Origin of the sequence: Cellulomonas sp. NPDC089187 (genome assembly GCF_040685135.1) — a bacterium.
Classification (GTDB): Bacteria; Actinomycetota; Actinomycetes; order Actinomycetales; family Cellulomonadaceae; genus Cellulomonas.
In genome coordinates this window covers 1-57,133 of the sequence record NZ_JBFBHI010000001.1, presented here as the reverse complement: position 1 = coordinate 57,133, position 57,133 = coordinate 1, and the positions used below count along the sequence as shown (strand labels likewise).

Genomic DNA, 57,133 nt, shown 5'->3' with positions numbered 1-57,133 from the left:
AGCCAGCGCCCGCACCAGCGCGGTGGTGGGCGCGAAGGGCTGCAGCTGCGGGAACAGCGCGGTGGCCAGCTCGATCTTGCGGGCGGTCCAGGCCGGCAGGTCCGGCTCAATGCCGTAGTGCCCCGCCAGTGCCGCCAACACCTCAGTGCCGCCGAGCCCGACGAATCCGGCCTTCACCTGCGGGGTGAGGCCAATGCCGTGCTCTGCGAACAGCTGGCGTTCGGCCTCGTAGAGCAGGGCCTCGCTGTCCACCAGCACCCCGTCCATATCCCACAAAACGGCCGAGGTGGTCGGCTGGTCAGTCATCGTCACTCCTTCGTGCGGTTCGTCAGCGAAACCCTACCAGATGGTAGGTGAAGCTCCAGATGCGGGACCGCTCCCCCTCAGCGAGGCTCGGAGCCAGCCCATCCCGGAGGTCGTCATGGCACAGCACGCCCACGAGCCCACCCCGCTGCCCGGTCGCCTGGCCGACACGCTGGAACACGCCGAGTCGCTCGACCCGGCGGTGCAGCGGCTCGACGAGCTCAGTCGACCGCTCTTGAGCCACGATCTGGTGCGCGACCTCCTGCACGGGCGACCCTTGGGCCACGCCGCCCACCCCCTGCTCACCGACCTGCCGATGGGTCTGTGGCTGAGCAGCGTGACGCTGGACCTGGTCGGCGGCACCGGAGCCCGCGCAGCTGCGGACCGATTGCTCGGCCTCGGAGTGCTCAGCGCCGCACCTGCCAGCCTGAGCGGGGTGGCGGACTGGGCACTGGGCGATCAGCGCGTACGCCGGGTCGGGGTGGTGCATGCCGGGCTGAACTCGGTGGCAACGGTGACCTTCGCGGCCTCCTGGCTGCTTCGCCGCCGCGGGCACCGCACCGCCGGGGTACTGGCCTCACTGCTGGCGACCGGTGCGGTCGGAGCCGGCGGATTCCTCGGCGGGCACCTGGCATTCCGGCAGCGTTCACCACGGCCCGACGCCGCCGACCCGAACGCCACCATCCAGCACACCTCGACCCCGGACTGACGAGACGCCGGGCGGCACGTCGATTACCCTCTGACCAGCGCGGAAGAAGGAGTCGGGCCAAGGCTCCGGGCACCGCAGTAGTACGAGGACCACCACGACATTGTCGGAACAGAAGGACGTCACACCCACCACCTTGGCCAGCACCCCGACCGGTGCCTACCGATTCGACGCATGCACCGGTGCCTGGTGGTGGTCGGACTCGGTGTACACGATTCACGGCTTCGCCGCCGGGGAGGTCGTCCCCACCACCGATCTCCTGCTCAGCCACACCCACCCTGAAGACCGGGACGAGCTGGTCGACCGCCTCGCCGATGACCGGCTCAGCCTCGCCTACCGCGTGATCGACGCCCACCACCACGAGCACCTGTGCGTGCTGGTCGGTGAGCGCCAGGCCGACGGACTGCGCGGTTACCTGATCGACCTGACCGACCTGGTCAATCGCCACGGCCAGGCGGTGGCCACCTCGGCGATCTCCGCGGCCGCCACCTCCCGGTCGATGATCGAACAGGCGGTCGGTGCCGTCGCCTTCAGCCACCAGCTCGATCCTGCGGGTGCCTTCGGCCTGCTCCGCGCGGCCTCGATGGACGCCAATGTGCCGATCCGCTCATTGGCTGCCGCCATCGTCGAGGCGCTGCCCGACCTCGGTGCCGATCCTCGGAGAGTGCGACGGTTCCTGGACGAGTTGCGCAAACCCAAGCGGGATCGCGTCGGCTGAGCGCTCCGCGGCTCAGGCCCGGGTCGCCCAGGTCGCCACCGCCACCGCCGAAGCCACATTCAACGAGTCCACGCCCCCGGCCATCGGGATCCGGACCGCGGCATCGCAGGCGGCAATGGTCTGCCGTTTCAGCCCATCCCCCTCGGTGCCGAACACCATCGCCAGCCGCGGCGGCGGGTCGGCGGCCAGCTGGTCCAAGCTGATCGAGTCGTCGTCCAGCGCCAGGGCCGCCACGGTGAAACCCAGCTCGTGCAGCAGCTCGATCCCGCCCGGCCAGGCCTCCAGGCGGGTCCACGGCACCTGGAACACCGTGCCCATCGACACCCGGATCGCCCGGCGGTACAGCGGGTCGGCGCAGGAGGGCGTGACCAGCACCGCGTCAACCCCCATCGCCGCGCAGGCGCGCATCGCCGCGCCGACGTTGGTGTGATCGACGATGTCCTCCAGCACCACCACCCGTCGGGCGTCGCGCAGGGTGTCCGCCACCGAAGGCAGCACCGGCCGGTGCATCGACGCCAGCGCGCCACGGTGCACGTGGAAGCCGGTGATCGCCTCCAACACCGGGGGCTCGGCGACGTACACCGGGATCGGCTCGCCCGTGTCATCGGCACCCAGCAGGGATTCCAGGTCCGGCAGCCAGCGCGGCGACACCAGCACCGAGCGCGGCCGGTGTCCGGCCTGCAACGCCCGGGCCAGCACGGTGGAACTCTCCGCGATGTACAGCCCCTTGGCCGGCTCGTGCTTGGAGCGCAGCGCCACGTCGGTCAGACGCAGGTAGTCGGCGAGCCGGTCGTCGTCGGGATCAGTCAGCGCAATGGTCTGGTACGCGGGCACCGGACCATTCTCGCCGATCGACGGGACAACCCGAGCAGGGCCCGGTGCGTCGATGAACCCTCGGATTCCCCTCGGCCCGCCGCGGTTCCCACGTCATACTGCCGATATGTCACCGATCTCCCTCGACGAACACGGCCGCCCGGAGCCGCCGCTAGCCGCGGACGAGGCCACGATGCTGCTCGCCTACCTCGACTACCATCGCGCCACCCTGGAGTGGAAGACCGCGGGACTGTCCCCTGCCGGGCTGGCCACCACCGTCGGACGGTCCACCATGACGCTGGGCGGGCTGGTGGCGCATCTGGCCTACGTCGAGGACTCCTGGGTCACATGGCGGCTGCGCGGCGAACCTGCCCCTGCCCCCTGGGACACGATGGACTGGGAGGCAGATATTGACGGCGACTGGCATCTGGCCGAGAGCCTGCGACCGGCGCAGCTGCGCGAGCTGTGGGCGGCCTCGGTGCAGCGCTCGCGGGCCGGGATCGAGGCGGCGCTGAGCGAGGACGGGCTCGATGCACCGGTGCGTCGACCCTGGGCGGACGGCCGGGCACCCACCCTGCGCTGGGTGCTGGTGCACCTGATCGAGGAGTACGCCCGGCACAACGGTCACGCAGACCTGCTGCGCGAGCAGGCCGACGGGCAGGTCGGGGAATGACGCGCGAGGGCCCGACACCCCGGTGAGTGTCGGGCCCTCGCTCATCGGGTCACTTGCGGCGCCAGCCGCCCGCACCATCGGACTCGATCAGCGCGGCGGCCTCCCGGTCGGCGATCAGCAGCAGGTTCGGGTGGGTGCGCAGGATCGTCCCCGGGCGGTCCTCGCCGATCGGTCCGGTGAGGATCTCCGCCAGCGCCTCCGCCTTGGACGATCCGCTCACGATGAGCACCGCCTGCGTGGCCCGCAGCACCATCGGGAAACCGAAGGTCACTACCTCGGTCGGCACCGGGTCCATCGAGGCCACCTCGTGGTACCAGGACGCCTCGGGGGTGACGTCGTAGCGGTAGATGTCCCGGTCGTAGCGGGTGGTGCCAGGCATGTTGCCGCAGAAGTGGCAGTCACCGCCCAGGCCCATCAGGATCAGGTCGAGCCCGCCGTGCTGCTCCAGGTCCGCACGGATCTGGTCGGCGTTGTCCAGGGTGAGCCCGTGGATGTTGGCCTCGGCGATCCCTGCCGGGCGGAAGATCTGCTCGTCCAGACTGGTCCGGGTCACCCCACGGTCGGTGCCGTTCGGGATCTCGTCGAAGTTGTAGAAGTGCACATTGTCGATGTCCTGACCGCGCTCGGCGAGGATCGGTGCCAGCATCCGATAAGCGCCAGCCGGGGTGGCACCAGCGGTGATGGACAAGTTGACCCGGCGGTCCTGCAGCATCGCACCGGCCAGCACAGCCGCGGTGGTCCGGCTCAGGGCCGCGTAGTCGTCCTCGATGACGAACTTCATGGGATGTCTCCTTCGACGGGGCCCGTGCGCACGCGGCCGAAGGCACGTCCGGGCAGCCTCATGCCGCGGGGCGCCGCGGCAGCGAGTCCTCGGGCGGATCGCTCCTCACCCGGACGCCGCCCACCCTAACGCATACCGGACGGTAGGGATTGGGCGATGATCCCGGGGGCCGCCGAGCGGACGACCCCCGGGACGGGCTCAGCCCTCGGCCACCGCCGCGGCGAACTGGCTGCTGTAGAGCCGGGCATAGGCACCCTCGGCAGCCAGCAGCTCCTCATGGGTGCCCTGTTCGACGATCGAACCGTGCTCCATCACCAGGATCAGATCCGCATCCCGGATGGTCGACAACCGGTGCGCGATCACAAAGGACGTCCGACCTGCGCGCAACGCGTTCATCGCCTGTTGCACCAGCACCTCGGTCCGGGTGTCCACCGAGCTGGTCGCCTCGTCCAGCACCAGGATCGACGGATCGGTCAGGAACGCCCGGGCGATGGTGAGCAGTTGCTTCTCCCCCGCGGACAGATTCGAGGCCTCGTCGTCGATCACGGTGTCATAGCCGTCCGGCAGGGCGCGCACGATCTGGTCGACATGGGTGGCCTCCGCCGCGCGGACCAGGTCCTCGTGACTGACACCCTCCGCGCCATAGGCCAGGTTCTCCGCGATGGTGCCGCCAAACAGCCAGGTGTCCTGCAGCACCATCCCGACCCGCGAGCGCAGATCGTCCCGGGTCACCGCGCGGGTGTCGACGCCGTCCAGGGTGATCCGCCCGGAGTCGATCTCGTAGAACCGCATCAGCAGGTTGACCAGAGTGGTCTTGCCCGCGCCGGTGGGTCCGACGATGGCGACGGTCTGCCCCGGCTCGGCCACCAGGTCCAGGTGCTCGATCAGCGGGGTGTCCGCCCGGTACCGGAAGGACACATCATCGAAGACCACCCGTCCGGTGACCGTCGCGGGCAGCTGCTCGGGGACCACCGGGTCCGGCTCCTGCTCGTCAGCGTCCAGCAGCTCGAACACCCGCTCGGCCGAGGCCACCCCCGACTGCATCAGGTTCATCATCGAGGCGATCTGGGTGATCGGCTGGGTGAACTGCCGCGAGTACTGGATGAAGGCCTGCACATCGCCCAGGCTCATCGTCCCCGACGCCACCCGCAGACCGCCGACCACCGCCACGATCACGTAGTTGAGGTTGGCGATGAAGCCCATCGCGGGCTGGATGATCCCGGAGATGAACTGCGCCTTGAAGGAGGCGGTGTACAGCTCCTCGTTCTGCTGGTCGAACTGCTCGATCGCCTGGTTCTTGCGACCGAAGACGGTCACCAGGGTGTGCCCGGTGTACATCTCCTCAATGTGTGCGTTCAGCGTGCCGGTGGCCGCCCACTGCTTGACGAACTGCGGCTGCGACCGCTTGGCGATCTGCGTGGTCACGATCACCGACAGCGGAATGGTCACCAGCGCGACCAGGGCCAACAGTGGGGAGATCCAGAACATCATCCCCAGCACACCCACCACGGTCAGTACCGCGGTCACCAGCTGGGAGAAGGTCTGCTGCAGAGTCTGGGAGAGGTTGTCGATGTCATTGGTGACCCGGCTGAGCACCTCACCGCGCGGCTGAGAGTCGAAGTACTTCAGCGGCAGCCGGGACAGCTTGGCCTCCACCTGACGACGCAGGTCGTACACGGTGCGCTGCACGATGCCGGTCAGGATCAGGCCCTGTAGGTAGCTGAGCAGCGCCGCGGCGACGTACACCGCGATCACCCACATCAGCACCGCACTCAGATCGGCGAACACGATCCCGACCCCGGGCGTCACCCCGGACATCCCGGCCAGCATGTCGGCGATCTGGTCCTGCCCCTGGGCGCGCAGCCCCTCGACCGCCTGCTCCTGGGACACCCCGGCGGGCAGCATCGAGCCGACCACACCGTTGAAGATCACGTTGGTGGCATTGCCGAGCAGCTTGGGACCGGCCACCGACGCGGCCACCGACAGCGCACCCAGCACCACCACGACCAGCAGCCGCAGCCGCTCCGGACGCAGCACACCGAACAGTCGACGGGCCGATCCGGTGAAGTCCATCGACTTCTGGCCGGGCATGCCCATCCCCATCCCGGGGCCACCGCCACCGGGTCCACGGCGGACCGGGGCGGCGTTCTTGGTGTCGTTGCTCATGCTGCCTCCTCCGCACTGAGCTGGGAGTAGACGATCTCCTGATAGGTCTCGCAGGACGCCAACAGCTCGTCATGCGTGCCGGTGCCGACCACCCGGCCGGCATCCAACACCACGATCCGATCCGCACCCCGGATGGTGGCCACCCGCTGGGCGACCACGATCACCGCCGCATCCTGGGTCTGCGGCACCAACGCGGCACGCAGCGCTGCATCGGTGGCGAAGTCCAAGGCGGAGAAGCTGTCGTCGAACAGGTAGACCGCCGGCTGACGCACCAGCGCCCGGGCAATGGACAGTCGCTGTCGCTGCCCCCCGGAGACATTGGTGCCGCCCTGGGCGATCGGCGAATCCAACCCCTCGGGCATCTCCCGGACGAAGTCCGCCGCCTGGGCGATCTCCAGCGCGTGCCAGAGCTCGTCGTCGGTGGCCTCGGGATTGCCGTAGCGCAGGTTGCTGGCCACCGTGCCGCTGAACAGGTACGGCTTCTGCGGAACCAGGCCCACTTGCCGCCACAGGTCGTCCAGCATGAAGTCCCGGACATCGGTGCCATCCAGCAGCACCTGTCCCCCGGTGACGTCGAACAGCCGCGGCACCAGATTCAGCAGCGTGGTCTTGCCCGAACCGGTCGACCCGATGATCGCGGTGGTCTGCCCCGGCTCAGCGACCAGGTCGATGTGCTCCAGCACCGGACGCTCGGCACCCGGGTAGCGGAACTCGACATCGCGCAGCTCCAACCGGCCCGACGCCCGACCCGGCAGCGCGGTCGGCGTGACCGGCTCGGCCACGGTGCTCCTGGTGTCCAGCACCTCCGTGATGCGCTCGGCGGAGACCACCGCCCGCGGCAGCATCACAAAGATCATCGCGGACATCATCACCGCGGACAGGATGTACATGATGTAGCTGATGAACGCGGTCAACGCCCCCACCTGCATGTGACCGGAGTCGATCCGCTGCGCGCCGAACCAGATCACCCCGACGCTGGTCAGGTTCATGATCAGCATCACCGCGGGGAAGATCAGCGCCATCAGCCGACCGGCCCGCAACGAGGTGTCGAAGAGCGCCTGGTTGGCGACCTCGAACCGCTCGGACTCCCGGCGCTCGCGGACGAAGGCCCGGATCACCCGCAGCCCGGTCAGCTGCTCGCGCATCACCCGGTTGATCGCGTCGATCTTCTGCTGCATCGCGCGGAAGTACGGCACCATCCGCCACACGATCAGGCCGACGACGATGGCCAACAGCGGCACCACCACCAGCAGCAATGCGGACAGCGTGGTGTCCTGCTGTAGGGCGAGCACCACACCGCCGACCAGCATGATCGGTGCCATCACCAGGATCGTCAGGGACATCAGCACGACCATCTGGACCTGCTGCACGTCATTGGTGGTGCGGGTGATCAGCGACGGCGCACCGAAGCTACCGACCTCCTGCGCGGAGAAGTCCTGCACCCGGCGGAATAGCCCGGCCCGGACGTCCCGACCGAAGGACATCGCCACATGCGCACCGAAGTACACCGCGGCAATCGAGCAGGCGACCTGCACCAGGCTGATCGCCAGCATCCACGCGCCGGTGCGCATGATGTAGCCGGTGTCCCCGACCGCGACACCCTGGTCGATGATGTCGGCGTTCAGAGTCGGCAGGTAGAGCGTGGCGATGGACTGCGCGAGTTGCAGCACCATCACATAGGTGGCCTGACGCCAGTACGGCTTGAGGTGGTCTTTGATCAGTTGCCAGAGCACAGGCAGCTCCCGTGGGGCGGGGTGGGACAGGGGATTAGGCGGCGGCGCCGTGCAGCAGCACGTCGACCAGCAGCTGCACCGTGAGACCGTCGTCGTCGGGCATCCCGGGCGGGATCCGACCCATCACGGTGGACAGCAGCAGCCGGGCGAGCGCCTCCGGGGGGATCCGGAGGTCGTCGCGGAAGGGGTCGAACCGGCGCGTGAGTGCGTCGTTCAACTCCTGAAGGGCACGGACGCGGGCATCCCGAGCGTCGGCTTGCGGTGGCGGTCCGGACGGCAGACCCGGTGGCCCCTTGGCCTCGGCGACCGCGATGGCATGCACCGCGATCATGATTCGCCGCACCCGGACCGCGGTCGCATTCATCAGCTCGACCACGCCGGTCACTGCCTGGGTCAGATCCGCGGCCGGTGGCATCGAGTCGATCTCCCGCACCGCCACCGCCGTGTCGAACACCCGAGCCGCGGCCGCCATCAGCAGTTCACGCTTGTCATCGAAGGCCTTGAACAGCGTGCCCTCGGCGACCCCGGCGGCCTCGGCGATTTGCCGAGTGGTCACGGTGGCACCGTGCTGCTCCAACAGGGGGACGGTCGCCTCCGCGATGGCAGCACGACGGTCCTCCCGACTCATGGGGCGTGCACGACGGTTCTCGGCCATGCCCCGACTATAAGTGAGTGAGCACTCACTCGTCCAGTCGCGCCCGCCCCTCGCGCCCCTGCACAGCGAGTTCGGTGCTTCAGCCCCGAGGTCGTCCGCCCCGCACCCGAACTCGTGACCGCACCACCGAACTCGGGTCCGAGCTGGGCCGGGCGACGACGCAGCCGGGCCGAGACGGGCCGATCCAGCGGGCGGGCAGGGGCGCGGGCTCGGACACGCCGACGCCCGCCGCACCGGGTGAGGTGCGGCGGGCGTCGGCGAGCGGCGTGACTCAGCCCAGCGGGTTCTCCGGGTCGATCTGCGGCTCCGCGCGGTGCGGACGCTGGCCCGCCTCCGCACTCGGGTCGTTCGGGCGACCACTGAACGTCCCGGCCCGGGTGGCGTCCGCGGTGGCTGCCTGCGACTCACGACGGGCCTCGGCCAACGCCTGCGCCGGATCGGTCAGCGCTGATGCGGGCAGATCCTCTGGGCGGACCGGGGACGCACCCGCCGGACGGTCACCGGTCGACGCGGGGCCTGCACCGGTGAACGCGCCGGTGAAGCCCTGGGTCAGCTGCCCCAGTGCGCCGGTCAGCTCCGAGGGCACGATCCAGACCTTATTGGCCGGGGTCGAGGCGAGCTTGGGCAGCGCCTGCAGGTACTGGTAGGCCAGCAGCTTGGGGTCGGCGTCGCCACGGTGCACCGCGTCGAACACCTGCAGGATCGCCCGGGACTCACCCTCGGCCTCCAGGATCGCCGCCTGCGCGGAACCCTCGGCCCGCAGGATCGCGGCCTGCTTCTCACCCTCGGCGGTGAGGATCTGGGACTGCTTGACACCCTCGGCGGTCAGGATCGCCGCACGACGGTCCCGCTCGGCGCGCATCTGCTGCTCCATCGCGCCCTGCACCGACTGGGGCGGGTCGATGCTCTTCAGCTCGACCCGGTTGACCCGGATGCCCCAGCGACCGGTGGCCTCGTCCAGCACCCCGCGCAGCTGACCGTTGATCTGGTCACGGCTGGTCAGGGTCTGCTCCAGGTCCATCGAGCCGATCACGTTACGCAGCGTGGTCACAGTCAGCTGCTCGATACCGGTGATGTAGTTGGCGATCTCGTAGACCGCGGACTTCGGCTCGGTGACCGAGAAGTAGATGACCGTGTCGATGCTGACCACCAGGTTGTCCGAGGTGATCACCGGCTGCGGCGGGAAGCTGACCACCTGCTCACGCAGATCCACCATCGCGCGCACCCGGTCGAAGAACGGGATCAGAAAGTGCAGACCGGCCTGCATGGTGCGGGAGTAGCGACCCAGCCGCTCCACCACCAGCGAGCGGGACTGCGGCACCACACGGACCGCTTTGCTCAACGTCACGACGACGAAGATGATCAGTGCAGCCAGGACGACCCAGCCGATCACCGATCCGACGTTGACATCCTCCACGGCATCTCCCTCCCGGCGCATCGTCACCGATGGCCGTCTCGGTCACGGCATCCGCAGGTCGGCACCGTGGTCGTACTGGGCGTCAGGGACGCTCGACATCCTCGTTCGGCTCCGCCTCGACCGGCGCGGGGGCACCCACCACGGCGGTAGCGCCGTCGATCCGGATCACCCGGACCTGGTCATCCGCCGCCAACACGGTGCCGTCCTCGGTCCGGGCCGACCAGACGTCGCCCCCGATCTTGACCCGTCCCCCGGAACCGTCGGTCGGCTGGAGCACGATGCCGGGCTTGCCGATCATCGCGGCGACGTTGGTCTCCACGAGATCGACCCGGGTGCGCAGGTGCCGCAGCAGGAAGGGCCGGAACGCGAAGAGCATCAGCAACGCGACAGCGGCGGCGAGCACGATCTGCCACACCAGCGGCAGCCCGGCGGCGGCACCGATCGCCCCGGCAGCAGCACCAGCGGCCAGCATGATGAACAACAGGTCGAGGGTGAAGATCTCCAGCACCGCCAACAACAGTGCCCCACCGAGCCACATCAGCCAGACCATGTCGCCACTCTCCTTCGCCGGTCGCGTACCGGCGGCGACCACCGCCGTCATATCAGGACGGTCAGACCGCTCCTGCCACCAATCCTAGGCGATCCCTTTGCCATCTGCTGACGTTGAATCGGATCAGACCCGTTCGGCGGCCCGTGCTGTCCAGCGGTCGCCGCGCCGCTCGACCTGCAGCGGGGTGTCGAAGGTGGCTGTCAGGTTCTGATCGGTGAGCACCTGCTCGATCGGCCCCGCCGCGTGCACATGCCCATCCCGCATCAGCATCAGGTGGGTGAAGCCGGGCGGGATCTCCTCCACGTGGTGGGTGACCAGGACCAGCGCCGGGGACCTGCGGTCGGCGGCTAGCTCGGCCAGCGCGGCGATCAGCTCCTCGCGCCCACCCAGATCCAGCCCGGCAGCGGGCTCGTCCAGCAGCAGCAGCTCCGGGTCGCTCATCAGGGCGCGGGCGATCTGCACCCGCTTGCGCTCGCCCTCGGACAGCGTTCCGTAGGTCCGCTGCGCCAGAGCTGTCACCCCGAAGGCCGCCATCAGGTCCGCGGCGCGGGACTCGTCGACCTGCTCGTAGGCCTCCCGCCATCGACCGGTCACGCCGTAGGCCGCAGTGATCACCACGTCCCGCACCAGCTCGCCGCCGGGGATCCGTTCCGCGAGCGCCGCCGAGGCCAGACCGATCCGGGGGCGCAGCTCAAAGACGTCCACCTGACCGAGCCGGTTGCCCAGCAGTTCGGCGGTGCCGGAGGTCGGGTGCATCCGACCGGCAGCGATCTGCAGCATCGTGGTCTTGCCCGCACCGTTACGGCCGAGCACCACCCAGCGCTCCCCCTCGCGCACTCGCCAGGACAGCCCGTCCAGGATGGCGGTGGTACCGCGGCGGATGGACACGTCCTGCAGGTCGAGCACGTCGGTCATGGTCACGACCCTAACGGCCGGGACGTAGGTTGGTGACGTGGACTCGCTCACCCTGCCGCGCTCGATCCTGCTCGCGCTGTGGCTCGCTGAACCGTCGCCCGGTTCCGGCCCGGTGGACCGGCTGCTCGCTGCGGTGCAGGGCGAGGACGAGCCGCACCGGATCGCCGACGGGGGCACTCTGGCTGAGCTGGTCACCCGGTGGGCGTCCGGGCCCCGGACGGTGGCCGCCGTCCTGCCCGCGCCGGGTGATCCGGCCGGAGCGCCCGCCCTGGTCGCCGGTGCCGCCCAGGAGGCCGGTGAGGCCGTGCTGGTGCACACCCCGGAGGGCGACTGGGCCGCGGTTCCGCAGGTCGAGGTCTTCGGATCGGTGTACGAGCCCGGGCACCTGGTGACCTGGCAGGTCACCCCGGTGCCGCCGTGGCAGACCGCCCTGGTCGGGCAGGTCGGCACCCTGCGGGAGGCGGAACGTGATCTGACCACGGCTCTGGCCCGGGCCACCGAGGCGCTCACCTCACTGGATGTCGCCCGCTGGCGCGAGGACGCCGCGGAGCAGATCGCCGCGTTGAGCAGCGGCGCGGACCCAGGCTGGCAACTACCCGCCGGACTCGACCAGCGCCGGGTCCGGATGCTGACAACCGCCGCTCGACTGCGGGCCATCGTGGATCTGGCCACCGGCGACGACGGTGCGGCGGTCAACCTCTGGCAGGTGGACCAGCGCAGCACCGCGCTGCGTGATGTCGACCGGGCCGCGCGGCGAGCGCTGGCAGCGGCGACCCACCCAGGGCCACCGCAGCGTTAGACCATCCGGCACCACCGGGACGGCAGGTCGGTCAACGACGCAGGTCGGTCAGCGGCTCACGTCGGGCGGCAGCTCAGTCGCCCAGCACACTCCGATACACCGCCACCGTCCGGTCCGCGATCGCCTCCCAGGAGAAGTGCTCCTCCACCCGGGTCCGGGCCGCTCGCCCCCAGGCCCGCGCCCGCTCCGGATCGCTGACCGCCTCGATCAGGGCCGCGGCCAGATCCGCCACGAACCGTTCCGGGTCCACCGGGGTTCCGGTGCCGTCGTCGACCTGGTCGATGGGCACCAACCACCCGGTGACACCGTCGTCGACCACCTCCGGGATGCCGCCGGTCGCAGTGCCCACCACCGGCAGACCCACGGCCATCGCCTCCAGGTTGACGATGCCCAGCGGCTCGTAGACCGACGGGCACACGAACACCGTCGAGGCCGCCAACACCGCGGTCAGCTCGTCCCGGGGCAGCATCTGGTCGATCCAGACCACCCCGTCGCGGCGGGCACGCAGCCCGTCGACCAGCGCGGTGACCTCAGTCAGGATCTCCGGGGTGTCCGGCGCCCCGGCGCACAGCACCAACTGGACCTGCGGCGGCAGCAGCTCGGCGGCGCGCAGCAGATAGGGCAGGCCCTTCTGCCGGGTGATCCGCCCGACGAACACCACCGCGGGCCGGTCGGGGTCGATGCCGAAGCCGCGGGCGATGCGGGCGGTGGCCTCCTGATCGGCGGGGCGCTGCCAGCCGGTCAGGTCGATGCCGTTGTGCACCACATGGACCTTCGCCGGGTCGAGTGCCGGGTAGCACCGCAGGATGTCCTGGCGCATCCCTCCGCTGACCGCGATCACTGCCGCCGCCGACTCGAAGGCGGTGCGCTCCGCCCAGGAGGACAGCGCGTACCCGCCGCCGAGTTGCTCGGCCTTCCAGGGACGCAGCGGTTCCAGGCTGTGTGCACTGACCACATGCGGGATGCCGTGCAGCAGACCCGCCAGGTGGCCGGCCAGGTTGGCGTACCAGGTGTGCGAGTGCACCAGCTCCGCGCCGGGTTCGATGCCCGCCACCATGCCAAGGTCCACCCCGAAGGTCCCCAGGGCCGGATTCGCCCCGCGCAGCTTCGCCGGGACGTCGTGCCCGGTCACCCCCGGCTCGTCGCGGGGCCCATCGAAGCAGTGCACCCGCACGTCCAGCCGCGAGCGCAACACACTCGCCAACTCCGCGACGTGCACCCCGGCACCGCCGTAGATGTGCGGCGGGTACTCCCGCGTGAGCAGATCGACTCGCACAGCTCCTCCGTCCGTGTCGCGCCGGTGCGCGTCGGCGACACGCTAGCGCGAATATGGCGGTTCCCCTCGCCCAGCCGGGCGCGGCCCCCTAGGGTCGGGGGCATGGCAGCGCCGCGCATCCTGGCAATCGTCCTCGCAGGTGGGGAGGGCAAGCGGCTGATGCCGCTCACCGAGAGTCGGGCCAAGCCCGCGGTCCCCTTCGGGGGGATCTACCGCCTGGTCGACTTCGCCCTGTCGAACCTGGTGAACTCCCGCTACCTGCACATCGTGGTGCTGACCCAGTACAAGTCGCACAGCCTGGACCGGCATGTGTCCAAGACCTGGCGGATGTCGACGCTGCTCGGCAACTACGTCTCCCCGGTGCCCGCCCAGCAGCGGGTCGGCAAGCACTGGTACCTGGGCAGCGCGGACGCGATCTACCAGTGCCTGAACATCCTGGACGATGAGAAGCCGGACATCGTGGTAGTGGTCGGTGCCGACCACGTCTACCGGATGGACTTCTCCCAGATGGTCGACCAGCACATCGCCTCCGGTGCGGAGATCACCGTCGCCGGTATCCGGCAGCCGATCTCCCAGGCCGGCGAGTTCGGCGTGATCGAGACCGTTCCGGACGACCCGACCCGGATCGCCGCGTTCCGGGAGAAGCCCAGCGACCCGGTCGGACTGCCCGATTCCCCCGGCGAGATCCTGGCGTCGATGGGCAACTACGTGGTCAACACCGACGCCCTGATCCGCGCGGTCACCGAGGATGCCGAGAACCCCACCTCCCGGCACGACATGGGCGGGGACCTGGTGCCGGCCTTCGTCGAGCGCGGCACCGCGGGGGTCTACGACTTCAAGAACAACGACGTGCCCGGCTCCACCGACCGGGACCGCGACTACTGGCGGGACGTCGGGACGCTGGACTCCTTCTACGAGGCCAACCAGGACCTGATCTCCATCGAGCCGGTGTTCAACCTCTACAACGACGAGTGGCCGGTCTACACCGGGTACACCGGTCTGCCCCCCGCCAAGTTCGTGCACGCTGGTGCCGGGCGACTCGGGCACGCGGCGGATTCGATCGTCTCCCCCGGTGTGATCGTCTCCGGTGCCACGGTCTCCGGTTCGGTCCTCTCCCCGGGGGTGTACCTGCACTCCTGGTCGCAGGTCACCGACTCGGTACTGATGGACGGCTGCATCGTGAACCGCTATGCCCAAGTGCATCGGGCGATCCTGGACAAGAACGTCGTCCTCGAGGAGCGCGCCCGGGTCGGCATCGACCGCGAGCTCGACCTGGCCCGCGGATTCACCGTCACCGAGTCCGGGATCACCGTCGTGCCCAAGAACACGGTGATCACCGCCTAGGCGCGGCCCTCACCGCTACCCTGCACGGGTGAACAGCTTCCCGCGTCTGGTCGTGATGGATGTCGACTCCACCCTGATCACCGCCGAGGTGATCGAGCTGCTCGCCGCCCACGCGGGTTCCCGGAAGTTGGTCGCCGAGGTGACCGAGCGGGCGATGCGCGGGGAGATCGACTTCACCGAGTCACTGCGCTCGCGGGTCTCCACCCTGGCCGGGTTGCCGGAGAGCGTGTTCGCCGACGTGCTGGCCGAGGTCGAGCTGACCCCCGGTGCGGTGGAGCTGATCGACGGGCTGCGCGCCCGCGACTGCGCGGTCGGCCTGGTTTCCGGTGGGTTCATCGAGGTGGTGCAGCCGCTGGCCGACCGCCTGGGCATCACCCGGGTGCGCGCCAACGCTCTGGAGGTCGCCCGGGGTCATCTGACCGGGCGGATGGCCGGTGAGGTGATCGACCGCGCGGTCAAGGCCCGCACCTTGCGCGAGTGGGCGGCAGCCGACGGGATCGACCTGTCCGAGACCGTGGCCATCGGCGATGGCGCGAACGATCTGGACATGCTGGCCACCGCGGGATTCGGGGTCGCGTTCAATGCCAAGCCGGTGGTGGCCGCACAGGCGGATGCCGCAGTCGACGGACGACTGGACGCGGTGTTGGACCTACTCCCCCGCTGAGCTCGCCACGTCTCCGGGTCTGATCAGGCCGGTGCGACCACGCTGACCAGCCGGACCGCCCCGGCGATCCAGTCCCCGAAGGGCTGCGCCGACTCCAGCACGCTGTACGTCGCGGTGGGCACCCCGGTGCGCACCCGGGCCAGCGCGGCCGAACCCGAGGTCTGCGCATCCGCCAGGGTCGCGGCGGTCTGCGACATCGTCGGTTCGTGTCCGACCACCAGCAACCGCCGCACGTCGCCAGGCACGGCCCGGACCAGATCGAGCAGCGACCGCACCCCGGCCTCGTAGAGCGCCTCGCTGAGCGTGGCGACCTCCGCGGGAACCTCCAGCCCAGACCGCACCAGATCCCAGGTCTGCCGGGTGCGCACCGCGGAGGACACCAGCACCGCATCGGGCACCAGAGCGGACTCGCGCAGATCAGCGCCCACGGCGGTGGCCTGGCGACGCCCGTCGAGCGCCAGCGGACGCAGGTGGTCCGCCAGGGAATCGGCGTGCTCGGCCTGGGCGTGCCGGAGCAGGATCAGCTGGTAGGCGTCAGTCACGCGCACCAGGGTCGCACGTCACTGGCCCATCGCGTGCACGCCGCCGTCGACGTGGATCATCTCCCCGGTGGTCTTCGGGAACCAGTCGGACAGCAGCGCGGCCACGGCGCGGGCGGTGGGCTCGGGGTCGTTGACGTCCCAGCTCAGCGGTGCACGGACCTCCCAGCCCTCCTCCATGGCGGCAAACCCGGGGATCGACTTGGCGGCGGTGGTCCGGATAGGACCGGCCGACACCAGGTTCACCCGGATGTCCTTCGGGCCCAGGTCGCGGGCCAGGTAGCGGGAGGTGTTCTCCAGCGCGGCCTTGGCCACACCCATCCAGTCGTAGACCGGCCAGGCGAAGCGCGCGTCAAAGGTCAGCCCGACCAGCGAGCCGCCCCCGGTCATCAGCGGCTGCGCGGCGACGGCCAACGACTTGAAGGAGAACGCCGAGATCTCCAGCGCGGTGGCGACATCCGCCCACTGCCCGGCCAGGAAGTTGCCCCCCATCACCGACTGCGGCGCGAATCCGATCGAGTGCACCACCCCGTCCAGGTGGTCGACATGCTCGCCAACCCGGGTGGCCAGCTGCTCCAGGTCCTCGTCGTTGGTCACGTCCAGCTGGACGACCGGCGCCTCCTGCGGGAGTCGGCGCGCGATGGCCTGGGTCAGTCGGAACTGGCGGCCGAAGGAGCTGAGCACGACCTGCGCGCCCTCCTCCTGCGCCAGCCGCGCCACGTGAAATGCGATCGAACCGTCGGTGAGCACCCCGGTGACCAGCAGCTTCTTGCCTTCGAGCAGACCCATGAGTCGTCGTCCTGTCTAGTAGTCGTGCAGAGAAGAATCAGTGGCCCATGCCGAGGCCGCCATCGACCGGCAGCACCGCACCGGAGATGTACCCGGCGGCGGGCGAGGCGAGGAACTCCACCGCGGCGGCGATGTCATCCGCGCCACCGAAGCGTCCGGCCGGGATCGACGACAGGTACGCAGCCTGGCGGTCCGCGGGCAGCGCGTCGGTCATCGCGGTCTGGATGAAGCCCGGAGCGACCACATTCGCGGTGATCCCCCGACCGCCCAGCTCGCGGGTGATCGAGCGCGCCATGCCGATCAGACCTGCCTTGCTGGCGGTGTAGTTGATCTGCCCGGCGTTGCCGTAGAGACCGACCACGGAGCCGATCATCACGATCCGCCCGCGACGCATCCGGATCATCCCCTTGGACGCCCGGCGCACACAGCGGAACACCCCGGTCAGGTTCACCTCCAGCACCGCGGCGAAGTCGTCGTCGGTCATCCGCATCAGCAGCTGGTCCCGGGTGACGCCGGCGTTGGCGACCAGTACCTCCACCGGGCCGTGCGCCTCCTCGATCTGCGCGAAGGCCGCATCGACCGCGGCGGTGTCGGAGACGTCACCGGGCACCGCCAGCACGCCGTCAGGCACCTCACCACCGGAGCGGACCAGGGTGGCGACCCGGTCCCCGTGGGCAACGAATCGCTCGGCGATCGCCCGACCGATGCCACGGGTGGCACCGGTCACGAGCACGCTGCGGGGCTGGGGGGCTGCGGTGTCAGTCACGAGCATCGACGCTAACCGAGGCCGACGGCGCAGACCGTGCAACACGGCGGCACAGGTTGCGGGCCGCACGTTGTCCGAATCGCACAATCGGTGACCAGCGCCACCCTCCCCGACCCGCCGCCCCGGGCCGGACGCGCCTACGATCAGATGTGCCCAGCCGTAGGCGGACCCCGCCGGTCGTCAGCGTCACCAGCGCCCCGAAGTCGCTGGCGGACGACCAGTCGCGCCGCGCCTCGCGTTACCTGATCCAGATGGGCATCCGGGTGGCGTGCTTCCTGCTGACCGTGCTGCTGTGGCGGCATGTGCCGCTCTGGTTGAGCATCCTGTTCCTGGTCGGGGCGGTGATCTTGCCGTACACCGCGGTGCTGTTCGCCAACGCCGGACGCGAACGCGGGATCGGCTCAGATGCGACCATGACCCCGCCGGAGCTGACCGCCGGCCCGCGCCACGACGACCAGCCAGGAGAGCCCCGGTGACCGACGAGCTGATCTGTTCCGCCCGCGGCTGCCGCGCCGACGCAGTCTGGGGCGTGCGCTGGAACAACCCGAAGCTGCACACCCCTGAGCGCCGCAAGGTGTGGCTAGCCTGCGACGACCACCGCACCCACCTGGAGGAGTACCTGCGGATCCGCGACTTCTGGAAGGACACCCTGCCGGTCACCGAGCTGGACGGGCATCCGTGACGCTGTCCCCCGCCACCCGCCGGGCCATCGGCCTGGTGCTGCTCGCCGTGACCATGGCCACCGCCTGCGCGTTCCTCGGCCGCTGGCAGTGGAACCGGCACGTCAACCGGGATGCCGCGATCCGCCTGGTCCAGACCAACTACGACGCCGATCCGGTGCCCCTCGCCGAGTTGCTGCCCGACACCAACAGCGCGCTCGACCCGGCGCGGGTCTGGCACCCGATCACGGTCACTGGCCGCTACAACGTCGACGGCACGGTGCTGCTGCGCAACCGACCGGTGAATAGCCAACCCGGGTTCCACGTCCTGGTGCCGCTGGTGAGCGATGACGGTGCCACGCTGATCATCGATCGCGGCTGGGTGGCCTGGGATCAGGACGCCTCCGGGGAGGTGACCGTGCCCGAGCCGCCCGCCGGCCAGGTCACGGTCACCTCCCGGCTACGCCCGCAGGAGGCCGCCAGCACCCGGGGAGCCCCGGCCGGACAGGTGCAGTCGATCAACGTCGTCCAGGTGCTCGCCGCTGGCGACGACGCCACTGCCGACGCCTACTCCGCCTACGGGGCGCTGGTGTCCGAGAACCCGGCCCCGACGACATCCCTCGGCGCGCTGCCGATGCCGTCCACCGACCCGGGCTCACACCTGTCCTACGCCTTCCAATGGTGGACCTTCGGCATCGGGGCACTGATCGGCTTCGGTTGGATGGCGCGCCGGGAGATCCGGGACGAGCGCGGCATCCCCCGTGGCCCCGGTGTCGCACTGGGCGATCTGCTCCCGCAGGAGGACGGGACGGTCCGGGTGCCCCGCCGGCGCCGGGTCTCGGACGAGGACACCGAGGACGCGCTGATCGACGCCCAACTGCCCTGACCTGCTCACGGCCCGCGCGGCTCATGCGCTGTCCGCACAGCTCGCGGGCGCTCTGACGCACTTCCCACGTGGGCCGCGGCCCACCGAGACTACGGAGTGCGACCCTTCTCGGCCGCGTACGCGTCACTTTCCGTAGTCTCGGTGGCCGTGCGTGGCCAGGCGGGCATCGCGTCGGCTCAGGCCAGGGTGACCAGGTCCAGGTATTCCGGGTTCCACAGGTCCTCGTCGCCGTCCGGGAGCAGGACGACACGCTCGGGCTGGAGCGCCTCCACCGCACCCTCGTCGTGGGAGACCAGCACCACCGCGCCGGTGTAGCCGCGCAGCGCCGCCAGGATCTCCTCACGGGAGGCGGGGTCCAGGTTGTTGGTGGGCTCGTCCAGCAGCAGCACATTCGCGCTGGACACCACCAGGGCCGCGAGCGCCAACCGGGTCTTCTCGCCACCGGAGAGCACCCCGGCGGGCTTATCCGCGTCGTCGCCGGAGAACAGGAACGACCCGAGCACCGAACGCACCTGGGTGTCGGTCAGGTCCGGGGCCTGGGAGCGGAGGTTCTCCACCACCGTGCGGTCCAGGTCCAGGGTCTCGTGCTCCTGCGCGTAGTAGCCGAGTTTGAGGCCGTGGCCCGGGATGACCTCACCGGTGTCCGGCTCCATGATCCCGCCGAGCATCCGCAACAGGGTGGTCTTGCCCGCACCGTTCAGGCCCAGCACCACCACCCGGCTGCCCTTGTCGATGGCCAGGTCCACCCCGGCGAAGACCTCCTGCGAACCGTAGGACTTGGACAGGTCGGAGGCGGTCAGCGGGGTCTTGCCGCAGGGCGCGGGCTCGGGGAACCGCAGCTTGGCGACCTTGTCCTGCGCGCGAACCTCGTCCAGGCCGGACAGCAGGCGCTCGGCACGGCGGGCCATGTTCTGCGCGGCGACCGTCTTGGTGGCCTTGGCCCGCATCTTGTCCGCTTGGGCCATCAGTGCGGAAGCCTTCTTCTCCGCATTCGCCCGCTCACGACGGCGGCGCTTCTCATCGGTCTCGCGCTGCTTGAGGTAGGCGTCCCAGCCGAGGTTGTACTGGTCGAGCTCGCCGCGGTTGGCGTCCAGGTGGAAAACCTTGTTCACGGTGGCGCGCAGCAGCTCGACATCGTGACTGATCACGATGAACCCACCCGGGTACGCCTTGAGGTAGTCGCGCAGCCAGAGGATGGAGTCGGCGTCCAGGTGGTTGGTCGGCTCGTCCAGCAGCAGGGTGTCGGCGTCGGAGAACAGGATGCGGGCCAGCTCCACCCGGCGACGCTGACCACCGGAGAGCGTGCCGAGCGTCTGCGCGAGCACCCGGTCGTCCAATCCCAGGTTGGCGGTGATCCGGTGCGCCTCGGACTCCGCCGCGTACCCGCCACCGGCGATGAAGCGCGCCTCCAGCTTCTCGTACCGGTTCATCGCCTTGGCCCGGACCGTGTCGTCCTCGGAGGCCATCTCCGCCTCGGTGGCGCGCATCTTGGCGACGATGGCGTCCAACCCGCGGGCGGACAGCACCCGGTGCATCGCCAACTGGTCCAGGTCGCCGACTTTGGAATCCTGCGGCAGGTAGCCGATGTCCCCGCTGGAGCTGATCGTGCCGCCGGTGGGCTGGGTCTCCCCGGAGAGCGTCTTGGTCAGGGTGGTCTTACCCGCACCATTGCGGCCCACCAGTCCGATCCGATCGCCCGCGGCCACCCGGAAGGTGGTCGGGGTCAGCAGCGTGCGTGCCCCGATCCGCAGCTCGACGCCCTGCGCTGTGATCACCGTGTCACTCCTGACGGGCACCTCGCCCGAATCGCGGCACCGATCCGCCGGTGGCAGGTGCCGTTCCGGACGGGATCGGCGACTGTGCGGAATCCTCCAGGTGCCGCCCGACTGTTCTGGTCGTCGGCACACACTGCGTCCAGTCTACGGGCGGCTAGCGTGGCCGAGCGCGAGTTTTTCCCGCGCCGACCCTCCGGAGGCCCCGTGTTCGACCCCCAGCCGCAGGCATCGGCAACACCGACAGCACTGCCCGTGCCGGCCGTACGCCGTTCCGCGGCCACTGACCTGGCATTGATCGCGTCCTTCGCCGGACTGGTCGCGGTGTGTGCGGTGCTGCCTGCGATCCCGGTCGGCGGCGCGGTGCCGATCACCCTGCAGACCTTCGCGGTGGCGTTGACCGGCCTGGTCCTCGGCCCGCGGCGCGGGTTCCTGGCGCTCCTGCTCTACGTGGCGGTCGGGTTGGCCGGGCTCCCGGTGCTCTCCGGCGCGGTGGGCGGACTCGGGGTGCTGGCCGGACCGTCGGCGGGGTACCTGCTCGCCTTCCCGGTCGCGGCGGCGGTGGCCGGTGCCGGGTCGATGCTGGTGCGACGGGTCTCCGGTCGGTGGCAAGTGCCCGCGCTGTTCACGGCTGCCACCGTGGCCTCCCTGCTGATCGTCCATCCGGCGGGCATCGCGGTGCTGGGCTGGCGGCTGGGGCTGTCCGCCGGTGAGGCGGTGACGGCGGGGGCGGTGTTCCTGCCCGGCGATCTGCTGAAGAACCTGCTCGCCGCCGTAGTGGCCGCCGCCGTGCTGCGCGCCTACCCGGAGCTGCGCCGCCGGTGATCGAGCTACGCGGGGTGTGGGTCACCGCCGATCCGCCGCGCGGGAACCGCCGGACCCATCGCGATGGTGACCCCGTGCGGATTCTGGGACCGGTCGACCTCACCCTGACCGAACGCCGGATCGCCGTTGTGGGTGCCAACGGCTCTGGCAAGTCCACACTTGCCCGGCTCCTGAACGGCCTCACCCTCCCCGCCGCCGGACAGGTGCTGGTCGACGGTCTGGACACCGCCCGTGACGGCCACGCGGTCCGACGCTCGGTCGGCTTCCTGTTCACCGATCCGGACGCGCAGATCGTCATGCCCACCCCGGTCGAGGACGTCGCCCTGTCCCTGCGCCGCATCGGCGTCCCCGCCGCCGAGCGTGACGCCCGCGCCCGCGAGGTGTTGGCCCGGGTCGGTCTGGCCGAGCGCGCCGATCTGCCGGTGCGCGCGCTCTCCGGCGGGCAGCGGCAACTCTTGGCCCTGGCCGCGGTGCTGGCCACCGAGCCGGACATCCTGGTCTGCGATGAACCCACCACCCTGCTCGACCTGCGCTGGCGCCGGGTGATCACCGACCTGATCGCGGGGCTGCCCCAGCAGGTGGTGCTGGTCACCCATGACCTGGAGGCGGCCGCCACCGCCGACCGGGTTCTGGTCGTGGACGACGGTCGGATCGTGGCGGACGGTGCCCCGGAACCGACACTGGCGACCTACCGGGAGCTGATGTCACCCGCCCCGAGCGACCGCACACGACCCGACGCGCCGACGCTGCCATGACCGGCACCGCCGCCAAGTTGCTTGCCCTGGCCGCCCTCGGCATCGCCGTCGTCCTGCTGCGCGGCCCGATCATCGCGCTCGTGCTGCTCGGCCTGATGCTCGCCCTCGCCTTCGCCGTCCGACTCCCCTGGCGTCACACCGTGCGCGGACTGCTGCCGGTGCTGATCACCGCCGCCCTGGCCGCCGGCTATCAGGCGCTCACCAGGGGCCCCGGTCCGGCCGTCGAGGTCGCGGCGGACCTGCTCACCCTGGTGCTGGCCGCGACGCTGCTCACCGCCACTACCCCGGCGGATCGACTGCTCGACGTGCTCGCCCGGGCCGCGAGTCCGCTGCGGCACGTGGGTGTGCGGCCGGATGCCGTGGCGCTGGCCGTCACGCTGCTGCTGCGTACGGTGCCGGAGATCGCCGGCGTGGTGGGTGAGGTGCGGGACGCCGCACGCGCCCGCGGGGTGGAACGAGACCCGCGGCTGTGGCTGGCCCCGGCGGTGCTGCGGATGGTGGGGCGGGCTCGGGATCGGGGCGAGGCGCTGGCGGCGCGGGGGATCCTCGACTGACAGCGCTCGGCCGCCATGCGCCGACCACACCGGAAGGGCCACCGTGGCGCTTGACGCCTCGACCCCACCCTCGCCTACGCGCAGCAGTTGGCAGCGCAGGCGAGGTTCTGACCAACCCTCAGATGTTGAACCCGAGCGCCCGCATCATCGCGCGCCCGTCCTCGGTGATCCGCTCCGGACCCCACGGCGGCATCCACACCCAGTTGATCCGGAAGCTGTCGACCAGCCCTTCCAGCGACTGACCGGCCTGGTCCTCGATCACATCGGTCAGCGGGCACGCGGCGGAGGTCAGCGTCATGTCGATGGTGACGTGCCGGTTGGGCTCCAGCGCGATGCCGTAGATCAGCCCCAGGTCGACGATGTTGACCCCGAGTTCGGGGTCGATGACATCGCGCAGCGCCTCCTCGATGTCGGCCGCGTTCGGCGGGGCGGCCTGCACGGACTCGGTCATCGTGCCTCCTCGGTTCCGGCGGCCTGGGCGACCGCGTCCTTCATCGCCGACCAGCCGAGCAGCGCGCACTTGATGCGCGCCGGGTAGCGGGCGACCCCGACGAAGGCGACGGCGTCGCCCAGCGGGTCGTTCTCGTCATCGGCCCGGGTCTCCCACTCGGCAGGCAGCTCACCCCGGGAGTCCATCAGCTCACGGAACTCACCGGAGAGCTCCAGTGCCTGGTCGACCGGGCGGCCGGTGACTGCCTGGGCCATCACCGAGGCGGAGGCCTGGGAGATGCTGCAGCCCTGGCCGGTCCAGGTGAGTTCGGCGATGTTCCCTCCGTCGACGCGGACCCGCAGGGTGACCTCGTCGCCGCAGGTCGGGTTCACGTGGTGCACCTCGACGTCGTACGCCTCCTGCTCGCCGCGGTGGGCGGGGTGCTTGGCGTGGTCGAGGATGAGCTGCTGGTACATCTGTTCCATTCCGGTGCTCATGTCAGTCCTCCAGTCCGAAGAACGTCCGGACCCCCGCCAGAGCTTCCCGGAACACCTCGATCTCCTCGAGGGTGGTGTAGACCGCTGCGGAGGCGCGCGCCGTGGCGGCCACCCCGAACCGGCGGTGCAGCGGCTGCGCGCAGTGGTGACCGACCCGCACGGCGACCCCGGCGTCGTCCAGTACCTGGCCGACATCGTGGGCGTGCACCCCGTCGACCACGAAGGACACCACGGCCAGCCGGTTCTCCGCCGACTCAGGACCGATCACCCGGACACCGGGCACCGAGGCGACCGCCTCCAGCAGCGCAACGGTCAGCTCGGCCTCGTGTGCGGCCACCGCGTCCATCCCCAGCTCGGCCAGGTAGGTCGCGGCGGCACCCATCGCCACCGCCTGGGACACCATCTGGGTCCCGGCCTCGAACCGGCGCGGCGGCGGGGCAAAGGTGGTCGACTCCATCGTGACCACCTCGACCATCGACCCACCCGTCGTCACCGGGGGCATCGCCTCCAGCAGCTCACGGCGGCCGTAGAGCGCACCAACACCGGTGGGGCCGAACATCTTGTGCCCGGAGAACGCAGCGAAGTCCACCCCGAGGGCGTGCAGGTCGACCGGCAGGTGCGGCACGGATTGGCAGGCGTCCAGCACGGTCAGTGCGCCGACCTCCCGGGCACGGGCGACCAGCGGGGCAACGTCAGTGATCGCACCGGTGACGTTGGAGGCGTGGGTGAAGGCGAACACCCGGGTGCGCTCGTTCACGATCTCGGATAGAGCAGAAGCGTCGATCCGGCCGTCGTCGGTGACCCCCAACCAGCGCAGGGTCGCACCGGTGCGGGCAGCCAATTCCTGCCAGGGCACGAGGTTCGCGTGGTGCTCCAGCTCGGTGACCACGATCTCGTCCCCGGGAGCCAGGGCGAAGCGCCGGGCAGCGTCTCCCCCGCGACCGGCGGTGGCATTCGACATCGCGTAGGCGACCAGGTTGATCGCCGCGGTGGCGTTGGAGGTCCAGACGATCTCGTCCTCGTCGGCTCCCACGAATGACGCCACCTGCCGCCGGGCGGTCTCGAAGGCCTCAGTGGCCTCCTCGGCCAGCTGGTGCGCGCCCCGGTGCACCGCCGCGTTGCGCTGGGCGTAGAAGTCCTGCTCGGCGTCGAGCACCACCTCGGGCTTCTGCGAGGTGGCACCGGAGTCGAGGTAGACCAGCGGTTTGCCCCCGCGCACCGTCCGGGTGAGCAGCGGGAAGTCCGCGCGCACGGCGGCCAGCTCGGCCGCCCCCAGGGTTGTCGTCACGTCAGTCCTTCTCTGGTGCGTCCGCCGCCCGGGAAGCACCCCGGGCGGCGGTCAAGCGATGATCAGGCCGAACCGACCAGGAACCGGTCGTAGCCCTCGTTCTCCAGCCGCTCGGCCAGCTCCGGGCCACCCTCCTCGGCGACCCGACCGTCCACGAACACGTGCACGAAGTCCGGCTTGATGTAGCGCAGGATCCGCGTGTAGTGGGTGATCAGCAGCACGCCGACATCGGAGGTCTCCCGGACCCGGTTCACGCCCTCGGAGACGATCCGCAGCGCGTCCACGTCCAGGCCGGAGTCGGTCTCGTCCAGGATGGCGATCTTCGGCTTGAGCAGCTCCATCTGGAGGATCTCGTGCCGCTTCTTCTCACCGCCGGAGAAGCCCTCGTTGACGGAACGCTCGGCGAAGGCCGGGTCCATCCGGAGCTTCTCCATCGCGCCGTTGACGTCCTTGATCCAGGTGCGCAGCGCGGGGGCCTCGCCGTCGATGGCGGTCTTGGCCGTCCGCAGGAAGTTCGACACGGACACCCCCGGCACCTCCACCGGGTACTGCATGGCCAGGAACATGCCGGCGCGGGCACGCTCGTCCACGCTCATCTCCAGCACGTCCTCCCCGTCCAGGGTGACGGTGCCGGAGGTGATCTGGTACTTCGGGTGACCGGCCAGCGAGTAGGCCAGGGTCGACTTGCCGGAGCCGTTCGGGCCCATGATGGCGTGGGTCTCGCCGGAGCGGATGGTCAGGTCGACGCCGCGCAGGATGGGCTTGGGGCCCTCCTTGGTCTCGACGCTGACGTGCAGGTCGCGGATCTCCAGGGTGGACATCTCGTATCTCCTCAGAAGTTCTTCAAGCTCAGCCGACGTCGACGAGCACGCGCTCGCCATCGACGGTCAGGGGGTACACGGGCACGGGGCGGACCGCCGGGGGTCCCAGGGGTTCACCGGTCTTCAGGTCGAATCGCGAACCGTGCAGCCAGCACTCGACAGTGCAGTCCTCGACCTCGCCATCCGACAGCGACACCGCACCGTGCGAGCAGATGTCGCTGATCGCATGCAGGGTGCCGTCCTCGGCGCGGACCACGGCCACCTCGACCACACCGGACTCCCCCTCCAGCTCGACGCGCAGGGCGCCGGCCTCGGGGATGTCGGCGGTGTAGCAGGCCAGTTGCGCGGTCACAGGCGCTCGTCCGCGCTGGTCACGCTGGCCGGCTCGGACAGGATCGCCCGCTCGCCGTCGGTCTGGTCGGTGACGTCGGAGGCGAAGTCACCACCGGCGGGTGCCAGCGCATCGGCGAACTCCGACATCGACTGGGCCAGCTCGCGCTCGATGGCCGCGATCAACCGCTCCTCGACCTCCGGCACGCCGATCTGCGTGATCAGCTCCGCGAAGAATCCCCGCACCACCAGCCGGCGGGCGTCGGTCTCCGGGATGCCCCGGGCCTGCAGGTAGAACAGCTGCTCATCGTCGAAGCGTCCGGTGGCGCTGGCGTGGCCGGCGCCCTCGATCAGACCGGTCTCGATCTCCAGGTTCGGCACCGAGTCGGAGCGTGCCCCGTCGGTGAGCACCAGGTTCCGGTTCAGCTCATAGGTGTCGGTGCCCTCAGCCTCGGCCCGGATCAGCACGTCACCGACCCACACCGTGTGCGCGCCCTCACCCTGCAGTGCGCCCTTGTAGGTCACCCGGGACTTGCAGTTCGGCACCGCGTGGTCGACGAACAGCCGCTGCTCCTGGTGCTGCCCCGCATCCGCGAAGTACACCCCGAGCATCTCCACCGAGCCGCCCTCGCCGACGAACTCCGCATCCGGGGTCACCCGGACCACGTCGCCGCCCAGAGTGACGATGATGTGCTTGACGGTGGCGTCCCGGCCGATCCGGACCCGGTGCGCGGCGTTGTGCACCGCACCTTCGGCCCAGTCCTGCACGGAGACGACGGTCAAGTGCGCGCCGTCCTCGGCGACCACCTCGACGGTCTCGGTCAGCTGCGCCTGGCCGACGTGGTCGATCACCACGGTGGCCTGCGACATCGGCTTCGCGTGCACCAGCAGGTGCGCGGCGCTGGGCTCGGTGTTGCCCTCGACGCCCTCCACCCGGATCGAGGTGACCGTGGAGGCCACTTGCTCGGCCGGGATGGTCACCACGGTGGCGCGGGTCGCGGAGGCCCAGGCCACCGCCGCCGCACGGTCACCGGGCTTACCGGCCAGACCCAGGCGCTCGTCGTCGCGGTCCACGATCTCGACCTCGACCTCCGGGGCGTCCACCACGGTGGTCAGCACGCCGTGCCCGGTCAGCTTGCCCTCGCTGTCCCCGGCGAACAGCGGCGCCAGCCGGTCCACGGGTGAGAACCGCCACTCCTCCTCGCGCCCGCTGGGCACCGCGAAGTCGGCGACCTCGAAGGAGCTCAGCCGGGCGGCACGGGAGGACTCCGGTGCGGAGCCGACCCCGTGCGAGTGCGCCTCGTCGGCGGTCGCGCGGGAGTGGTCGGTCGACAAGTTCTGTGTGGTGGTCGACATCAGCCGACGGCCCCTTCCATCTGCAGCTCGATCAGGCGGTTCAGCTCGAGGGCGTACTCCATCGGCAGCTCACGGGCGATGGGCTCGACGAACCCGCGCACGATCATCGCCATGGCCTCGGTCTCGGTCATGCCGCGGGACATCAGGTAGAACAGCTGGTCCTCCGAGACCCGGGAGACCGTCGCCTCGTGGCCCATCGACACGTCGTCCTCGCGGACGTCCACATAGGGGTAGGTGTCGGAGCGAGAGATCTGGTCGACCAGCAGCGCGTCGCAGAGCACGTTGGAGGCGGAGTGCGACGCACCCTCCAACACCTGCACCAGACCGCGGTAGGAGGTGCGGCCACCGCCACGGGCCACCGACTTCGACACGATGGACGAGGAGGTGTGCGGGGCGGCGTGCACCATCTTGCAGCCGGCGTCCTGGTGCTGGCCCTCACCGGCGAAGGCGATGGACAGCGTCTCGCCACGGGCGTGCTCGCCCAGCAGGTAGATCGCCGGGTACTTCATGGTGACCTTGGAGCCGATGTTGCCGTCGACCCACTCCATGGTGGCGCCCTCGGCGGCGGTGGCCCGCTTGGTGACCAAGTTGTACACGTTGTTCGACCAGTTCTGGATGGTCGTGTACCGCACCCGGGCGTTCTTCTTCACGATGATCTCGACCACCGCGGAGTGCAGCGAGTCGGACTGGTAGATCGGCGCGGTGCAGCCCTCGACGTAGTGCACGTAGGAACCTTCGTCCGCGATGATCAGCGTCCGCTCGAACTGACCCATGTTCTCGGTGTTGATCCGGAAGTAGGCCTGCAGCGGGATCTCCACGTGCACACCCGGCGGGACGTACACGAAGGACCCACCGGACCAGACCGCGGTGTTCAACGACGCGAACTTGTTGTCGCCCGGGGGGATCACCGAGCCGAAGTACTGCTCGAACAGCTCCGGGTACTCGCGCAGACCCGTGTCGGTGTCCACGAAGATCACGCCCTGCGCCTCCAGGTCCTCACGGATCTGGTGGTAGACGACCTCGGACTCGTACTGCGCGGCGACACCGGCGACCAGGCGCTGCTTCTCCGCCTCCGGGATGCCCAGCCGGTCGTAAGTGTTCTTGATGTCCTCCGGCAGTTCCTCCCAGGAGGTGGCCTGCTTCTCCGTGGACCGCACGAAGTACTTGATGTTGTCGAAGTCGATGCCGGACAGGTCCGCACCCCACCAGGGCATCGGCTTCTTGTCGAACAGACGCAGCGCCTTGAGCCGGGTCTTGAGCATCCACTCCGGCTCGTTCTTCAGCGCGGAGATCTCCCGCACGACGTCCTCGCTCAGACCGCGGCGCGCACTGGCCCCGGCGGCATCGGCGTCGTGCCAGCCGTACTCGTAGTTGCCGATCGAGGCGATCGCCTCGTCCTGGGTCATCGGCTCAGTGGTCATGGGTGAATCGTCCTTCCGTGTCCTCACGGGATGGGGGCGGCGGCTTCGAGGAAGTTCAGGTCGTCGAGGGACGGACCGGGATGATCGGGATGTTGGTGGTGCAGACGTGCCCGCCGTGGGCGAGTGTGGCCAGCCGCTGCACGTGGACGCCGAGCATCCGGGAGAACGCCCGGGCCTCCGCCTCGCACAGCTCGGGGAACTCGGCCGCCACCGCCTGCACCGGGCAGTGGCCCTGGCACAGCTGGATCGCCATCCCGCCGGGCACCGGTCGAGCACTGGCGGCGAACCCGTCGTCGGACAGACCCTCCGCCAGGACCTCCGCCCGTCGGCTCAGATCCGCACCGGCCTCGGCCAGCGCGTCAGCGTGTCGGGTCTCCAGTTCCTGCACCCGACGGGCGGCGAAGTCACGTACCGCGTCCGCACCGCCGACCTCGGCCAGGAACCGCAGTGCCTGGCTGGCCAGCTCCGAGTACTGCTGGCTGAGTGCGGCCTGTCCGTCGCTGGTGACGACGTACCGCTTGGCCGGACGTCCGCGCTTGGCCGGGCTGCCCGCCGCGCGGCCGTCGTGGACCGCGATCTGACCCTCACCCTCGAGCAGCGCCAGGTGGCGACGCACGGCAGCGGCGGTCAGGTCGAGGTGGGCGGCCAGCTCCGCGGCGGAGACCGGTCCGTCGCTGGCGATCAGGTCGAGCACCCGGCGACGGGTCCCGGCCTCCTCGGCATCCAGGTCCGGGCGGGTGCCGAGGGGTGTGGTGGTCGATGACATGCCACTCCTCCTCTCCGTGCCCGATATCGGCAACATCTTTGTTGCCAAATTCCTCCCTGGCAAGGAAGGGTCACCTCACATTCGCGCTGCTCATACACTCTCCGGGTGCCACCCACAGCCGCCCTGTCCGTCCGCAGCCTCGTCAAACGCTACGACGGTCGCCCCGTCGTCGACGGGCTGGATCTGACCGCGGCAGCCGGGCAGGTCACGGCGGTGCTCGGCCCCAACGGTGCGGGCAAGACCACCACCATCGAGTGCTGCGAAGGCCTGCGCACCCCCGACTCCGGTCAGATCCGGGTGTTGGGCCTGGACCCACTGGCCGACGCGGCGGCGCTGCGCCCCCGGGTGGGGGTGATGTTGCAGGACGCCGGGCTGCCCACCGGCGCACCGGCCCTGGCGGTGCTGCGGCATGTGGCCTCGATGTTCACTGATCCCCGACCGGTGGATGAGCTGGTGGAACGGCTGGGCATCGCCCCCTTCGCCCGCACGACGGTGCGTCGACTCTCCGGCGGGCAGCGGCAGCGTCTGGCTCTGGCGGCGGCGGTAGTCGGTCGTCCGGAGCTGGTGTTCCTGGACGAGCCCTCCGCTGGGATGGACCCGCAGGCTCGTCGGGCGGTGTGGGAGCTGATCGCTGAGCTGCGCGCCGACGGGGTGGCCGTGGTCTTGACCACCCATCTGATGGACGAGGCAGAGCAGCTGGCCGACCGGGTGGTGGTGGTCGACCATGGCGCGGTGATCGCCGAGGGCACTGTGGACGAGCTGGCCACCGGCAGCACCGCCGTCACCTTCCGCGCGGAGCCGGGGCTGGATGTCGGCGCGTTGGATTCCGTGCTCTGGGCGCTGCCCGGCCTGCCCGCGACCCGCACCAGCGCCGTCCGGGAGACCGCGCCGGGCCGCTACGCCGTCGACTTGCCCGCCACCCCCGCCCTGGTCGCCGCCCTGACCGCGTGGTGCGCCGACCGCGGGATTCTGCTCACCCAGCTGGACGCCGGACGCCGCACCCTCGAGGACGTGTTCCTCGACCTGACCGGACGGAATCTGCGATGAGCGCTGCTGCTCCCCCGGTCAGCCGTGTGCTGGCCCAGGGTCGGTTCGAGACCCTGGCGGTGCTCCGCAACGGCGAGCAGTTGCTGGTCACCCTGATCATCCCGGTGGTGGCACTGATCGCCCTGGGCCGGTCCTCGTTCCTCGACATCGGGGTCGGCGATGCCGCGCGGATCGACGTGGTCACCCCCGGCATCCTCGGACTGGCCGTCATGGCCGGATCGATGACCTCCCAGGCGATCGCCACCGCCTTCGACCGGCGTAACGGCGTGCTGCGACTGCTGGCCACCACCCCGCTCGGTCGCGGTGGACTGCTGGCAGGCAAGGCGGTCGCGGTGCTCGCCGTCGCCGCGGTGCAGGTGATCGTGGTCGGCGCCGTCGGGCTGCTGCTCGGCTGGCGGCCGGAACCCGCCGGGATCCCCACGGCGGTGCTGGCGCTGCTGCTCGGGGTCGCGGCCTTCACCGCACTCGCCCTGCTGCTGGCCGGCACCCTGCGCGCCGAGGCGGTGCTGGCGGCGGCCAACCTGCTGCTGGTGCTGCTAGCGGTGGTCGGTGGCGTGGTGCTGCCGGTGGCCGACCTGCCCGGTTGGTGGGCGGAGGTCGCGGTGTGGCTGCCCCCGGGCGCGCTGGGCGAGGCGCTGCGCACCGCGCTGGTCGACGGTGGGTTCCCGGCGGTGCACCTGGTGGTCCTGGCGGGATGGACGCTGCTCCTGGGCGCCGGGGTGCGCCGCTGGTTCCGCTGGTCCTGACGCACCTGCCGTGCAACCGGGGGTCTCGTCCGGCGACGACTCGGGATGTGACGTCGGTCGGGTGACGGCGTCCCGAGACGACGGATCGTTTTACTGTGGTCGGATGACACCGATCGTGCAGTGGCTGGTCACCGAGTGGACCGTCGCCAGCCGCGGTGCACCGGGTGCCACCCGCAGGAACGCCACCCCGCTCGGCTTGCGGCTGCCCGATCCGCATGACCTGCCCGAGCGTGGCCCCAGACCCCGGGTGCGACTGCACGCGGTCGGATTCGACGAGGCCGACGACTTCGAGCCCGGGACACCCCGCCCCTCGCTGGTGGATCCCGGCGACCTGGGTCTGATCATCGACGGCAACCGTCTCGCGGTGCGGTTCCAACCGACGTTCCGCCGACGGTCGACGAGTGCTCCGGCGCACCCGACCGTTCGGCTCGACCCGGGCCAGTGGCTGCGATGGCAGGCGAACTACCGGCTCGGCGCATCGCCCTGCGGCAGCGGCGGCGAGTGGCGGTACCACCTGCACACGGTGAATGTGCACTGGCCGGACCCGGACACACCGGTGGACCCGCATGTCTTCACCGCCACCCCGGATCGCCTGGTCCGAGAGCTCATGCCGCTGCGCTGAGCGGGACGTGACCAACTCCTCGCCCGAACCGTCCCGAAGCCCCGCACCCGCCTCGTACCCTGGACCGGTGAGCCGTACCGAGGTCGACACCGCCGCCGACGCCCCCCGCACCCTCGACGTCTGGCGCACCCGCCTGACCCGTCCCGTGCTGATCGCCAACCTGATCGCGCAGATCGCCATCGTGGTCACCGGCGGCGCGGTGCGACTGACCGGCTCCGGACTCGGCTGCTCCACCTGGCCGCAGTGCGAGCCCGGGCACTTCACGCCGAAGTTCCACGAGGCGACGACGATCCACCCGTACATCGAGTTCGGGAACCGGACGCTCACCGGCGTGCTCGGGGTGATCGCGATCCTGGTCGCCGTGCTGGTCCTCACCGACCGCGGCCGGGTCCGCTCCTACCGCTGGCTCGGGCTCGCCCCGCTGCTCGGGGTGGTGCTCCAGGCGGTGATCGGCGGCGTGACCGTGCTCTTCGACCTGCACCCCGCCTGGGTCAGCACACACCTGCTGGTGTCGATGCTGCTGGTGGCCACCTCCGCGATCCTGCTCGACCGCTCCGCCGAGGGCGATGGCCGACCCACCCCGGTGGTCCCGACCGCATCGCGACGACTGGCCCCGCTGTTCGGCGTGCTGCTGGCCGTCGTCCTGGCCCTGGGCGCGATCACCACCGGCGCAGGCCCGCACTCCGGCGACGAGGAGGTCGGCTACCGCTTCGCCATCGACCCCCTGCTGATGGCCCGGCTGCACGCCGCCGCGGTCTGGGCGTTCGTCGCGGTACTGATCGCGCTGCTGGTGCTCAACCGCCGCGCTCCGCAGCCGGTCCCCCGACTCGGCTGGACCATGGTCGCCCTGGTCGTGCTCCAGGGGATCATCGGCTATGTCCAGGTCGCCACCGACCTGCCGATCGTGCTGGTGCTGCTGCACATGGCCGCGGCCGGGCTGCTCACCGCCGGGTCCACGCGGTACCTGATGAGCTTCCGCGTCCGACGTTGACCGGCGCTCGTCCGACTCCCCGATCACCTCGTCCGGGAGTTCCTCGCCTGTGACGTCGGCCCGCGCCGGCCACCGGACGCACGAACGGGCCCCGGGAGTTGCCCGGGGCCCGTTCGGGTGAGGCGTTACCGACCGGCGAACAGTGCCAGCAGCCGTGCGGCCTCCGTCTGGACCGCGTCCCGACCGGCGGCGACATAGCGCCGTGAATCCACCACATCGGGGTCGCGGTCCAGATGGTCCCGCACCGCGCCGGTGAATCCGACGTTCAGATGGGTGGACACGTTGACCTTGGCGATCCCGGCGCCGATCGCCGCCACGAGGCCGGCGTCGGCGACCCCGGATGACCCGTGCAGGACCAGCGGGACCGGGACTGCCGCCCGCAGGCGAGCGATCAGGTCCACGTCCAGCACCGCATCACGCCGGGTCATGGCATGGGAGCTACCGACCGCGACCGCGAGGGAGTCCACGCCGGTCGCCGCGACGAACTGTGCCGCTTCAGCGGGGTCGGTGCGCACGCCCGGGGTATGCGCACCACCCTTGCCTCCGATGGCACCGAGTTCGGCCTCGACCACCACACCACGAGCGTGGGCGTACTCCACCACCCGGCGGGTCTCGGCCACGTTCTCCTCGAAGGGCCGGGTCGCCCCGTCGAACATCACCGAGCCGAAGCCCAGATCCACCGCGGCCAGGGCCAGGTCGACCCGTTCGGCGTGATCCAGGTGGACGACCACCGGTACTCGAGCGCTCTCGGCCAGGGCCAGGGTCGCGCGGGCGATCGGTTCGAGGCCGCCGTGGTAGTCGACGCAGTTCTGCGAGATCTGCACGATCACCGGCAGGTCGGTCGACTCCGCGGCGGCGATCAGGGCCTCGGCCGTCTCCAGGTGGATGACGTTGAAGGCACCGACCGCCGTCCCCGCGGCGGTGGCACTGGCCAGCAACTCGGTGCTGCTGACAGCCGGCATGTCAGGCCACCGCACAGGCGGCGGAGTACAGGCGCAACACGTCACGCACCCGGTCCACCGCGAGGTCCTTGGCCCGAGGAGCCAGGATGCCGTCCCGTACCCGCCAGAACTGGTCGGGCAGGTATTGGCCGATGAGCGGCTCGGGAATGCCCACCCGGTCCAGACCGGCGAACATCGCGTCGATGGCCGCCACGATCCGGGGGTTGGGCAGGTAGTACCGGATCCGGTCGGAGTAGGAGTACTTGCGGGCCAGCGCCTGCTCGTCGGGGTCGCCCTCGTAGTAGGACTGCCAATACGTCGGGTCGTCGAGCATGACCTGCTCGATCACCGCGCGCAGACCGGAACGATCCGCGACCGGCAGCAGCTCATCCTCGATGGCGGCCAGGGCGAACAACGCCTCACGCAACGCGAATGTCAGACCGGGCCCGACCTTGAGGATCGCCCAGTGGTCGACCACCAGGGCCCGCAGCCGCTCCTCGGTCTGGTAGTCGGTGGAGTGCGCCTCGAACACCAGGGACTGGTCGGCGATCACCTGCTGCAAGCCACCGGTGCGCTCGGGGCGGTAGTCGACCACCTGCACGTGGTCGAACTCGACCCCGGGCTGCACCACCATCGCCACCACCTGGTTCCAGGCCTCAGACACCCCATGAGCGGCGAAGGCCTCCTGGTGAGCGCGGATCGTCTCCCGGGCCGCCTCCGGCGAGGTCGGCGTCAGCTCACCCAGCGTCTCGTGCGCACCGCCGGGCACCGGCACCTCGGTGCCGATCACATAGGACACCGGCACCGCATCGGACAGCTCAGCCTCCTGGGCTACCCGCATCAGACGGGCCGCGCGCTCGGCGACGATGGCATCGGTCAGCGGGGTGGGGTCATCCGCACAGGACATCGAGCAGTCCAGGTGGATCTTGGTGTAGCCGGCAGCGACATAGGCGCGCACCAGATCCTCGGCGTGGTCCATCGCCGTGGCGGCGTCCTGACCGGACCACCGGTTCGGGCCGAGGTGGTCCCCGCCCAGGATCACGCGGTCACGGTCCAGACCGGCCGCGTCCGTGATGGTGTACACGAACTCGCGGAACTGCGCGGGTGTCATCCCCGTGTACCCGCCGAACTGGTCCACCTGATTGGAGGTGGCCTCGACCAACAGGTCGCCACCGTCCGCCAGCACCTGCAGCGCGGCGGCCTCGATCACCAGCGGGTGCGCCGAGCAGACCGAGTAGATGCCCGCGCCCTCCCCCGCCTTGTTCCGGGCCAGGACCTCGCGCAATGCGTCACGCATCGTCTTCTCCTTGTTGGTTGTGCACCGCGACCAGCTCCGCGAGTGGGCGATTGCCCGACATCGGGCCACGTGCGGTCACGGATAGCCCCCCGGCGATATTCGCCAGCCGGACCGCCTCAGCCGGCTGGTACCCCTGCAGGACCAGGGACAGGAAGGTGCCGCCGAAGCAGTCGCCGGCACCGGTCGCGTCGACCTCCACCACGCTGATCCCGGGCACGCGGATCACCGCGCCGTCCCGGCTGTGCAGCAGCGCTCCGCGCGACCCCTGCTTGATCACCACCAGTTCGGCGGCCCCGGCCAGGAGCTCGGCGACGCAGGCGTCCCGGTCCCGGCCATCGAACAGGGCCTCAAGTTCGCCCTCGCTGGCCAACACGTACTGGGCGCCTTCGGTCCATCGGCGCAGTTCGGCCCGGTGTGCCGGATCGGTGAGCATCTCGACCCGCACATTGGGGTCCACGCTCACCCGCACGCCTGCCGCCCGTGCCGCGTCGAACAGTCGACCCAGATGGGTCACCGCCTGAGCACTGAACGCGCTGCTGCCCATGAGGTGCAGGCAGTCCATCCCGGCGACCGCCGCCCGCGGGTCCGGCACCGTGAAGGCACCGGCCGCGGCGTCGGCCACGTGAAACAGGAAGGACCGCGAACCATCCGAGCGGTAGCGGACGAACGCCACCCCGGTCGACCGCTCCGGGTCGACCGTGATCGCCGAGACGTCCACGCCGTCCTGCCGCAGCCGGTTCAGACAGACTCGACCGAAGTCGTCATCCCCGACGCGCCCCAGCACCGCGACCTCGGCCCCGCACAGTGCGGCCTGGTCGGCGAAGATCGCCGGGGCACCGGAGGGGAACGGCCCGTCCCACTGGCCAACCGCCAGAGGATCCTGATCGACCTGCTGGGCGACCATCTCCGCGAGCACCTCGCCCGCACAGAGCAATCGCACCACGGTCAGTTCGCCTTACCCGGACGCTTGGACCGCACATCCACCCACACGGCGAGGATGATGATCACGCCCTTGACGATCTTCTGCAGGTAGGACTCAACGCCCATCAGGTTCATGCCGTTGTTGACCACGGCGATGATCAGTGCACCGATGAACGTGCCGAACACGGTGCCGCGTCCGCCGTTCAGGCTGGTCCCACCGAGCACGGCTGCCGCGATGGCGTCCAGCTCGTAGCCGTCCGCGGCATTCGGCTGGGCCGAGTACTGCCGGGAGGTCAGCAGGATGCCGGCCAGCGCAGCGCAGGCGCCGATGATGATGAAGACCTTGACTTGCAGCCGCTGCACCTTGATCCCGGCGAACCGGGCGGCGTCGCGGTTCCCACCGGTGAGAACTGCTTGGCGACCGAATTTGGTGCGGGTCAGCACGGTGTTCATCACCAGCAGCACGATGAGCATGATGATGATCGGCACGCCGATCCCGGCGATCTCTCCGGTGCCCAGCCACTCCACAGTCGGCTCATCCACCGACACGGCCTTGGCATTGGTCAACGCCTGGCCCACACCGCGGAAGATCCCCATGGTGGCGACGGTGACGATGAACGTCGGGATCTTCAGATAGGCCGACAACCAGCCGTTGACGAACCCGCAGGCGATGCCGACCGCCATGGTCACCACGATCGCCAGCCACGGGTTCCAGCCCGCTTGGAGCATCAAGCCCAGACTCACGCCGGAGACCGCGACGATGGAGCCGACCGACAGGTCGATCTCCCCCAGCATCAGGACGTAGGTCATCCCGTAGGCGAGCAGCGCGACCACGGTCATCTGCAGCAGGATGTTCCCGAGGTTTCGGGCATTGAAGAAATAGTCATTGGTGAAGCTGAACAACACCATCAGCCCCACCAGGGCGGCCAACGTCCCGCCATACGTACGGACCAGGTTGTTGCCCGTGATCTGACGCACTGAGAAACTCACTGCGATCCTCCGGTGATGTGGGACATGATGGATTCTGCGTCACTGCTGGCCGGGTCGACCTCGGCAATGATTCGGTGGTCGTTCATGACCAGGACCCGGTGCGCCATACCGAGCACCTCAGGCAATTCTGAGGAGATCATGACGATGGCGACACCCTGCTCCGCCAGCTTCTGCATGAGCAGGTAGATCTCATATTTGGCACCGACGTCGATCCCGCGCGTCGGCTCATCGAGCAACAGCACCTTGGGTGCTGTCTCGAGCCATTTGGCCAGAACGATTTTCTGCTGGTTACCGCCGGACAGAGTGCCCACGGCATGGGTGATCGTCGGGGTCTTGACCCGGAACGACTCGACGGCGGCGCGGGTGATGTCCTTCTCCTGCCGGAAGGACAGAAACCCCAGCGCCCGGGAGATCGCCCCCAGATTGGCCATCGTGGTGTTGTGCGCCACCGAGGCGTCCAACACCAGCCCCTCGCTCTTGCGGTCCTCGGTGGCGTAGGCGATGCCGTGGGCCACTGCCTCGGACGGACTGCCGATCCGCAGTTCGGTGCCGTGCAGCCGCATGGTGCCCGAGGTCGCGGGGGTTACCCCGAAGATGCCGTGCGCCAGCTCGGTGCGGCCCGCGCCGACCAGACCGTAGATCCCGACGATCTCGCCCGCGCGCACGGTCAGGTCGATGTCCTCGAACCGACCCGCCCGGGTGAAGCCGTTCAGCTCCAGCACCGTCGGTGCGTCGGCATCCACCGGCCGTTGCGGCGGGAAGGACTGTTCCAACGGCCGACCGACCATCATCTTGACCAGCTCGTCGACGGTGGTGTCGGCCAGCTTGGCACCACCGACCACCGCCCCGTCGCGCAGCACCGTCGCCCGGTCGCACAGCGCGTGGATCTCGTCCATCTTGTGCGAGATGTAGACCACGCCGGTGCCCTCGGCCTTGACCCGGTTCACCACGGCGAACAGGGCCTGGACCTCGCGTTCGGTCAGCGTCGAGGTGGGCTCGTCCAGGATCAGCACTCGCGGCTGCGCGCGCAGAACCTTGGCGATCTCCACCAGCTGCTGCGAGGACACCGACAGGTCACCGACCATGGCACGCGGGTCGACGTCGAAGCCCAGCCGGTCGAGCAGCTCCTGGGCCTGGCGGTACATCGCCCGGCTGTCCACGAACGGCCCACGCATCGGCTCGTTCAACGCGAAGATGTTCTCCGCGACCGTCATGTTGTCCGCCAGGCTCAGCTCCTGGAAGACGATGCCGATGCCCAGCTTCTTGGACATCAGCGGGTCATTGATGGTGACCTCGGTGCCGTCGACGTGGATGCTGCCGCTGTCCGGCGGCTGCACCCCTGCGAGGATCTTCATCAGGGTCGACTTGCCGGCCCCGTTCTCACCCAGCAGGGCGAGGACTTCACCGGAGTTGACCGTGAGGTCGACGCCATCCAACGCGACGACGCCGGGGAACGCTTTGGTGATCTGCGTCGTCCGCAACAGCTCGGTCACCGCCGCCACCTCCCTGTCTGGGCGTGGGCGCCGGTCGACCCGGCGCCCACGCGGTGTCCAGAAGTGGTCACTTGACGTCGACCTCGACCTTGTCGCCGTTGACCGTGACCTCGACCTCGCCCTTGCCGTGCACGTACAGGCCCGGGGTGATCGGGATGAGCTTCTCGACGTCCTCACCGGCTGCCAGATCCGCAGCGGCCTCCATCGCCTTGACACCCATCTCGTCCGGGTGCTGGGTCACGACGGCCTGGAAGGCACTGTCGGAGTCGACTCCCGCGATGGCCTCTTCCATCCCGTCGAACCCGACCACCACGGCGTCGGACTTGGCCGACGCGGTGGCCTGCGCGGCCGCCAGGGCCATGTCGTCTCCGAAGCCGAAGATCCCGGCCAGCTCGGGCTGCGCGGTGAGCATGTCCTCCGCGGCAGCCTTCGCCTCGGCACGGTCCCGACCGGGGACCTCCTTGACGATCTCAATGCCGGGGTACTGCTCGGCGACGGTCTTGAAGCCGTCGATCCGGTCCACCACCGACTGGATCTCCGGGTAGGTGATCAGACCGACTTCACCGGTGCCGTCCAGGAACTGGGAGAGCGCCTCGGCGGCGATCATCCCGCCGGTCACGTTGTCGGTGGCGATGTGCGAGGCGACATCGACGCCGTTGGCGGCGATGTCCACGGTGATCACCGGGATGCCGGCCGCGTCGGCCTTCTTGATCGCACCGGCGACGCCCTCGGAGTCGACCGGGGACAGCACGATCACATCGACGTCCTGGTTGACGAAGTCCTCCACCTGGGAGATCTGCCGGTTCAGGTCCTGGTCAGCGATGGACACGGTCAGGTCGATGTCCTGGTTGGTGGCCTCGTCCTCCATGGCCTCCTTCATGGCCACGTAGAACGGGTGGGTCTGGGTGAGCAGGCTCGCCCCCACCCGGATCTCACCCGAGCCCGACCCGCCCGATGAGCTGTCGTCGCCCGAGCTACAGGCGGCGAGCCCCACGACGGACAATGCGGTCAGCGAAGCCACGATGATTCGACTCTTGCGCATGGTGTGTTCCTTCTTGGTTGTGCGTTGCGGTGTGAAAGGGGGTTGGTCTGGTCAGCCCGGCGGGTCACCGGGCTGTGTTCTGGCTCAGGGGCAGGTCAGCCCGCGCCGCCCTCGGCACCACGGAGTTGGGCGGCACGGTTGACCCCGAGCGCGAAGGGCAGCACCGAGGTCTGGGCCGGGGCCGCGGCCTCGGCGCGTCGGCGCACCACCAGGCCATCGATCGTCGACGCGACCTGGCGGGGGTTCTGGGAGGCCGTGGTGACCTCGGTGGTGATGAGGTCGAACCACGGGTGGGTGTCGAAGGCGGCGATCCGCATCGACGGCCCGCCGAGCTCCGACTGTTGGCGCAGCACCCCCATAGCCGAGGTCAGGGACAGCGAGATGACCACCGTCGGCTCCTGCTCCAGGATTCGGCTGAACTTCCCGCTGGTCTGCGCCAGAGCGGCGGTCTCTTCCACCACGGCAACGGGCTGGAGTCCGCGCCGCCCGAGGGCGGTGGTCACCGCATCGAGCCGGCGCTCCTGAGTCCAGATCTGGCGCGGCAGCATCGCGACCGCGACCCGGTCTTCCGGTCCGACCGTGCTGGTCACCAGGGCCTCCGCGCCGACCTCGTTCTCGGCCAGCACGCAGTCCACGACGACGCCGCCGACCGGGCGGTCCACGACCACCACGCCGATGCCCTGGGCCTGCAACTGCTCGACATCGCGCGGTGTGGTCCCGGGCGCGGGCACCAGCACGACGGCGGCTGGCCGATACACGGCGAGCTGAGCCAGGACGTCGGTCTGGGCGGCGTAGTCCTCGAGGTGACTGCCCAACAAAATGCCCTCACCGCGGGCCAGCGCGAATTCCTGGAGGTGGGAGTACAGCTGCGCGAAGTACGGGTCCCCGATATCCGGCACGACCACCGCGACGACGCCCAGGTTTCCGCTGCTGCGCAGGGTCCGAGCGAAGGGGTCAGCGGTATACCCGGTGACCTCCACCGCATTCATGACGCGTTCCCTGGTCCGCGGGGATACGGAGGAAGCACCACGAATGACACGGGAGGCCGTCGACATTGACACCCCGGCCATCCGGGCAACGTCGGAAATCGTCACCTTTGTCCGCGGCGAGCGCGAGGCGTCGACGCTCTCGGCGGTGGACACGACGGTGTCCTCGCTCTGGTTCCGGGGCTCCGGCAACGTTGCCATGCGGGGAGGATGGCACACGAAAAGAATCGCCGTCAAACCTCGCTGCGCGCATTCGCCAAATCTATATCAATAGACTTTAATCGCCCTTGTCGCCCGAGGTGTCGGGGCGCATGGCGCTGAGCTGCGAATTCACCCGGGGTGCCGCACCGTCAGACGCCGAAGGGTGCAGGGGACCTCCGTCGGGCGGACATGGAACAGGGCCCCGGGGAGAGTTCCCCGGGGCCCCGTGTATGGCCTCACACGCTCACGCCTCGCGCAGCGTCATCCATCCCCGATCCCGAGCAGCCGCAGCCGCCAGAATCCCGACCGTCGCCGACGGGCTGCTCAATCGCCCGGTCAGCACCGCATCCACCGCGTCATCCAACGAGACCCAGAACGGCACCATCCCGGCCTCCTCGTCTTCCCGGGTGAAACGCTCCGCCTCCGGAACCGGTGACAGATCGCGGGCCAGATAGACCGCGATCCGCTCATCCGACCCACCGGGGCTGGTGAAGAACTCGGTCAGCAGATCCCAGCGACCGGCACGCAAATCAGCCTCCTCGGCCAACTCCCGTGCCGCGGCACGCACTGGCGGCTCACCTTCGACGTCGAGCAGCCCGGCCGGTGGCTCCCAGAGCTCGTGTCGCACCGGGTGCCGGTACTGTCGCAGCAGCAGCACCCGCTCCTGCTGGTCCAGCGCGATGATCGCCACCGCGCCCGGGTGGTCCAGGAACTCCCGGACCACCTGGGACTCCCCCAGGTCGACCCGCTCGGACACCAGATCCCAGATCTTCCCGTGGTGCAGCAGCTCATGCTCCAGCACCGGGCGAGGAGCCGGGTGATCGGTGGGGTCCGGACGCGGGCCGTCGACAGTCATCTCAGCCCCGAGCCTTGAGCGCGGCACTGACCAGACCAGCGAACAGCGGGTGCGCGTCGGTCGGGCGGGACTTGAACTCCGGGTGCGCTTGGGTCGAGACGTAGTACGGGTGCGTCTCGCGCGGCAGCTCGACGAACTCCACCAGCGAGGAGTCCGGCGAGGTGCCGGAGATGACCAGACCAGCCGCCTCCAGCTGGTCGCGGTAGGAGTTGTTCACCTCGTACCGGTGCCGGTGCCGCTCGGAGACCCGGGTGGTGCCATAGGCCTCGGCGACCACGGAGTCCTCGTTCAACACCGCGTCGTAGGCACCCAGCCGCATGGTGCCGCCCAGGTCGCCGTCGCCACCGACAATGGCCAACTGCTCGGCCATGGTGGCGACCACCGGGTCGGTCGGGTTGTCGTCGAACTCCGAGCTGGATGCGCCGGGCAGGCCCAGCACATTGCGGGCGTACTCGATCACCATGCACTGCAGGCCCAGGCAGATGCCCAGGGTCGGCACACCGTTCTCCCGGGACCAGCGCAGCGCGCCGAGCTTGCCCTCGATGCCGCGCACGCCGAAGCCGCCGGGCACCAGCACCGCGTCCACACCGCCGAGCGCGGCCTGCGCGCCCTCCGGGGTCTGGCAGTCATCCGAGGGCACCCAACGGATCTTGACCTTGACCCGGTGGTGGAAGCCCCCGGCGCGCAGCGCCTCGGTCACCGAGAGGTAGGCGTCCGGCAGGTCGATGTACTTCCCGACCAGACCGATCTCCACCGTGTCCGTCGCCCCGTGCACCCGACCCAGCAGGTCCTCCCAGCCGGCCCACTCCACATCGCGGAACGGCAGACCGAGCCGCTGCACGACGTAGGCGTCCAGGCCCTCGGCGTGCAGCACCTTCGGGATGTCGTAGATGCTCGGCGCGTCCTTGCAGGAGATGACGCCCTGGGTGTCGACGTCGCACATCAGCGCGATCTTCGACTTGATCGAGGCGGGCAGGTCGCGGTCGGAGCGCAGCACGATCGCGTCCGGCTGGATGCCGATGCTGCGCAGCGCCGCCACCGAGTGCTGGGTGGGCTTGGTCTTCAGCTCACCGGAGGGGCCGATGTACGGCACCAGCGACACGTGCAGGAAGAACACATTGTCCCGGCCGAGCTCGTGCCGCACCTGACGGGCAGCCTCGAGGAAGGGCTGGGACTCGATGTCGCCGACGGTGCCACCGATCTCGGTGATGATCACGTCCACGTCATCGGCGGCCTGCGACCGCATCCGCGACTTGATCTCGTCGGTGATGTGCGGGATGACCTGCACCGTGTCGCCCAGGTACTCCCCGCGACGCTCCTTGGCGATCACATGCGAGTAGACCTGACCGGTGGTGACGTTGGCCGAGCCGACCAGGTTCACGTCCAGGAATCGCTCGTAGTGACCGACGTCCAGGTCGGTCTCCGCGCCGTCCTCGGTGACGAAGACCTCACCGTGCTGGAACGGGTTCATCGTCCCGGGGTCGACATTGAGGTAGGGGTCGAGCTTCTGCATCGTGACCCGCAGGCCCCGCGACCGGAGCAACCGGCCGAGGCTGCTGGCCGTCAAGCCCTTGCCCAGTGAGGAGGCGACGCCTCCCGTGACGAAAATGTGCCGGGTCCCGGATTCCGACCGCCCGGAGAGTCGATTTGCGCGCTCTGCCACGGGGTTCAACCCTATCGCACGCAGCGCCGTTCACCCAGGACCTCTGCGTCACACCCGGTAGATCGAGCGCAGCTGGGTCAGAACGTCGGCCGGTGTGGGCAGCTGTGCGACACGATCACGGGCCGCGGCGCGCAGTCGTTCCCGCTGGTCATGGTCGGTCAGCACGTCGCGGATCGCCGTCGCCAGCGCGTCGTCGTCCCCCACCGGCACCAGCACGGCGGCGTCCTCGGTGACCTCCCGGGTGCCGCCCGCATCGGTGGCGACCACCGCCGCGCCGAGGCCCAGCGCCTCCTGCACCGCCAGCGGCTGGCCCTCCCACACCGCCGTCGACACCACCACATCCGCGGCGGCGATCAGCTCCGGCACGTCCTCGCGACGGCCCAGCACCCGCACCGGCGCACCCGATGACTCGGCCTGGGCGCGCACCTCGGACTCCAACGGGCCGTCCCCGGCCAGCAGCCAGACGAACCCCGGCACCGTGACTCCGGACGCCGCCCGCACCAGGGTGTCCAGGCCCTTCTGCGGGGCCAACCGTGCCACGGTGACCGCCAGCGGCGTGTCCGCGGCCAGTCCGAGCTCCGCACGGGTCTGCGCGGGGGTCTGTCCCGGTTCACGACGGGCCGGGGCGGGCACCAGGGCACGTTCGGCACGCCGGGCACCCTGCGACCGGGCCAGCGCCACCAGGTCACCGGAGACGCCCAACACCACATCCGCACCCCGGGCCACCACTCGACCGAGCACGGCGGAGACAGTCCGAATCGCTCGGCCACCCACCGGCAGGTTGTGCAGCGTCACGACCACCCGGGTGCGCCGCCGCACCGCCAGCACGGTCAGCGCCCCCGCACGCAGCCCGTGGGCGTGCACCACATCGGCATCCCGGGCTGCCCGGGCCAGCTCACGGATCGCCACCAGGTCCGAGGCATGCGGACGGTCGGCGATCTCCACCGGCACGAACCGGCCCCCGTCACCCAGGACGGTGGAGCGCACCGACGACGGACCGGCGACCAGCACCTGCTCCCCTGCCGCGGTCAACTCCGCGGTCACCTGCGCCACATGCCGGGCCACCCCGCCCGCACTCGATCCCAACACCTGCACGACGCGCATGATCATTCCTCCACCGTCCGTCCGCGGCGGAGCAGACCGGTGATCGCCGACCGGTCAGTCACCCACACCCCGGCCACCAGCACCGCTGCCCCGACCAGTGCACCAGCCACCGCCGCCAGCACCGCACCGCCCACTCCGCCGAGCATCGACTGCCCAGCGTCCACCACCAGACGACCTAGCACTGAACCGGCCGCACCCGCGGCCACCAGCACCGCCGTCGACCGCGCGATCCCCTGCACCGCCTCGGCTCCGGCCGCCCGACGCAGCAACACCAGCAGCACGACCCCGGCAGTCAGCATGCCGACCGTGTTGCCCACCGCCAGCGACCGCAGCGTGGCCGGCCCATCCTGTCCGGACCCGACCAGCGCCGCGCAGCCGATCCACGAGGCAGCGATCACCACCGCCCAGCCGACGCTGGCCCCGATCACTGCCGATCGCCCCTGCTCCAGCGCATAGAGCGCCCGGGAGACATGGAAGATCAGCCCGAAGCCGAGCAGACCCGGTGCGGTCAACGCCAGCGGGCCGCTCAGCGCACCGAGCAGGTCCGCGTCGCCGTTGCCGATCCGCCCGAAGACCGTGGTCACCGCGGGCGCTGCCGCGATCAGCGCCACCGCACCCACCGTGCTGGCGGTGAGCACGCCACGGGTGGTCACCGCCGTCAATCGCCCGAAGCCCTGTCGGTCCGGACGGCTCGCACGCTCGGCCAGTCGGGGGAAGGTGCTGGTCGCCAACGGCACCGCCAACACCGCATAAGGCAGCAGGTACACCGGGTAGATCAGGGTCTGCCAGGCCACCAGCGTGCCCGTGCTGCCATAGGCGTCGGTCAGCTTGAGCACCGCCAGCATGGACAGTTGCTGCGCCACCAACCCGCCGACCCCGGCCAACGCCAAGCTCCGGGCGCGACTGCCGACTCCGGGCGGGAAGCGGAAAGATGGGCGCAGTCGCACCCCCGACCGCAGCACCGGCACCAGCAGCGGCAGACCCATCGCCAACACCCCGGCTGTGGTCCCCCAGGCGAGCAACTCCACCGCCCCGGACGGAAGCTCCCCCGGCTCCAGCGTCACCGGCAGGCCCTCGCGACGTAGCAGCCAGCCGTAGCCCGCGTAGGTCGCGATCACCACCAGGCTGGACAGCACCGGAACGAACGCCGGCCAGAAGAACCGCTTCTGCGCCTGCAACACCCCGGAGAGCACCACCGCCAGGCCGTACAGCGGGATCTGCACCGCGAACACCCGCAAGAAGAAGACCACCAGCTCCGGGTCGCTATTCGCCGCCGTCAGCTCCGCCACCGGTCGGGCGAGCAGCGCCAACAGCCCACCGATCAACACCAGGCCGGACAGCGCCCAGGTCAGCATCGCGGAGGAGATCCGCGACACGTCCGCACGCATCCCCCGGGCCAGCGGTGCCGCCAGCACCGGGATCAGCGCACCGGTCAGCGCACCACCGGCAGCCACCTCGAACAGCACATTCGGGATGGTGTTGGCCGCGTTGTAGGCATTACCGATCCCGGTGACGCCCACCGCACTGGCGAACACCAGGCTGCGGACGAACCCCAGCAGGCGGCTCACCACGGTCACCGCCGCGATCAGCGCCGCGGCACCGGCCAGCCCCGACAGCAGGCGGCGACGGCTCACGTCAGGGGCGACCCGTCGTCGGTCGGCTCCGCGGTCCGCTGCGCACTCGGCTCAGCGGCGGGGCGGCGACCCCAGGCGTCGATCTCGCGCAGCACCGGGGTGCGGGCGATCACCTGAGTGAAGGACACCTTCTCCGAGGCCAACGTCAGCCCCACCACACCAGCGAGCACGGCCAGACGACCCCGCCGGGGCAGCTGCTGCACCGCGATGGTGCCCAAGGCCGCGCCCAGACCGTTCGCCCCGGAATCGCCCAGCATGTCGCGCTCGGCCAGGTCGTCCGGCAGCTCAGCGACCACGGCACCCAGCACTGCCGCGGCGGGCCCGGAACCCGGTCCACCCAGCAGCGCGGCCGGCGCGGCGGTGATGCCGGTGGCCTTCAGCGCCCGACCGGGTCGCAGATCCAGCAGATTGACCAGGTTGGCACTGGCGGCGATCAACGCACCGTCCATCCCGATCTCTGCCAGCCGCAGCGCCACCCGTCCGGCTCGTCCGGTGGGCCGAGGGCCCTGCGGGCGGCTCAGAGCGGCAGCCACCAGCGCACCCGCGCCGATGCCCAGCACTTTGAGTCCACCGGTGGTCAGCTCGCCCTTGGCCAGCGCGCCCAGATGACCGCGCAGCCCCTTAGCGACCTCGCCGGAGCGGTCCTCGGTCAGATCGTCCACCAGGCCGAAGCCGGTCCCGCTGATCGTCGCGACCGTCAGCGCAGCCCCGTCCCGCACGCTCGGCGCGCCGACCAGTCCCCCGGCCAGCACCCCCGCCGCCACCGACGGGCCGCCCAGCAGACTGACCGGCTCACCGCGATGATTAGTGCGCTCCCAGATCCGCGGACCACCGGGCGGCTCATCGTCCAGCAACCCCCGGACCACCGTGGTGGTGACCCGGGCCGTGGTCGCGGCGATCAACCGTCGCAGCACCCCGGTCATCCCTCGGCACCACCGGCGGCGGGGTCACCCGCATTCGGGTCAGCCGCGTTGGGGTCCGCGACCGGGTTCCGGTCGACGGCGGGCAGCGTCGTCGTGGTCGGGATCAGCGTGAGCCCGTCACCGACGCCGTAGTGTCCGACGGTGCCACCGGCGTCGGCGTTCAGTGCCAGCGGCACCGACACCTGCCCGGCGATCCCCTCAGCACCATTGACCGTGCTGACCGCGTCCGCGAGCTCCTGGTCGGCCAGGATCGCGCCGATCAGGCTGTCATCGGCGACTGTGCCACCGGCGACCACCGCACCGGCCGCGCGGGCCGCCCCGACCCGCACCAGCGCAGACAGCGAATCCTGGGTGGCCTGCACCTGGTCCTCATCCGATTCCTCGGTGGTGGTCGAGGTGGCCAGCAGGTTATCGGTGAGCAGCAACACGTCGTCGGCCGGGACGCTGAGGTCCGCCGCCAACTCGATCAGCGGGTCATCACCGGTACTGAGCAGCTTGATCAGCGTGGTGGCGTCCGAGCTGACCTTGGTGGGGTCCGCGGGGTCCGCGCCGGTCAACGCCTGGATCAAGGCCTCGGACAGGGCGGTGTCCGCCCCGGTGCCGGACTCCGGCTGGGGGTTCAGGTAGGTGGTGAGGTTCGCCACCAGCGCCTGGCGGAAGCTGCGCAGATCGGTCGACGACCAGGACGGGGTCAACGTCACCTGCGCGCTGACCGTCGCGCCCCCGGCGGTCAACTGGTCCTCGACGGCCTGCTGCGCCTCGGCGTCGACCTCGCCCATCGCGATCACCGCGACGTTCCGACCGGCCAACGTGCCGTCGACCAGCTGCGGTCCGGCGGCGGCGATGTAGTCGGTGGCTGCCGTCGTGGCGGCTTTGGCCGCGTCAAGGTCAGTGCGCAGAGCGTCCTTCTCCTCGCGGAGCTGGTCGACCTGCCCGGTGAGCGTGTTGCCGATGCTCTCCCGGAGCGGGCCGGCACCAAGCACGATGCCCACGGCCAGCGCCAGGAACACCGAGATCAGCGAGACGAGGTGGTAACGGAAGTCGATCACAGCGAGGGCTCTCGGTAGCAGGGAACAGAGTCGGGGGCGCACAGCGCGGAGCCGGTCACGAGGAGCCTCCGAACAGGGAGCCGAACCAGCGCGCCACATCGTCCCAGCGCGCGCCGAGCAGTCCGATCAAGGTCTGACCGGCAGTGGTGGAGGCCAGGGCGACCCCGAGGGCCAGCAACCCGGCCAGCACCAACAGCGTGAGCTGCACATTGGAGATCCGGTTCCGGTAGAGCCGGGACACACCCTTGGCGTCGACCAGCTTCCCGCCGACCCGCAACCGGGTCAGGAAGGTGCTCGCCATTCCCGCACGGCCCTTGTCCAGGAACTCCACCAGGGTCGCGTGGGTGCCGACCGCCACGATCAGCTCAGCGCCCTTGTCGTCAGAGAGCAGCATCGCGATGTCCTCGCTGGTGCCGGTCGCGGGGAAGACGATGTGCGGCACCCCGAGCTGATCGACCCGGCTCAACCCCGGTGCCCGACCGTCCCGGTAGGCATGCACCACGATCTCCGCCCCGCACTGCAATGCGCGATCGGAGACCGAGTCCATGTCGCCGACGATCATGTCCGGAGTCCACCCGGCCTCGAGGATCGCGTCCGCGCCACCGTCTACACCGATCAGCACCGGGCGGTACTCACGGATGTAGGACCGCAGCGTCACCAGGTCTTCCTTGTAGTGGTACCCGCGCACCACGATCAGGACCTGACGGCCCTCGATCTCGGTGGTGATGTCCGGCACCCCCACACCGTCGAGCAGCAGATCGCGCTCCCGACGCAGGTAGTCCATGGTGTTCGCCGCGAAGGACTCCAGTTGGGTGGACAGCCCGGCGCGGGCCTCCTCCTGGTCGGCGGCCACCGTCTGCTCGGTCTGGACCACGCCCTCGGCAAGCAGGGTGTCGGCGTCGTAGACCTTGCCGTCCACGATCCGCAGATCCCGACCCTCGCGGGCGGTCATGATGTCCGGTCCCAGGTCGTCAATCAGCGGGATTCCGGCCTCGACCAGGATTCCCGGTCCGAGGTTCGGGTAGCGGCCAGAGGTGGAGCGGGCAGCATTGAGCACCGCGGCGGGTTGCGCAGCAACGAGTGAGTCAGCGGCCACCCGGTCGATGTCGACGTGGTCGATCACGGCGATGTCGCCCGGACGCAGACGCTTGGTCAGCGCCTTCGTCCGTGGATCGACCCGGGCGGGTCCGACGAGCTCACCCGCGCGGGCCGCAGCGGAGCGTCGGCGCGAGGGCAGGAGTTTCATCGCTGTTCATCGTGCCATGTTTCGTTGCACCAACAGCTCTGCTGCGTGTGCGCGCGCCGCGGGCGAGTCGTCGCCGGAGAGCATCCGCGCCAGTTCTCCGATGCGGTCCTCGCCGTCGACCTCGCGCACATCCGAGGCGGTGATGACGTCCTGCTCGCCGTCCGCGCCGCCCCGCGATTTGGTCACCACCAGGTGCCGATCGGCGAACGCCGCGACCTGGGCGAGGTGTGTGACGACCAGCACCTGCGCGCCTGTGGCCAGCGCAGACAGCCGCCGACCCACCTCCGTCGCGGCCCGACCACCAACACCCGCATCCACCTCGTCGAAGACGAAGGTCCCCGGCCGGTCATCGCCCTGATCCGGTGACGTGGCCAGTGCCACCTCCAGGGCCAGCATCACCCGGGACAGCTCCCCGCCGGAGGCACCCTTGCCCAGTGGACGCGCCGGTGCCCCGGGGTGCGGCACCAAGAGCATCTCCACCGAATCTCCACCGTGCGGTCCGAGCTCGCCCGCGTCCTCGACCCGGACCTCCACCACCGCACCGGCCATCGCCAACCCGGCCAGCTCCTCGGTCACGGTCGCGGCCAGACGCCCAGCCGCCTCCCGTCGCGCCGCCCCGAGGGACGCCGCCAGCTCGGCCAACCGCCGATCCAGTCCGTCACGCTGCTCAGCCAGTGCGGCCAGGTGGTCGTCACCGCCGTCGATGGCCAGCAACCGAGTCGCGCTCTCGGACGACCAACGCAGCACCGCCTCAATGTCCTCGCCGTAGCTGCGGGTCAGCCCCACCAGGTCGGCGCGGCGGCTGAGCGCCTGATCCAACCGAGCGGGATCGGCCTGCAGGTCCTGCAGGTAGGACGACAGCTCCGTCGCCGCATCCGCCAACAGGTACCCGGCCTCGGCCACCCGGTCCCGCAGCTGCGCCAGCTGCGCGTCATGCTCGCCGCCGGACTCCAACAGCCGTCGAGCCTGCTCCACCGCACCTGTCGCCGAGACATCGGTGGTGGCATCCTCCTCGCCCATCAGGATCTGGTGCGCCCCAGCCGCCGCCACCCGCAGATCCTCGGCATGCGACAGCCGTTCGATCTCCGCCGCCAGCGCCACGTCCTCCCCGGGCTGGGGATCGATCCGCTCCACCTCGGCCAGCCCCAGACGCAGAAGTTCGGCCTCCCGGGCCATCTCCTGCCGACGCGAACGGAGGTCGTCGATCTCCGCCTGGACCCGAGCTCGTTCCGCCCAGGCCTGCCGGTACTCGTCGAGCAACTCGCCGTGTGCCTGACCCGCATAGGCGTCGAGCGCGTCGCGCTGGTGCGCGGCCGAGCGCAGCCGGGTCTGGTCCATCTGGCCGTGCACGGTGATCAACCCGTCGGCCAGCTCGGCCAGCACCGCCTGCGGCACCGACCGTCCGCCCAGGTACGCCCGCGAACGACCCGGCGTCCCGTCAGTGCCCGCCCCCACCGTCCGCACCAGCAGCAGGCTGCCGTCATCATCCAGCACCGCCCCGGCCTCCTGCGCGCGGGACGCCACCGCGGAGTCAGCCGGCACAATCACGCGTCCCTCGACGACAGCAGACTCCGCACCGATCCGCACCGTCGCCGGGTCGGCCTTGCCACCGAGCAGCAGGTTCAGGGCGGTCAACACCATCGTCTTGCCCGCGCCGGTCTCCCCGGTGAGCACCGTGAGGCCCGGGTGCAGCTGGATCCGGGCCTCGCCGATCACACCCAGGTCGCTGATCGTGATCTCGTCGAACACTCTCGCCCTCGTCGTCTCGTCACTGCCCTCACGGGCGGTCGCGTCGATTCTGCCGGACATCCCGCGCCCCCGACGGTTGCGTCGGTGTGCCGGTCGGTCGTCTGTCGCTACCCGGCATCAGGCCCGGCACCGTCGTCGTTCCCGCCGACGTCCGCCACAGCACCCCGTCGATTCCGCATCCCGTCCAACTCAGGTGAACGCCCCCGCCACCCCACCACCGGCAGGTCGAACTTCTTCACCAGCCGGTCCGTGAACGGTGCCGGAGTGAGCCGGGCCAAACGCACCGGAACCGGCGACCGGCGCACCTCCACACGGGAACCGGCAGGGACCTCGATCCGTCGACGCCCGTCACAGACCAGCACGGCCGGGGACGGTGACCGGGTGAGTACCTCCACCGCGACCACACTGCGCGGCCCGACGACCAGCGGCCGGGCGAAGAGTGCGTGCGCGGACAGCGGCACCACGATCATGCTGTCCACCTCCGGCCACACCACTGGACCACCGGCGGAGAACGCGTGCGCGGTGGAGCCGGTGGAGGTGGCGAGCACCACGCCGTCACAGCCGAAGGAGGACAGCGGCCGGTCGTCAACCTCGATCACGACCTCGACCATCTTGGCCGGTTCCGCCTTCTCCAACGCGGCCTCGTTGAGCGCCCAGTTGACCAGGGGGTCGCGCGCACCCGGGAGATTCACCTGCACCTGGAGCGTGGTGCGCTCCTCCACGGTGTAGTCCCCCGCCGCGACCCTGCGCACCGCATCCCCGATGTCGTCCCGCTCGCTCTCGGCCAAGAATCCCACGTGGCCCAGATTGATCCCGAGCAGCGGCACACCGGCCGCCCTCGCCAGCTCGGCGGCGCGCAGGATCGTGCCGTCGCCGCCGAGGATGATCGCGAGCTCGATGTCGTGGAAGCTCATCCCCGGCATGTCGTCACCGGCGAGCACTGGCTCGAACCCGGCGGCCTCCAGGGCGGCGACCGCCTCCTCCTCCGCGGACACCGCTTCGGCCCGACCGCTGTGCGTCACCACCAGCACCCGACGTGTCATGCCCGGACCTCCACACCCTGGACGACCTGCTGCACGCGCTGCTCCCATCCTTCGGACGACTCCCCGGCACGCAACCGGAGAAAGAACTCGACGTTCCCGCTGGGGCCGGGCAGTGGACTGGCCACCACATCGCGTACCCCCAGACCCAGCGTCTGCGCCGCGCTGCCCACGCTCAGCACCGCCTGGGTGCGCAGCTCGGGACTGCGCACCACCCCACCCGAGCCCAGCCGCTCGCGACCGACCTCGAACTGCGGCTTCACCATCATCAGCAGGTCGGCCGCCGGGGCGACCACGCGGGCCAGCGCGGGCAACACCAGCGTCAGGGAGATGAAGGACAGATCCGCCACGACGAGCTCCGGCGGCGTACCGACGTCGCCCGGTGCAAGCTCACGGATGTTGAGCCCCTCGTGCACCTCCACCCGGGGGTCGTCCCGCAGCCGCGACACGAGTTGACCGTGACCGACATCGACCGCCACCACCGCGGCGGCCCCACGACGCAGTAACACGTCGGTGAAGCCCCCGGTGCTGGCCCCCGCGTCGAGGCAGCGCATCCCCCGCGGATCCACACCGAAGGCATCCAGCGCACCGATCAGCTTGTACGCGCCACGGGAGGCGTAGTCGTCGTCAGTGGCCGACGGGATCACCCGCACCCGTTGCTCCGGGCCGCAGGGGGTCGCCGGCCGCAACACCGGACGGCCATCGACCTCGACCCGACCGGCCGTGATCAGCTCGGTGGCATGCCGACGCGACCGGGCCAACCCGTCCCGCACCAACACGGCATCCACCCGCATGCGCTCAGCCCTCCGCCTCCGCCAGCCGCTCCTGCAACCCGGCGTGCACCGCCTCGAACACATCCAGCTGCTCACGCGGCGACAGCTCGGTCACCTCGGCGAGACGGCCGATCAGACCGTCCACCCGCTCATCACCTGTCGCGTCCATCTGTGCTCCTCTCCACCACCCACGCTACCCGCGCGGCGAGGACGGGCCTCAGTTGTCCACAGGCAGGTCGGGCACACTGTCCACGTCCAGGCCGTGACCGGAGTCCACCGCTTCCCAGGCCGCCGCGCAGGCCGCCCGGATCAGGTCCACTCCCCGGTCGCGGCCCTCGACTCCGTGCAGTTCCAGGCGGCGGTCGACCACCCGTGCCGCGGACTCCCGCACCTGCCACCACCCATCGGCGACCGGCGTCGGCGTCGGATGCGGCACCAGCAGCTCACCCAGATCCGCAGCGATGTAATGCGGGCGGAACCCGGGATCGGCCAGCACGTCATCACGCCCGGTGGAGACACCGGTGAGGACATGCAGACCGGCGTACCCACCGGAGCGTGCCCCGGCCAGATCCGTATCCAAACGGTCGCCCACCACCAGCGGGTTCGACGCGCCCAGACGCTCCACGGCCAGCTCGTACATCGTCGAGGCAGGCTTGCCCGCGCTGTCCGGCCGGATGCCAGTAGCGGCGGTGACCGTCCCGACCAGCGCCCCGTTGCCCGGTGCGAAGCCGCGCGCGGTCGGCAGACTCAGGTCAAGGTTGCTGGCCACGAACCAGGCACCACCAGCCACCGCGTAGGCAGCCTCGGCCAACTGGGCCCACCCCAGCTCCGGCGCGAAGCCCTGGGCCACGGCATCGGGTCGGTCGTCCGCCGACTCCACGATGGTGAAGCCGGCCTCACGCACGGCGGTGTGCATCCCCGCACCGCCGACCACCAGCACCTTCGACCCCGGAGCCAATCGCGTGCCGAGCAGCTGCGCGCACGCCTGCGCCGCCGTCATCACGTCACCCGCTTGCGCCGGGATGTCAAGCCCGGTCAGCTGCTCGGCCACCGACTCCGGCTCCCGCGAGGCGTTGTTCGTGACGAACACCAGCCGCATCCCCGCAGCACGCGCGCCCGCCAACCCGGCAGACGCCCCGGCGATCGGCTCATGCCCCTTGTACGCGACACCGTCCAGGTCAACCAGGGCCAGGTCATAGCGCTCGGCCAGCGGGATGTCGCTGCCGATCAGTCGTGCGTCGCTCACTTGTCCTCCGTGTCCGTGTCCTCACCAGCGGACGGCTCGTCCCGCACGATCTCGTCGTCGGCCGCGGCCTCATCCTCGATGTCGGACGCGTCGACATCGAATTCCTCCGCGATGGGGTCGGCCACGTCGCTCGGTGCCGCCTCCTCGTCCTCCTCGAGGTCGAAGAGCACCACGTCCTCGTCCGCGACCTCGCCGGACACCTGTGCGAGCAGGCCCACAGGGAAACCAGCCGTGGCCTGCTCGGCCTCGGTGGAGCGCCCGGCCGCCCGCAGCGCCTCAGCCTTCGCCACGGCAACCCGCGCCCCGAGCGACGTGTGCCCACCGATCCGGAACCCGGAGAGGGCAGCCAGAGCACCGTCGGTGTCGCCCAGATCCAGGCGCGCACCCGAGACCACCATCGCCAGCTCGACCTTGCCCGTGGCGTCCAGCTGCTCCGCCTCCGGCGACTGCGCCAGGGTGATCGCACGCTCCGGACGGCCCAGCCCACGCTCGCAGTCCGCCATCACCGCCAGGTGCTCGGACGACCCGTTCAGTCGGCGCACCGTCCGCAGCTCGCGCAACGCCTCGGCGAACCGTCCGGTCCGGTAGGCGGCCAGACCTGCGGCCTCACGCACCACGTCCACCCGACCGCCTCGACGCGCCGCCGCCTGGGCATGTTCGTAGGCCAACTCCGGGTCCTCATCGATCAACCGTGCGGTCATCACCAGGTGCAGGCCGACGATCTCCGCGTTGTCCTTACTCAGCGTCCGCAGCCGCGACCGAACATCCCGGTCCAGCATGCTGAAGGTGATGTCCTCCGGAAGCTCCGGCCCGGGCACCCGCACCGACTGCGGCGGCCGCGACGTCCGACGATCCCCGTCGAACCCCCGAGACCGGCCACGCTCACTGTCACGACCGCCGAACCCACGACCGCGGTCACCCGAATCCCGGCGCTCCCCACCGAAGCCACGGCCGGCGTCCCGCGACCCACGACGCTCGTCACCGAAACGTCCCGGCCCACGACCGCCGTACCCACGATCCGCCCCATACCCACGGTCATCGCGCGACGACGAACCACGCTCATCGGACCGTCCACCGCGATCCGGGTACGAGCGCCCCTGGCCGGACCCTGGCCGCTCGCGATGCGTGCGGCGGTCACCGGAGCCGTCCCCGTACGACCGGCCCGCGCCTGAACCGAACCGATCCGTGGAGGGACGTCGCTCACCGGAGCCCGAACGGCCGGTGCCAGAGCGCCGGTCCCCCGATCCCGAGCGCTCGCCGTACGGGCGTCGTGCACTGCCGTCGAAGCGACCCCGCTCGCCCGAGCCGGAACGGTCATACCCGGACCGCTGACCGGAGGCAGCACGCTGTCCAGTACTGGAACGATCCCCGTACTGCGGACGTTCGCCACGACCCGGGCGCTCATCACGCCCCGAGCCGCCGAAGCGCGCACCAGTCGACCCTGCGCGCCGCTCGTCGCCCCGTCCACCGAAGGACCCCGGGCGGTCATCGCCGCGTTCGGGCCGACCGTCACCGGAGTGCCCCCCGAACCCTCGTCCACGTTCCGCGCTGTCGCGTCCACGGAAACCTCCGGCACGGTCCCCGAAGCGCCCGCCACCGCCACCGGCGCGTCCACGGTCATCATCACGACGTCGCTGACCGTCCCGACCACCGCCCTGGTAGCCGTCACCCCGACGTGTGGCGTCGCGTCCATCCGACCAGTCGGTCCGCGTCTGCGCATCACGGTCGCGGGAGTCACCCGACCGCGATCCGTACCCGCGGCGCTCACCGCGCTGTCCAACATCGGTCCCTGGGCCACCATCCCGGCCGCCCCTCGAACGCGCGTCGCCGCCCCCGCGTCGCCCAGTACCGTCACGCCCGTCGAACCCACGCTCGTCCGCCCGGCCACGAGGCGACCCACCACCCCGACCAGCGAACCGACCATCATCAGCCCGCCCTCGCGAGACGCCCTCTCCCCGGGCTCCGAACCCACGATCATCACGCCCGCGACCGCGTCCCTCGGTCCCCTGAGCAACTCCGCTGCCGTCCGCCCGGTGACCGCGAGCCTGTCCCTCGGAACCACGCTGTGCGCGCGCGCCCTTGCCGAACGAACGGTCGCCGAAGGACCGACCCTCGCCACCAGCGCGATTGCCGGAGCCGTCACCCGATGCGTGCGTACCAGAGCCGAACTGCTCATCGCGTTCACGGGCACCGCGCCCGGGTGCCGACGCTGGACCCGAATCCCGCCCACGGCTCCGGCTCCCTGCGACCCGAGGAACTCGTGCCCCGCCGCTGGTGTCAGGACGGCCCACCCGGGTGCGCCGTGCGCCGGCAGCGCGATCATCGCCGAACCGTCCTCCGGTCGAACCGCCGGATCGCTCGCGTGCGTCACTCATCGTCGTCCATCTCCTCGTCAGACACCTGCGCGTCATCGTCTCATCCGCGGACCCGCGACCCCACCAGCGAGGTCCACCCGATGCGCGTGAGCGGGCCGGTACACCCCGTGGTGGTGTTGTGTGTGTCAGGTCCGGGAACGACGAAAGGCCACCCCAGTGGGGTGGCCTTTCGTGCAAAAGGTGTCCGGCGGCGTCCTACTCTCCCACACCCTGGCGAGTGCAGTACCATCG

58 protein-coding genes (1 of these 58 cut by a window edge) are annotated in these 57,133 nt (G+C 70.3%); 16 read left to right on the top strand and 42 right to left on the bottom strand.

Annotated features, from left to right (window positions below):
* Positions 1–306: the 5' end (the start) of an HAD family phosphatase gene (locus AB0N78_RS00290; RefSeq protein WP_363384270.1), read on the bottom strand. The gene continues 384 nt to the left of window position 1, outside the view; only the first 306 of its 690 coding nucleotides appear in the window; it begins with the start codon at positions 304–306; its stop codon lies off the left edge, out of view.
* 115 nt (positions 307–421) lie between these two features.
* Between AB0N78_RS00290 and AB0N78_RS00285 the strand changes: the two genes are divergently transcribed.
* Both AB0N78_RS00285 and AB0N78_RS00280 read left to right on the top strand, forming a co-directional pair.
* On the top strand, positions 422–1,012 hold the full coding sequence (locus tag AB0N78_RS00285; RefSeq protein ID WP_363384267.1) for a DUF2231 domain-containing protein: 591 nt from the start codon (positions 422–424) through the stop codon (positions 1,010–1,012).
* Positions 1,013–1,112: 100 nt separating this feature from the next.
* Positions 1,113–1,727 carry an ANTAR domain-containing protein gene (locus AB0N78_RS00280; RefSeq protein ID WP_363384264.1) on the top strand — a complete coding sequence of 205 codons (615 nt, stop codon included), beginning with the start codon at positions 1,113–1,115 and terminating at the stop codon, positions 1,725–1,727.
* Positions 1,728–1,739: 12 nt separating this feature from the next.
* Here AB0N78_RS00280 and AB0N78_RS00275 read toward each other — a convergent pair whose 3' ends face one another.
* A complete protein-coding gene (locus AB0N78_RS00275) occupies positions 1,740–2,561 on the bottom strand; it encodes an RNA methyltransferase (RefSeq protein WP_363384262.1) in 822 nt (273 codons plus the stop codon).
* Between the two features lie 106 nt (positions 2,562–2,667).
* Between AB0N78_RS00275 and AB0N78_RS00270 the strand changes: the two genes are divergently transcribed.
* On the top strand, positions 2,668–3,213 hold the full coding sequence (locus AB0N78_RS00270) for a DinB family protein (RefSeq protein ID WP_363384259.1): 546 nt from the start codon (positions 2,668–2,670) through the stop codon (positions 3,211–3,213).
* Between the two features lie 49 nt (positions 3,214–3,262).
* Here AB0N78_RS00270 and AB0N78_RS00265 read toward each other — a convergent pair whose 3' ends face one another.
* The 7 genes from AB0N78_RS00265 to AB0N78_RS00235 all read right to left on the bottom strand — a co-directional run bounded on the left by AB0N78_RS00265 (position 3,263) and on the right by AB0N78_RS00235 (position 11,430).
* Positions 3,263–3,994, bottom strand: coding sequence for a 6-phosphogluconolactonase (locus tag AB0N78_RS00265; RefSeq protein WP_363384256.1), 732 nt, complete (start codon positions 3,992–3,994; stop codon positions 3,263–3,265).
* A 198-nt stretch (positions 3,995–4,192) separates the two neighbouring features.
* Positions 4,193–6,160 carry an ABC transporter ATP-binding protein gene (locus AB0N78_RS00260; RefSeq protein WP_363384253.1) on the bottom strand — a complete coding sequence of 656 codons (1,968 nt, stop codon included), beginning with the start codon at positions 6,158–6,160 and terminating at the stop codon, positions 4,193–4,195.
* A complete protein-coding gene (locus tag AB0N78_RS00255; protein WP_363384250.1) occupies positions 6,157–7,893 on the bottom strand; it encodes an ABC transporter ATP-binding protein in 1,737 nt (578 codons plus the stop codon). The genes AB0N78_RS00260 and AB0N78_RS00255 overlap by 4 nt, the downstream gene beginning before the upstream one ends.
* A 34-nt stretch (positions 7,894–7,927) precedes the next feature.
* A complete protein-coding gene (locus tag AB0N78_RS00250; protein ID WP_363384247.1) occupies positions 7,928–8,548 on the bottom strand; it encodes a helix-turn-helix domain-containing protein in 621 nt (206 codons plus the stop codon).
* A gap of 271 nt (positions 8,549–8,819) precedes the next feature.
* Entirely contained in the window at positions 8,820–9,965 is a 1,146-nt protein-coding gene (locus AB0N78_RS00245; RefSeq protein ID WP_363384244.1) for an SPFH domain-containing protein, read from the bottom strand.
* Positions 9,966–10,047: 82 nt separating this feature from the next.
* Positions 10,048–10,566 (bottom strand): NfeD family protein, encoded by a 519-nt coding sequence (locus AB0N78_RS00240; protein ID WP_363384241.1) that lies wholly within the window; start codon positions 10,564–10,566, stop codon positions 10,048–10,050.
* A 72-nt stretch (positions 10,567–10,638) separates the two neighbouring features.
* Positions 10,639–11,430, bottom strand: a complete 792-nt coding sequence (locus tag AB0N78_RS00235; RefSeq protein WP_363384238.1) for an ABC transporter ATP-binding protein — start codon at positions 11,428–11,430, stop codon at positions 10,639–10,641.
* A 37-nt stretch (positions 11,431–11,467) separates the two neighbouring features.
* Between AB0N78_RS00235 and AB0N78_RS00230 the strand changes: the two genes are divergently transcribed.
* Complete coding sequence (locus AB0N78_RS00230) at positions 11,468–12,229, top strand: hypothetical protein (protein ID WP_363384235.1); 762 nt, start codon at positions 11,468–11,470, stop codon at positions 12,227–12,229.
* 73 nt (positions 12,230–12,302) lie between these two features.
* On the opposite strand, the gene glgA is transcribed toward AB0N78_RS00230, so the two are convergent.
* Positions 12,303–13,505, bottom strand: a complete 1,203-nt coding sequence (glgA, locus tag AB0N78_RS00225) for a glycogen synthase (RefSeq protein WP_363384232.1) — start codon at positions 13,503–13,505, stop codon at positions 12,303–12,305.
* A gap of 102 nt (positions 13,506–13,607) precedes the next feature.
* Here glgA and AB0N78_RS00220 point away from each other — a divergent pair, with 102 nt between their 5' ends.
* Together AB0N78_RS00220 and serB are read left to right on the top strand one after the other, a co-directional pair.
* Positions 13,608–14,849: a glucose-1-phosphate adenylyltransferase gene (locus tag AB0N78_RS00220; RefSeq protein ID WP_363384229.1), complete on the top strand. Its 1,242-nt coding sequence runs from the start codon at positions 13,608–13,610 to the stop codon at positions 14,847–14,849.
* Positions 14,850–14,877: 28 nt separating this feature from the next.
* Entirely contained in the window at positions 14,878–15,513 is a 636-nt protein-coding gene (gene serB / locus AB0N78_RS00215; RefSeq protein ID WP_363384226.1) for a phosphoserine phosphatase SerB, read from the top strand.
* Positions 15,514–15,536: 23 nt separating this feature from the next.
* On the opposite strand, the gene AB0N78_RS00210 is transcribed toward serB, so the two are convergent.
* From AB0N78_RS00210 to fabG, 3 genes are read right to left on the bottom strand one after another with little or no spacing between them, the layout of a single operon-like run.
* Entirely contained in the window at positions 15,537–16,055 is a 519-nt protein-coding gene (locus AB0N78_RS00210; protein ID WP_363384223.1) for a histidine phosphatase family protein, read from the bottom strand.
* Between the two features lie 18 nt (positions 16,056–16,073).
* Positions 16,074–16,841: an enoyl-ACP reductase FabI gene (gene fabI, locus AB0N78_RS00205; protein WP_363384220.1), complete on the bottom strand. Its 768-nt coding sequence runs from the start codon at positions 16,839–16,841 to the stop codon at positions 16,074–16,076.
* A 37-nt stretch (positions 16,842–16,878) separates the two neighbouring features.
* Positions 16,879–17,613, bottom strand: coding sequence for a 3-oxoacyl-ACP reductase FabG (fabG, locus tag AB0N78_RS00200; RefSeq protein ID WP_363384218.1), 735 nt, complete (start codon positions 17,611–17,613; stop codon positions 16,879–16,881).
* 143 nt (positions 17,614–17,756) lie between these two features.
* On the opposite strand from fabG, the gene AB0N78_RS00195 reads away from it, so the two are divergent.
* The 3 genes from AB0N78_RS00195 to AB0N78_RS00185 are packed head-to-tail and all read left to right on the top strand — an operon-like array spanning position 17,757 to position 19,152.
* The gene (locus AB0N78_RS00195) at positions 17,757–18,083 is read left to right on the top strand and encodes a DUF3099 domain-containing protein (RefSeq protein WP_363384215.1); all 327 of its coding nucleotides are present in this window, start codon (positions 17,757–17,759) and stop codon (positions 18,081–18,083) included.
* Positions 18,080–18,289, top strand: a complete 210-nt coding sequence (locus AB0N78_RS00190) for a hypothetical protein (RefSeq protein ID WP_363384214.1) — start codon at positions 18,080–18,082, stop codon at positions 18,287–18,289. Before AB0N78_RS00195 ends, AB0N78_RS00190 begins: the two co-directional genes overlap by 4 nt.
* Positions 18,286–19,152: an SURF1 family protein gene (locus AB0N78_RS00185; protein WP_363384212.1), complete on the top strand. Its 867-nt coding sequence runs from the start codon at positions 18,286–18,288 to the stop codon at positions 19,150–19,152. Before AB0N78_RS00190 ends, AB0N78_RS00185 begins: the two co-directional genes overlap by 4 nt.
* A gap of 176 nt (positions 19,153–19,328) precedes the next feature.
* On the opposite strand, the gene AB0N78_RS00180 is transcribed toward AB0N78_RS00185, so the two are convergent.
* Complete coding sequence (locus AB0N78_RS00180; protein ID WP_363384209.1) at positions 19,329–20,927, bottom strand: ABC-F family ATP-binding cassette domain-containing protein; 1,599 nt, start codon at positions 20,925–20,927, stop codon at positions 19,329–19,331.
* Positions 20,928–21,179: 252 nt separating this feature from the next.
* On the opposite strand from AB0N78_RS00180, the gene AB0N78_RS00175 reads away from it, so the two are divergent.
* From AB0N78_RS00175 to AB0N78_RS00165, 3 genes are all read left to right on the top strand, one after another.
* Positions 21,180–21,749, top strand: a complete 570-nt coding sequence (locus AB0N78_RS00175) for a biotin transporter BioY (protein ID WP_363384206.1) — start codon at positions 21,180–21,182, stop codon at positions 21,747–21,749.
* A 74-nt stretch (positions 21,750–21,823) separates the two neighbouring features.
* Positions 21,824–22,504 carry an energy-coupling factor ABC transporter ATP-binding protein gene (locus tag AB0N78_RS00170; protein WP_363384203.1) on the top strand — a complete coding sequence of 227 codons (681 nt, stop codon included), beginning with the start codon at positions 21,824–21,826 and terminating at the stop codon, positions 22,502–22,504.
* Entirely contained in the window at positions 22,501–23,058 is a 558-nt protein-coding gene (locus tag AB0N78_RS00165; RefSeq protein WP_363384200.1) for a CbiQ family ECF transporter T component, read from the top strand. The genes AB0N78_RS00170 and AB0N78_RS00165 overlap by 4 nt, the downstream gene beginning before the upstream one ends.
* 118 nt (positions 23,059–23,176) lie before the next feature.
* On the opposite strand, the gene AB0N78_RS00160 is transcribed toward AB0N78_RS00165, so the two are convergent.
* The 8 genes from AB0N78_RS00160 to AB0N78_RS00125 all read right to left on the bottom strand — a co-directional run bounded on the left by AB0N78_RS00160 (position 23,177) and on the right by AB0N78_RS00125 (position 29,967).
* Positions 23,177–23,509, bottom strand: a complete 333-nt coding sequence (locus AB0N78_RS00160; RefSeq protein WP_363384197.1) for a metal-sulfur cluster assembly factor — start codon at positions 23,507–23,509, stop codon at positions 23,177–23,179.
* Complete coding sequence (sufU, locus tag AB0N78_RS00155) at positions 23,506–23,985, bottom strand: Fe-S cluster assembly sulfur transfer protein SufU (protein WP_363384195.1); 480 nt, start codon at positions 23,983–23,985, stop codon at positions 23,506–23,508. The genes AB0N78_RS00160 and sufU overlap by 4 nt, the downstream gene beginning before the upstream one ends.
* A 1-nt stretch (position 23,986) precedes the next feature.
* A complete protein-coding gene (locus tag AB0N78_RS00150; protein WP_363384192.1) occupies positions 23,987–25,273 on the bottom strand; it encodes a SufS family cysteine desulfurase in 1,287 nt (428 codons plus the stop codon).
* Between the two features lie 62 nt (positions 25,274–25,335).
* Complete coding sequence (gene sufC / locus AB0N78_RS00145; protein WP_363384189.1) at positions 25,336–26,094, bottom strand: Fe-S cluster assembly ATPase SufC; 759 nt, start codon at positions 26,092–26,094, stop codon at positions 25,336–25,338.
* 28 nt (positions 26,095–26,122) lie between these two features.
* Positions 26,123–26,446 (bottom strand): non-heme iron oxygenase ferredoxin subunit, encoded by a 324-nt coding sequence (locus AB0N78_RS00140; RefSeq protein ID WP_363384186.1) that lies wholly within the window; start codon positions 26,444–26,446, stop codon positions 26,123–26,125.
* The gene (sufD, locus tag AB0N78_RS00135; protein WP_363384184.1) at positions 26,443–27,780 is read right to left on the bottom strand and encodes a Fe-S cluster assembly protein SufD; all 1,338 of its coding nucleotides are present in this window, start codon (positions 27,778–27,780) and stop codon (positions 26,443–26,445) included. Before sufD ends, AB0N78_RS00140 begins: the two co-directional genes overlap by 4 nt.
* The gene (gene sufB, locus AB0N78_RS00130) at positions 27,780–29,201 is read right to left on the bottom strand and encodes a Fe-S cluster assembly protein SufB (protein WP_363384182.1); all 1,422 of its coding nucleotides are present in this window, start codon (positions 29,199–29,201) and stop codon (positions 27,780–27,782) included. The genes sufD and sufB overlap by 1 nt, the downstream gene beginning before the upstream one ends.
* Positions 29,202–29,256: 55 nt before the next feature.
* Positions 29,257–29,967, bottom strand: a complete 711-nt coding sequence (locus AB0N78_RS00125; protein WP_363384179.1) for a helix-turn-helix domain-containing protein — start codon at positions 29,965–29,967, stop codon at positions 29,257–29,259.
* 105 nt (positions 29,968–30,072) lie between these two features.
* On the opposite strand from AB0N78_RS00125, the gene AB0N78_RS00120 reads away from it, so the two are divergent.
* The 4 genes from AB0N78_RS00120 to AB0N78_RS00105 all read left to right on the top strand — a co-directional run bounded on the left by AB0N78_RS00120 (position 30,073) and on the right by AB0N78_RS00105 (position 33,373).
* On the top strand, positions 30,073–31,014 hold the full coding sequence (locus AB0N78_RS00120) for an ABC transporter ATP-binding protein (protein ID WP_363384176.1): 942 nt from the start codon (positions 30,073–30,075) through the stop codon (positions 31,012–31,014).
* Positions 31,011–31,760, top strand: a complete 750-nt coding sequence (locus AB0N78_RS00115; RefSeq protein WP_363384172.1) for an ABC transporter permease — start codon at positions 31,011–31,013, stop codon at positions 31,758–31,760. Before AB0N78_RS00120 ends, AB0N78_RS00115 begins: the two co-directional genes overlap by 4 nt.
* 103 nt (positions 31,761–31,863) lie before the next feature.
* Complete coding sequence (locus tag AB0N78_RS00110; protein ID WP_363384170.1) at positions 31,864–32,382, top strand: hypothetical protein; 519 nt, start codon at positions 31,864–31,866, stop codon at positions 32,380–32,382.
* Between the two features lie 67 nt (positions 32,383–32,449).
* Positions 32,450–33,373, top strand: a complete 924-nt coding sequence (locus tag AB0N78_RS00105; RefSeq protein ID WP_363384167.1) for a COX15/CtaA family protein — start codon at positions 32,450–32,452, stop codon at positions 33,371–33,373.
* A 125-nt stretch (positions 33,374–33,498) separates the two neighbouring features.
* Here the strand turns inward: AB0N78_RS00105 and AB0N78_RS00100 are convergent, their stop codons facing one another.
* From AB0N78_RS00100 to AB0N78_RS00005, 20 genes are all read right to left on the bottom strand, one after another.
* Positions 33,499–34,335 carry a class II fructose-bisphosphate aldolase gene (locus AB0N78_RS00100; protein WP_363384164.1) on the bottom strand — a complete coding sequence of 279 codons (837 nt, stop codon included), beginning with the start codon at positions 34,333–34,335 and terminating at the stop codon, positions 33,499–33,501.
* Between the two features lies 1 nt (position 34,336).
* On the bottom strand, positions 34,337–35,611 hold the full coding sequence (locus AB0N78_RS00095) for a D-tagatose-bisphosphate aldolase, class II, non-catalytic subunit (protein ID WP_363384161.1): 1,275 nt from the start codon (positions 35,609–35,611) through the stop codon (positions 34,337–34,339).
* On the bottom strand, positions 35,604–36,554 hold the full coding sequence (locus tag AB0N78_RS00090) for a sugar kinase (protein WP_363384158.1): 951 nt from the start codon (positions 36,552–36,554) through the stop codon (positions 35,604–35,606). The genes AB0N78_RS00095 and AB0N78_RS00090 overlap by 8 nt, the downstream gene beginning before the upstream one ends.
* A gap of 2 nt (positions 36,555–36,556) precedes the next feature.
* The gene (locus AB0N78_RS00085; protein WP_363384155.1) at positions 36,557–37,510 is read right to left on the bottom strand and encodes an ABC transporter permease; all 954 of its coding nucleotides are present in this window, start codon (positions 37,508–37,510) and stop codon (positions 36,557–36,559) included.
* Positions 37,511–37,518: 8 nt separating this feature from the next.
* Positions 37,519–39,015: a sugar ABC transporter ATP-binding protein gene (locus tag AB0N78_RS00080; RefSeq protein WP_363384152.1), complete on the bottom strand. Its 1,497-nt coding sequence runs from the start codon at positions 39,013–39,015 to the stop codon at positions 37,519–37,521.
* Positions 39,016–39,082: 67 nt separating this feature from the next.
* Positions 39,083–40,057, bottom strand: coding sequence for a substrate-binding domain-containing protein (locus AB0N78_RS00075; RefSeq protein ID WP_363384149.1), 975 nt, complete (start codon positions 40,055–40,057; stop codon positions 39,083–39,085).
* A 95-nt stretch (positions 40,058–40,152) separates the two neighbouring features.
* On the bottom strand, positions 40,153–41,244 hold the full coding sequence (locus AB0N78_RS00070; RefSeq protein WP_363384146.1) for a LacI family DNA-binding transcriptional regulator: 1,092 nt from the start codon (positions 41,242–41,244) through the stop codon (positions 40,153–40,155).
* A gap of 244 nt (positions 41,245–41,488) precedes the next feature.
* Complete coding sequence (locus AB0N78_RS00065; protein WP_363384143.1) at positions 41,489–42,100, bottom strand: NUDIX hydrolase; 612 nt, start codon at positions 42,098–42,100, stop codon at positions 41,489–41,491.
* A 1-nt stretch (position 42,101) separates the two neighbouring features.
* Positions 42,102–43,763 carry a CTP synthase gene (locus AB0N78_RS00060; protein ID WP_363384140.1) on the bottom strand — a complete coding sequence of 554 codons (1,662 nt, stop codon included), beginning with the start codon at positions 43,761–43,763 and terminating at the stop codon, positions 42,102–42,104.
* Between the two features lie 48 nt (positions 43,764–43,811).
* Positions 43,812–44,867, bottom strand: a complete 1,056-nt coding sequence (locus tag AB0N78_RS00055; RefSeq protein ID WP_363384137.1) for a glycosyltransferase family 4 protein — start codon at positions 44,865–44,867, stop codon at positions 43,812–43,814.
* Positions 44,868–44,869: 2 nt separating this feature from the next.
* Entirely contained in the window at positions 44,870–46,501 is a 1,632-nt protein-coding gene (locus AB0N78_RS00050; protein WP_363384134.1) for a lipid II flippase MurJ, read from the bottom strand.
* Positions 46,498–47,424, bottom strand: a complete 927-nt coding sequence (locus AB0N78_RS00045) for a hypothetical protein (RefSeq protein ID WP_363384131.1) — start codon at positions 47,422–47,424, stop codon at positions 46,498–46,500. Before AB0N78_RS00045 ends, AB0N78_RS00050 begins: the two co-directional genes overlap by 4 nt.
* Complete coding sequence (locus AB0N78_RS00040) at positions 47,421–48,473, bottom strand: copper transporter (protein ID WP_363384128.1); 1,053 nt, start codon at positions 48,471–48,473, stop codon at positions 47,421–47,423. The genes AB0N78_RS00045 and AB0N78_RS00040 overlap by 4 nt, the downstream gene beginning before the upstream one ends.
* 55 nt (positions 48,474–48,528) lie before the next feature.
* Positions 48,529–49,719, bottom strand: coding sequence for a putative cytokinetic ring protein SteA (steA, locus tag AB0N78_RS00035; protein ID WP_363384126.1), 1,191 nt, complete (start codon positions 49,717–49,719; stop codon positions 48,529–48,531).
* Between the two features lie 6 nt (positions 49,720–49,725).
* Positions 49,726–51,468, bottom strand: a complete 1,743-nt coding sequence (gene recN / locus AB0N78_RS00030) for a DNA repair protein RecN (RefSeq protein ID WP_363384124.1) — start codon at positions 51,466–51,468, stop codon at positions 49,726–49,728.
* Positions 51,469–51,575: 107 nt separating this feature from the next.
* Positions 51,576–52,511: an NAD kinase gene (locus AB0N78_RS00025; RefSeq protein ID WP_363384121.1), complete on the bottom strand. Its 936-nt coding sequence runs from the start codon at positions 52,509–52,511 to the stop codon at positions 51,576–51,578.
* Positions 52,508–53,302 (bottom strand): TlyA family RNA methyltransferase, encoded by a 795-nt coding sequence (locus AB0N78_RS00020; RefSeq protein ID WP_363384118.1) that lies wholly within the window; start codon positions 53,300–53,302, stop codon positions 52,508–52,510. Before AB0N78_RS00020 ends, AB0N78_RS00025 begins: the two co-directional genes overlap by 4 nt.
* 4 nt (positions 53,303–53,306) lie before the next feature.
* Positions 53,307–53,450 (bottom strand): hypothetical protein, encoded by a 144-nt coding sequence (locus tag AB0N78_RS00015; RefSeq protein WP_363384116.1) that lies wholly within the window; start codon positions 53,448–53,450, stop codon positions 53,307–53,309.
* A gap of 48 nt (positions 53,451–53,498) precedes the next feature.
* Positions 53,499–54,527: an HAD-IIA family hydrolase gene (locus AB0N78_RS00010; RefSeq protein WP_363384113.1), complete on the bottom strand. Its 1,029-nt coding sequence runs from the start codon at positions 54,525–54,527 to the stop codon at positions 53,499–53,501.
* On the bottom strand, positions 54,524–55,345 hold the full coding sequence (locus tag AB0N78_RS00005; protein WP_363384110.1) for a hypothetical protein: 822 nt from the start codon (positions 55,343–55,345) through the stop codon (positions 54,524–54,526). The genes AB0N78_RS00010 and AB0N78_RS00005 overlap by 4 nt, the downstream gene beginning before the upstream one ends.
* Between the last annotated feature and the right edge of the window lie 1,788 nt (positions 55,346–57,133).

Coding starts and splice junctions, on each gene's coding strand:
- AB0N78_RS00110 (WP_363384170.1), top strand. CDS start 31,864: ATGACACCGATCGTGCAGTGGCTGGTCACCGAGTGGACCGTCGCCAGC.
- AB0N78_RS00020 (WP_363384118.1), bottom strand. CDS start 53,302: ATGCGGGTGGATGCCGTGTTGGTGCGGGACGGGTTGGCCCGGTCGCGT.
- AB0N78_RS00075 (WP_363384149.1), bottom strand. CDS start 40,057: ATGCGCAAGAGTCGAATCATCGTGGCTTCGCTGACCGCATTGTCCGTC.
- AB0N78_RS00265 (WP_363384256.1), bottom strand. CDS start 3,994: ATGAAGTTCGTCATCGAGGACGACTACGCGGCCCTGAGCCGGACCACC.
- AB0N78_RS00285 (WP_363384267.1), top strand. CDS start 422: ATGGCACAGCACGCCCACGAGCCCACCCCGCTGCCCGGTCGCCTGGCC.
- AB0N78_RS00115 (WP_363384172.1), top strand. CDS start 31,011: ATGAGCGCTGCTGCTCCCCCGGTCAGCCGTGTGCTGGCCCAGGGTCGG.
- AB0N78_RS00125 (WP_363384179.1), bottom strand. CDS start 29,967: ATGTCATCGACCACCACACCCCTCGGCACCCGCCCGGACCTGGATGCC.
- sufB (WP_363384182.1), bottom strand. CDS start 29,201: ATGACCACTGAGCCGATGACCCAGGACGAGGCGATCGCCTCGATCGGC.
- AB0N78_RS00045 (WP_363384131.1), bottom strand. CDS start 47,424: ATGACCGGGGTGCTGCGACGGTTGATCGCCGCGACCACGGCCCGGGTC.
- AB0N78_RS00025 (WP_363384121.1), bottom strand. CDS start 52,511: ATGACACGTCGGGTGCTGGTGGTGACGCACAGCGGTCGGGCCGAAGCG.
- AB0N78_RS00250 (WP_363384247.1), bottom strand. CDS start 8,548: ATGGCCGAGAACCGTCGTGCACGCCCCATGAGTCGGGAGGACCGTCGT.
- fabI (WP_363384220.1), bottom strand. CDS start 16,841: ATGGGTCTGCTCGAAGGCAAGAAGCTGCTGGTCACCGGGGTGCTCACC.
- AB0N78_RS00100 (WP_363384164.1), bottom strand. CDS start 34,335: ATGCCGGCTGTCAGCAGCACCGAGTTGCTGGCCAGTGCCACCGCCGCG.
- sufC (WP_363384189.1), bottom strand. CDS start 26,094: ATGTCCACCCTGGAGATCCGCGACCTGCACGTCAGCGTCGAGACCAAG.
- AB0N78_RS00015 (WP_363384116.1), bottom strand. CDS start 53,450: ATGGACGCGACAGGTGATGAGCGGGTGGACGGTCTGATCGGCCGTCTC.
- sufU (WP_363384195.1), bottom strand. CDS start 23,985: ATGAGCACCGGAATGGAACAGATGTACCAGCAGCTCATCCTCGACCAC.
- AB0N78_RS00165 (WP_363384200.1), top strand. CDS start 22,501: ATGACCGGCACCGCCGCCAAGTTGCTTGCCCTGGCCGCCCTCGGCATC.
- AB0N78_RS00260 (WP_363384253.1), bottom strand. CDS start 6,160: ATGAGCAACGACACCAAGAACGCCGCCCCGGTCCGCCGTGGACCCGGT.
- steA (WP_363384126.1), bottom strand. CDS start 49,719: ATGAAACTCCTGCCCTCGCGCCGACGCTCCGCTGCGGCCCGCGCGGGT.
- fabG (WP_363384218.1), bottom strand. CDS start 17,613: ATGCTCGTGACTGACACCGCAGCCCCCCAGCCCCGCAGCGTGCTCGTG.
- AB0N78_RS00055 (WP_363384137.1), bottom strand. CDS start 44,867: ATGCGCGTCGTGCAGGTGTTGGGATCGAGTGCGGGCGGGGTGGCCCGG.
- AB0N78_RS00070 (WP_363384146.1), bottom strand. CDS start 41,244: ATGGCAACGTTGCCGGAGCCCCGGAACCAGAGCGAGGACACCGTCGTG.
- AB0N78_RS00240 (WP_363384241.1), bottom strand. CDS start 10,566: ATGACGGCGGTGGTCGCCGCCGGTACGCGACCGGCGAAGGAGAGTGGC.
- AB0N78_RS00270 (WP_363384259.1), top strand. CDS start 2,668: ATGTCACCGATCTCCCTCGACGAACACGGCCGCCCGGAGCCGCCGCTA.
- AB0N78_RS00160 (WP_363384197.1), bottom strand. CDS start 23,509: ATGACCGAGTCCGTGCAGGCCGCCCCGCCGAACGCGGCCGACATCGAG.
- AB0N78_RS00235 (WP_363384238.1), bottom strand. CDS start 11,430: ATGACCGACGTGCTCGACCTGCAGGACGTGTCCATCCGCCGCGGTACC.
- sufD (WP_363384184.1), bottom strand. CDS start 27,780: ATGTCGACCACCACACAGAACTTGTCGACCGACCACTCCCGCGCGACC.
- AB0N78_RS00220 (WP_363384229.1), top strand. CDS start 13,608: ATGGCAGCGCCGCGCATCCTGGCAATCGTCCTCGCAGGTGGGGAGGGC.
- AB0N78_RS00065 (WP_363384143.1), bottom strand. CDS start 42,100: ATGACTGTCGACGGCCCGCGTCCGGACCCCACCGATCACCCGGCTCCT.
- AB0N78_RS00095 (WP_363384161.1), bottom strand. CDS start 35,611: ATGCGTGACGCATTGCGCGAGGTCCTGGCCCGGAACAAGGCGGGGGAG.